Source organism: Bradyrhizobium sp. AUGA SZCCT0160, from assembly GCF_018130105.1.
Lineage (GTDB): Bacteria > Pseudomonadota > Alphaproteobacteria > Rhizobiales > Xanthobacteraceae > Bradyrhizobium.
This window is the reverse complement of record NZ_JAFCMD010000004.1, coordinates 282,118-339,788: the sequence shown is the minus strand read 5'-3', so window position 1 is coordinate 339,788 and position 57,671 is coordinate 282,118. Positions and strand designations below refer to the sequence as shown.

Annotated in this window: 51 protein-coding genes and 1 tRNA gene (2 of these 52 only partly in view); 19 read left to right on the top strand and 33 right to left on the bottom strand. The window is 62.7% G+C overall.

All coding sequences use genetic code 11. From position 1 onward, the window contains the following. The 10 genes from JQ558_RS09755 to rpmH form a co-directional block, all read right to left on the bottom strand. A protein-coding gene (locus tag JQ558_RS09755; protein WP_212293505.1) for an MFS transporter crosses the window boundary here: on the bottom strand, positions 1-738 show its 5' portion. Its footprint begins 483 nt before the window's first position; the window shows 738 of its 1,221 coding nt (coding positions 1-738); its start codon is at positions 736-738; its stop codon lies off the left edge, out of view. 22 nt (positions 739-760) lie between these two features. Continuing rightward, positions 761-1,606: a 2,3,4,5-tetrahydropyridine-2,6-dicarboxylate N-succinyltransferase gene (gene dapD / locus JQ558_RS09750; protein ID WP_211999592.1), complete on the bottom strand. Its 846-nt coding sequence runs from the start codon at positions 1,604-1,606 to the stop codon at positions 761-763. Between the two features lie 253 nt (positions 1,607-1,859). Further along, complete coding sequence (locus JQ558_RS09745; protein ID WP_212293504.1) at positions 1,860-2,552, bottom strand: pyrimidine 5'-nucleotidase; 693 nt, start codon at positions 2,550-2,552, stop codon at positions 1,860-1,862. Between the two features lie 163 nt (positions 2,553-2,715). Beyond that, a complete protein-coding gene (locus tag JQ558_RS09740; RefSeq protein WP_212209401.1) occupies positions 2,716-3,702 on the bottom strand; it encodes a DUF1036 domain-containing protein in 987 nt (328 codons plus the stop codon). Positions 3,703-3,779: 77 nt separating this feature from the next. Beyond that, complete coding sequence (argB, locus tag JQ558_RS09735; RefSeq protein WP_212036457.1) at positions 3,780-4,676, bottom strand: acetylglutamate kinase; 897 nt, start codon at positions 4,674-4,676, stop codon at positions 3,780-3,782. 123 nt (positions 4,677-4,799) lie between these two features. Further along, on the bottom strand, positions 4,800-5,171 hold the full coding sequence (locus JQ558_RS09730; RefSeq protein ID WP_212275110.1) for a DUF423 domain-containing protein: 372 nt from the start codon (positions 5,169-5,171) through the stop codon (positions 4,800-4,802). Next, positions 5,171-5,821, bottom strand: a complete 651-nt coding sequence (gene yihA / locus JQ558_RS09725) for a ribosome biogenesis GTP-binding protein YihA/YsxC (protein ID WP_212209327.1) — start codon at positions 5,819-5,821, stop codon at positions 5,171-5,173. The genes JQ558_RS09730 and yihA overlap by 1 nt, the downstream gene beginning before the upstream one ends. Before the next feature lie 176 nt (positions 5,822-5,997). Further along, positions 5,998-7,875 (bottom strand): membrane protein insertase YidC, encoded by a 1,878-nt coding sequence (gene yidC / locus JQ558_RS09720; RefSeq protein ID WP_212293503.1) that lies wholly within the window; start codon positions 7,873-7,875, stop codon positions 5,998-6,000. Positions 7,876-7,890: 15 nt separating this feature from the next. Beyond that, positions 7,891-8,331 carry a ribonuclease P protein component gene (gene rnpA / locus JQ558_RS09715; protein WP_212209329.1) on the bottom strand — a complete coding sequence of 147 codons (441 nt, stop codon included), beginning with the start codon at positions 8,329-8,331 and terminating at the stop codon, positions 7,891-7,893. A gap of 25 nt (positions 8,332-8,356) precedes the next feature. Beyond that, complete coding sequence (gene rpmH / locus JQ558_RS09710; RefSeq protein ID WP_006609582.1) at positions 8,357-8,491, bottom strand: 50S ribosomal protein L34; 135 nt, start codon at positions 8,489-8,491, stop codon at positions 8,357-8,359. A 439-nt stretch (positions 8,492-8,930) separates the two neighbouring features. On the opposite strand from rpmH, the gene JQ558_RS09705 reads away from it, so the two are divergent. Both JQ558_RS09705 and JQ558_RS09700 read left to right on the top strand, forming a co-directional pair. Further along, positions 8,931-10,409 (top strand): HAMP domain-containing sensor histidine kinase, encoded by a 1,479-nt coding sequence (locus JQ558_RS09705; RefSeq protein ID WP_312014711.1) that lies wholly within the window; start codon positions 8,931-8,933, stop codon positions 10,407-10,409. Positions 10,410-10,597: 188 nt separating this feature from the next. Then, positions 10,598-10,674 (top strand) — tRNA-Arg (locus tag JQ558_RS09700). A 168-nt stretch (positions 10,675-10,842) separates the two neighbouring features. Here the strand turns inward: JQ558_RS09700 and JQ558_RS09695 are convergent. Both JQ558_RS09695 and JQ558_RS09690 read right to left on the bottom strand, forming a co-directional pair. Beyond that, positions 10,843-14,079 (bottom strand): triacylglycerol lipase, encoded by a 3,237-nt coding sequence (locus JQ558_RS09695; protein ID WP_212293502.1) that lies wholly within the window; start codon positions 14,077-14,079, stop codon positions 10,843-10,845. 117 nt (positions 14,080-14,196) lie between these two features. Further along, on the bottom strand, positions 14,197-14,583 hold the full coding sequence (locus JQ558_RS09690) for a hypothetical protein (protein WP_212293501.1): 387 nt from the start codon (positions 14,581-14,583) through the stop codon (positions 14,197-14,199). A gap of 234 nt (positions 14,584-14,817) precedes the next feature. Between JQ558_RS09690 and JQ558_RS09685 the strand changes: the two genes are divergently transcribed. Further along, positions 14,818-15,171 carry a DUF2200 domain-containing protein gene (locus JQ558_RS09685; RefSeq protein ID WP_212293500.1) on the top strand — a complete coding sequence of 118 codons (354 nt, stop codon included), beginning with the start codon at positions 14,818-14,820 and terminating at the stop codon, positions 15,169-15,171. Positions 15,172-15,433: 262 nt separating this feature from the next. Here the strand turns inward: JQ558_RS09685 and JQ558_RS09680 are convergent, their stop codons facing one another. Next, on the bottom strand, positions 15,434-16,192 hold the full coding sequence (locus JQ558_RS09680; protein WP_212293499.1) for an SDR family oxidoreductase: 759 nt from the start codon (positions 16,190-16,192) through the stop codon (positions 15,434-15,436). A 168-nt stretch (positions 16,193-16,360) separates the two neighbouring features. Beyond that, on the bottom strand, positions 16,361-16,696 hold the full coding sequence (locus tag JQ558_RS09675; protein ID WP_212293498.1) for a DUF1127 domain-containing protein: 336 nt from the start codon (positions 16,694-16,696) through the stop codon (positions 16,361-16,363). A 167-nt stretch (positions 16,697-16,863) separates the two neighbouring features. On the opposite strand from JQ558_RS09675, the gene JQ558_RS09670 reads away from it, so the two are divergent. Beyond that, the gene (locus JQ558_RS09670) at positions 16,864-17,868 is read left to right on the top strand and encodes a YafY family protein (RefSeq protein WP_212293497.1); all 1,005 of its coding nucleotides are present in this window, start codon (positions 16,864-16,866) and stop codon (positions 17,866-17,868) included. A 56-nt stretch (positions 17,869-17,924) separates the two neighbouring features. On the opposite strand, the gene JQ558_RS09665 is transcribed toward JQ558_RS09670, so the two are convergent. Further along, positions 17,925-18,482 (bottom strand): nuclear transport factor 2 family protein, encoded by a 558-nt coding sequence (locus tag JQ558_RS09665; protein ID WP_409410500.1) that lies wholly within the window; start codon positions 18,480-18,482, stop codon positions 17,925-17,927. Positions 18,483-18,620: 138 nt separating this feature from the next. Between JQ558_RS09665 and JQ558_RS09660 the strand changes: the two genes are divergently transcribed. Both JQ558_RS09660 and JQ558_RS09655 read left to right on the top strand, forming a co-directional pair. Beyond that, entirely contained in the window at positions 18,621-19,304 is a 684-nt protein-coding gene (locus tag JQ558_RS09660) for a helix-turn-helix domain-containing protein (RefSeq protein WP_212293496.1), read from the top strand. Between the two features lie 2 nt (positions 19,305-19,306). After that, positions 19,307-19,750, top strand: coding sequence for a cupin domain-containing protein (locus JQ558_RS09655; protein ID WP_212209338.1), 444 nt, complete (start codon positions 19,307-19,309; stop codon positions 19,748-19,750). A 112-nt stretch (positions 19,751-19,862) separates the two neighbouring features. Here JQ558_RS09655 and JQ558_RS09650 read toward each other — a convergent pair whose 3' ends face one another. Then, on the bottom strand, positions 19,863-21,029 hold the full coding sequence (locus tag JQ558_RS09650; RefSeq protein WP_212293495.1) for a S9 family peptidase: 1,167 nt from the start codon (positions 21,027-21,029) through the stop codon (positions 19,863-19,865). Positions 21,030-21,277: 248 nt separating this feature from the next. On the opposite strand from JQ558_RS09650, the gene JQ558_RS09645 reads away from it, so the two are divergent. From JQ558_RS09645 to JQ558_RS09625, 5 genes are all read left to right on the top strand, one after another. After that, positions 21,278-21,880, top strand: coding sequence for an isochorismatase family protein (locus tag JQ558_RS09645; RefSeq protein ID WP_212275101.1), 603 nt, complete (start codon positions 21,278-21,280; stop codon positions 21,878-21,880). A gap of 92 nt (positions 21,881-21,972) precedes the next feature. Continuing rightward, the gene (locus tag JQ558_RS09640; RefSeq protein ID WP_212293494.1) at positions 21,973-22,524 is read left to right on the top strand and encodes an FAD-binding oxidoreductase; all 552 of its coding nucleotides are present in this window, start codon (positions 21,973-21,975) and stop codon (positions 22,522-22,524) included. Positions 22,525-22,642: 118 nt separating this feature from the next. Continuing rightward, entirely contained in the window at positions 22,643-23,734 is a 1,092-nt protein-coding gene (locus JQ558_RS09635) for a patatin-like phospholipase family protein (RefSeq protein ID WP_212293493.1), read from the top strand. Between the two features lie 101 nt (positions 23,735-23,835). Further along, complete coding sequence (locus JQ558_RS09630) at positions 23,836-25,068, top strand: rhodanese-like domain-containing protein (protein ID WP_212275098.1); 1,233 nt, start codon at positions 23,836-23,838, stop codon at positions 25,066-25,068. A gap of 98 nt (positions 25,069-25,166) precedes the next feature. After that, positions 25,167-25,967, top strand: coding sequence for an AMP nucleosidase (locus JQ558_RS09625; protein ID WP_212209344.1), 801 nt, complete (start codon positions 25,167-25,169; stop codon positions 25,965-25,967). A gap of 25 nt (positions 25,968-25,992) precedes the next feature. Here the strand turns inward: JQ558_RS09625 and JQ558_RS38105 are convergent, their stop codons facing one another. From JQ558_RS38105 to JQ558_RS09610, 3 genes are all read right to left on the bottom strand, one after another. Further along, on the bottom strand, positions 25,993-27,354 hold the full coding sequence (locus tag JQ558_RS38105; RefSeq protein ID WP_212293492.1) for a DUF1186 domain-containing protein: 1,362 nt from the start codon (positions 27,352-27,354) through the stop codon (positions 25,993-25,995). A gap of 127 nt (positions 27,355-27,481) precedes the next feature. After that, on the bottom strand, positions 27,482-29,149 hold the full coding sequence (locus JQ558_RS38100; RefSeq protein ID WP_312014974.1) for a protein kinase domain-containing protein: 1,668 nt from the start codon (positions 29,147-29,149) through the stop codon (positions 27,482-27,484). A 72-nt stretch (positions 29,150-29,221) separates the two neighbouring features. Continuing rightward, positions 29,222-30,481 carry a NarK/NasA family nitrate transporter gene (locus JQ558_RS09610; protein WP_212293491.1) on the bottom strand — a complete coding sequence of 420 codons (1,260 nt, stop codon included), beginning with the start codon at positions 30,479-30,481 and terminating at the stop codon, positions 29,222-29,224. A 507-nt stretch (positions 30,482-30,988) separates the two neighbouring features. Here JQ558_RS09610 and nirB point away from each other — a divergent pair. The 4 genes from nirB (at position 30,989) to JQ558_RS09590 (ending at position 37,971) form a co-directional block, all read left to right on the top strand. Next, positions 30,989-33,448, top strand: coding sequence for a nitrite reductase large subunit NirB (gene nirB, locus JQ558_RS09605; RefSeq protein WP_212293490.1), 2,460 nt, complete (start codon positions 30,989-30,991; stop codon positions 33,446-33,448). A gap of 11 nt (positions 33,449-33,459) precedes the next feature. Beyond that, on the top strand, positions 33,460-33,795 hold the full coding sequence (gene nirD, locus JQ558_RS09600) for a nitrite reductase small subunit NirD (RefSeq protein WP_212293489.1): 336 nt from the start codon (positions 33,460-33,462) through the stop codon (positions 33,793-33,795). Positions 33,796-33,807: 12 nt separating this feature from the next. Then, complete coding sequence (locus tag JQ558_RS09595; protein WP_212293488.1) at positions 33,808-36,468, top strand: nitrate reductase; 2,661 nt, start codon at positions 33,808-33,810, stop codon at positions 36,466-36,468. Positions 36,469-36,711: 243 nt separating this feature from the next. Next, complete coding sequence (locus JQ558_RS09590; RefSeq protein ID WP_212293487.1) at positions 36,712-37,971, top strand: adenylate/guanylate cyclase domain-containing protein; 1,260 nt, start codon at positions 36,712-36,714, stop codon at positions 37,969-37,971. A 56-nt stretch (positions 37,972-38,027) separates the two neighbouring features. On the opposite strand, the gene JQ558_RS09585 is transcribed toward JQ558_RS09590, so the two are convergent. The 14 genes from JQ558_RS09585 to JQ558_RS09520 all read right to left on the bottom strand — a co-directional run bounded on the left by JQ558_RS09585 (position 38,028) and on the right by JQ558_RS09520 (position 52,341). Next, positions 38,028-38,453, bottom strand: coding sequence for a hypothetical protein (locus JQ558_RS09585; RefSeq protein WP_212293486.1), 426 nt, complete (start codon positions 38,451-38,453; stop codon positions 38,028-38,030). 35 nt (positions 38,454-38,488) lie between these two features. Next, positions 38,489-38,710: an antitoxin gene (locus tag JQ558_RS09580; protein WP_212293485.1), complete on the bottom strand. Its 222-nt coding sequence runs from the start codon at positions 38,708-38,710 to the stop codon at positions 38,489-38,491. An 82-nt stretch (positions 38,711-38,792) separates the two neighbouring features. After that, positions 38,793-39,764, bottom strand: a complete 972-nt coding sequence (locus JQ558_RS09575) for an ABC transporter ATP-binding protein (protein ID WP_212209355.1) — start codon at positions 39,762-39,764, stop codon at positions 38,793-38,795. Beyond that, positions 39,761-40,798, bottom strand: coding sequence for an ABC transporter ATP-binding protein (locus JQ558_RS09570; protein WP_212209356.1), 1,038 nt, complete (start codon positions 40,796-40,798; stop codon positions 39,761-39,763). Before JQ558_RS09570 ends, JQ558_RS09575 begins: the two co-directional genes overlap by 4 nt. Beyond that, entirely contained in the window at positions 40,798-41,739 is a 942-nt protein-coding gene (locus JQ558_RS09565; protein WP_212209357.1) for an ABC transporter permease, read from the bottom strand. Before JQ558_RS09565 ends, JQ558_RS09570 begins: the two co-directional genes overlap by 1 nt. Further along, positions 41,705-42,664 (bottom strand): ABC transporter permease, encoded by a 960-nt coding sequence (locus tag JQ558_RS09560; protein ID WP_212209358.1) that lies wholly within the window; start codon positions 42,662-42,664, stop codon positions 41,705-41,707. Before JQ558_RS09560 ends, JQ558_RS09565 begins: the two co-directional genes overlap by 35 nt. A 57-nt stretch (positions 42,665-42,721) precedes the next feature. Then, entirely contained in the window at positions 42,722-44,512 is a 1,791-nt protein-coding gene (locus JQ558_RS09555; RefSeq protein ID WP_212293484.1) for a peptide ABC transporter substrate-binding protein, read from the bottom strand. A 269-nt stretch (positions 44,513-44,781) separates the two neighbouring features. Next, positions 44,782-45,744 (bottom strand): hypothetical protein, encoded by a 963-nt coding sequence (locus JQ558_RS09550; protein WP_249142405.1) that lies wholly within the window; start codon positions 45,742-45,744, stop codon positions 44,782-44,784. A 432-nt stretch (positions 45,745-46,176) separates the two neighbouring features. Then, positions 46,177-47,178 carry a 4-hydroxythreonine-4-phosphate dehydrogenase PdxA gene (locus tag JQ558_RS09545; protein ID WP_249142404.1) on the bottom strand — a complete coding sequence of 334 codons (1,002 nt, stop codon included), beginning with the start codon at positions 47,176-47,178 and terminating at the stop codon, positions 46,177-46,179. Positions 47,179-47,225: 47 nt separating this feature from the next. Next, positions 47,226-48,734, bottom strand: coding sequence for a tripartite tricarboxylate transporter permease (locus JQ558_RS09540; RefSeq protein ID WP_212209361.1), 1,509 nt, complete (start codon positions 48,732-48,734; stop codon positions 47,226-47,228). Between the two features lie 12 nt (positions 48,735-48,746). Then, entirely contained in the window at positions 48,747-49,214 is a 468-nt protein-coding gene (locus JQ558_RS09535; RefSeq protein WP_212293482.1) for a tripartite tricarboxylate transporter TctB family protein, read from the bottom strand. 10 nt (positions 49,215-49,224) lie between these two features. After that, a complete protein-coding gene (locus JQ558_RS09530; protein WP_192736992.1) occupies positions 49,225-50,229 on the bottom strand; it encodes a tripartite tricarboxylate transporter substrate binding protein in 1,005 nt (334 codons plus the stop codon). A 60-nt stretch (positions 50,230-50,289) separates the two neighbouring features. After that, positions 50,290-51,510: a CaiB/BaiF CoA-transferase family protein gene (locus JQ558_RS09525; RefSeq protein WP_212293481.1), complete on the bottom strand. Its 1,221-nt coding sequence runs from the start codon at positions 51,508-51,510 to the stop codon at positions 50,290-50,292. A gap of 39 nt (positions 51,511-51,549) precedes the next feature. Continuing rightward, entirely contained in the window at positions 51,550-52,341 is a 792-nt protein-coding gene (locus JQ558_RS09520; protein WP_212293480.1) for an enoyl-CoA hydratase/isomerase family protein, read from the bottom strand. Positions 52,342-52,502: 161 nt separating this feature from the next. Between JQ558_RS09520 and JQ558_RS09515 the strand changes: the two genes are divergently transcribed. The 4 genes from JQ558_RS09515 to JQ558_RS09500 form a co-directional block, all read left to right on the top strand. After that, positions 52,503-53,141: a GntR family transcriptional regulator gene (locus JQ558_RS09515; RefSeq protein ID WP_212036419.1), complete on the top strand. Its 639-nt coding sequence runs from the start codon at positions 52,503-52,505 to the stop codon at positions 53,139-53,141. 185 nt (positions 53,142-53,326) lie between these two features. Beyond that, entirely contained in the window at positions 53,327-54,259 is a 933-nt protein-coding gene (locus JQ558_RS09510; RefSeq protein WP_212293479.1) for a helix-turn-helix transcriptional regulator, read from the top strand. A gap of 133 nt (positions 54,260-54,392) precedes the next feature. Next, on the top strand, positions 54,393-56,873 hold the full coding sequence (locus tag JQ558_RS09505) for a TonB-dependent siderophore receptor (protein WP_249142403.1): 2,481 nt from the start codon (positions 54,393-54,395) through the stop codon (positions 56,871-56,873). A gap of 67 nt (positions 56,874-56,940) precedes the next feature. Continuing rightward, on the top strand, positions 56,941-57,671 hold the 5' portion of the coding sequence (locus tag JQ558_RS09500; RefSeq protein WP_212293478.1) for a PepSY domain-containing protein. Its footprint extends 439 nt past the window's final position; only the first 731 of its 1,170 coding nucleotides appear in the window; it begins with the start codon at positions 56,941-56,943; its stop codon lies beyond the right edge, outside the window.

Sequence of the window (57,671 nt, the reverse complement as noted above, 5' to 3'; positions counted from 1 at the left end):
GCGCAGGATCAGGAAGGCTTCGCTGAAGCGCGCCAGTGTGAAAACCGTCGCGACCGCCACCACCCACCAATAGGCCGCGCCGAGACTCCTGATTTCGGAAAGGCTGATCGGGTTGCGCACCTTGCGCAAGCCTGCGGGGCGGTCGGGCTCGCGCACCGCGAAGATGATCAAGGCCAAGGACAGAAAGGCGGGGATGACCGCAAACCAGAACACCGCCTTGAAATTGTCCGCGGTCAGCCACATCAGGCCGATGGCCAGCAAGGGGCCGGCGAAGGCTCCTATCGTGTCGAGCGACTGGCGCAGGCCAAAGCTTGCGCCGCGCAGATGGGGCGGCGCAAGGTCCGCCACCAGCGCGTCGCGTGGCGCGCCCCGGATACCCTTTCCGACCCGATCGATGAAGCGCGCCGCGACCAGCCAGCCGACCGTCGGCGCCAGCGGAAACATCGGCTTGGCCAGCGCCGCAAGGCCGTAGCCAAACGCCGCGACCCATTTGCGCCTGCCGAGCCAATCGGAAAGCGCGCCGGAAAAGATCTTGGTGATCGATGCGGTCGCTTCCGCAATGCCTTCGATGATGCCGACCGTGACCATCGACGTGCCGAGCACGGTGACGAGGTAGATCGGCAGAAGCGCATGGATCATCTCCGATGAGATGTCCATCAGCATCGAGACGAAGCCCAGCGCCCACACCCCGCCCGGAATGTCGCGCAGGGACTGCGGGCGCTTGCGTGCCTCTGGCATGGCTGAGAATCAGCCCGCTATCCTAGTCGCGCAGCAGCTCGTTGATGCTGGTCTTGGCGCGGGTGCGTTCGTCGACGCGCTTGACGATGACGGCGCAGGCGGTGGACGGGCCGGGCTGGCCGTTCTTCAAGGGACGCGCCGGCAGGTTGCCGGGTACGACCACGGCATATTCCGGAACCTCGCCGATGAAGGTCTCGCCGGTGTCGCGGTCGACGATCTTGGTGGAGGCGCCGAGGAACACGCCCATCGAGAGTACCGCACCCTTGCGCACGATCACGCCTTCGGCGACTTCCGAGCGCGCGCCGATGAAGCAATCGTCTTCGATGATCACGGGCTCGGCCTGCAGCGGTTCCAGCACGCCGCCGATGCCGACGCCGCCGGAAATGTGCACGCGCTTGCCGATCTGTGCGCAGGACCCGACCGTGGACCAGGTGTCGATCATGGTGGCTTCATCGACATAGGCGCCGAGATTGACGAAGGACGGCATCAGCACGACGTTGCGGGCGATGAAGGCCGAGCGGCGCACGATCGCGCCGGGCACCGCGCGGAATCCGGCATCGCGAAAACGGTTCTCGCCCCAGCCATCGAACTTCGACGGCACCTTGTCCCACCACGTCGCCTTGCCGGGGCCGCCGGGAATAGCGCCCATGTCGTTGAGGCGGAACGACAGCAGCACCGCCTTCTTCAGCCATTGATTGACCTTCCACTTGCCGTCGGCCGCGCGCTCGGCAACGCGCACTTCACCCTTGTCGAGCAGTTCGAGCGAATGATCGACAGCCTCGCGCACCTCACCCTTGGTCGATGTCGAGATGCCGTCTCGGGCATCGAACGCGGTGTTGACGGTGGATTCCAGCGCGGACAGGGACATCGGGATTTCCTCGGAGCAATCGGGCTAATTGTGAAGCGAATTGGAAGGCTTTTTCGGGATTTGGCGCGGGAGAGTCAAGGCTTGCTCTGCTGTCGTCCCGGCCTTGAGCCGGGACCCATAACCACAGGGAGCTATGATTTGAAGAAGGTATCTACCCGCAGCGCCTCGTAATATCGGCCGCGGCGTATGGGTCCCCCGATGCGCAATTGCGCATCTGAGGTCAAGCCCGAGACGACGCGGGGAGATGGCGCGCCTAACCCCGCGCCAACCCTTGCAAAAACCCCGTCAAATCGTCCGTGACATGATCGACATAGGCGGCGTCGCGGCCTTCCAGTTCCCAGTCCTCGCGCACCACTTCCTTGGCGCCGTCAGGCACCACCAGCACCGTGGTCATGCCGAGCTCGTGCGGCACCACGAGGTTGCGGGCGAGATCCTCGAACATCGCGGATTTCGTGGGATCGACGCCGTGCAGGCTGAGGAATTTCTGGTAGGTCTGCGGCGCCGGCTTCGGCTCCAGTTCGGCGGCGATGATATCGAACACCGCCTCGAAATGCTCGCCAATGCCGAGCCGCGCCAGCACCGCGCCGGCATGGTCGGTCGAGCCGTTGGTCAGGATCAGCTTGCGCCCCGGCAGTCTGGCGATCGCAGATCCCATCGCGGGATTCGGCTCCAGCGGCGAATGATCGATCTTGTGCACGTAAGCCAGGTAATCGTCGGCGTGCACGCCGTGCTCGGTCATCATGCCGCGCATGCTGGTGCCATAGCGGCGGTAATAATCCTTCTGCAGCACCCGCGCTTCTTCTGCCGAGATCTTCAGGTAGGTGCTGATGAACTCGCCGATGCGGGCGTCGACCTGCTGCCACAGGTTGACGTGATGCGGGTACAGCGTGTTGTCGAGGTCGAACACCCAGGTTTCGATGTGGGTGAATGCGCGGGGGGAGATCATGATTCGCTCTCCACCGTCGTCCCGGCGAAGGCCGGGCCCCATACGCCGTGTAGATTCTTGTTGAGCACAGTGTGAATTGCCTTTTCTTGTGGCGCCGCCATCAGCCAAAACTCAGATCGGTGGTTATGGATCCCGGCCTTCGCCGGGACGACGATAGACTGCATCATGGCATCGCGAACCGCAGCGTCCTGCCGCCGCCCGTCATGTCGACGACGGCAAAGCCGATCGGGCTGAGGCCACGGCTGCCGCAATCGCCCTGTTCGTTGATTTCGAATTTGCTCTCGCGGGTGCAGAGCTCCCTGGTGCCGCCCCAGTTCAGCGGCTTGTCCTTGAGCTTGACCGTGCGGTTCTCGCCGTCGACAGCCTCGGCAAAACTGAACACCTGTTTCGGTTGGCCGGTCAGGTCGGGATGCAGGCATTTGCCGGGATCGATCCGATACCAGCCGCGACTGGTCACGGCCTTGCCGTCGTCGGTGGCGACCGCGGCCATGATCTTGTGCGGCGTGTCGTTGCACCAAGTCAGGCCGGTGGCGGACGGCGACTGCACCGCGTCGATCATGGTGGCGAAGAAGTTCGGCGACTGCACGATGTCGGGGCTAAGCCCGCGATTCCTGAGAAAGGCGCTCAGCGCGGCCTGCGTCTTCGGGCCATCGACGCCGTCGATCGGGGCGGCGTCATAGCCGGCGATCACCAGCAGCCGCTGGATTCCGGCCAGGCGCGCCTGTTCGTCGTCATACTCGCTGCCCTCGGCGAGATAGGCCACCAGATTGCCGTCGTCGGTTTTCGTTGGCGTGATCTGTGTGAAGGGTGCCGGGGTCTGTCCGGAGCGGCACTGGCGAGCGGCGGCGATGACGAAATTCTCCGGCGCGATGCACAGCGTGTCGTTGCCGCCCTGCGCGACCGGCGAGGCGCCATAGACGCCGAGCGCGCGTGCATTGAGGAGGACCCGATCCGCGGTCAGCGCGCCCTGCAGCACCACGCGGCAGGCGGCGGGATCGATGCGAAACCAACCCCGGGTGGCGGTCGCCGATTTGTCGTCGATGCCGATTGCGGCCTCGACCACATAGCTCATACGGTTGCAAAGCTTGAGATCGGCCAGCGCCGGCAACGACGAGACGAACAGCGAGATCGTGGCCGCCGGCAGCGCCAGGACCGTGCGCCTCCCATACCGCCGCATTCTGGCGCGGAAGCGGCGCGTGAGCTTCGCGGGCGGGGAGATCGCGCTTGTCACTTGTGGATCAGCGTGCCGGTACCCTGATTGGTGAACAATTCGAGCAGCACGGCGTGCTGTGTCTTGCCGTCGATGATGACGACGCCCTGCACGCCCTGTTCGAGCGCATAGATGCAGGTCTCGACCTTGGGGATCATGCCGCCGGAAATCGTGCCGTCGGCGATCAGCTTGCGCGCATCCTTCACCGACAGTTCCGGAATCAGCTTCTTGGACTTGTCGAGCACGCCGGGAACGTCGGTCAGCAGCAGCAGGCGTTTTGCCTTCAGCGCGCCGGCCACCGCGCCGGCAAAGGTGTCGGCGTTGACGTTCAGTGTCTGCCCGTCATGCGAGGTCGCCAGCGGCGCCAGCACCGGGATCAGCTCATAGCCGATCAGCTGGTTCAGCAGGGTCAGGTCCACCTTGTCGGGGTCGCCGACGAAACCGAGATCGACAGCTTTTTCGATGTTGGAATCCGGATCGACCATGGTGCGCGTCGTCTTCGACGCCTTGACCATGTTGCCGTCCTTGCCGCTGAGGCCGACGGCCTTGCCGCCGGCTTCGTTGATGTAGCCGACCAGTTGCTTGTTGACCGAACCGGCCAGCACCATCTCGACGATTTCGATCGTCGCCGCATCGGTGATGCGGAGGCCCGCGGCGAATTCGGACTGGATGCCGAGCCGCTTCAGCATGGTCGCGATCTGCGGCCCGCCGCCATGCACGACCACCGGATTGATCGCGGTCTGCTCCAGGAGCACGATGTCGCGGGCGAAAGCCTTGGCCAGATCTTCGGCGCCCATGGCATGGCCGCCATATTTAATGACGATGGTTTCCTCGTCATATTGCTGCATGTGCGGCAGCGCCTCGGACAGGATGCGGGCCTGGTCGAGCGGGCTGATATTTGGCGAGTCGGTCATGAAGCGGCTCTCGTCATTTCCAGATGTCGGGCCGGGTTCTAGCTGATTGGCGGGCAGCGCGCAAAGTGGGCGTGCAATTCCGTAGCCCGGATTTCGCTTGGCTTCACGCAGGCTAAAAGGTGGTTACCGGGGCCTCGGCCACGCCGCAGCCACGGCGACCGCCAGCCAACTCAGAATCAACAACGTCCCGCCGGTTGGCGCGGCCATCGGAAACAGGCCGTGTCCGGCGTATTGCCGCAGCGTCAGGTCGCCGGCGAACAGGCCGGCCGCGATGACGAAGCCGAAGGCGGCCACGATGCCGATTCTGATATGGATGAGGTCACGTTCGGCCAACGCCACCGCAGCGAGAACGGCGGTGGCATGGAACAGCAACATCGATGACGCCGACGCCAGCCGCGACGCGTCGGCCTGATGCGCGGAGGCCGCCGCCAGCATCACGCCATCGGCGCCCATGATGGCGGCCAGCACGATCAGGATGCGACAGGCGCGTGACATCAGCTGCGCTCACCGAGCAGACGCACCATCGCCGCGCGCAATTCCGGCATGCCGCTGCCATCGCGCGAGGAGGTCACCAGCACGTCCGGAAACGCGGCGGGATGTTTGGCGAGCGCGGCTGTGGTCTCTTCGATGTGCTTTTCGAGCTCTGTGCGCTTGACCTGATCGGCCTTGGTCAGCACCACCTGATAGCTCACGGCGGATTTATCGAGCGTCTTCAGCACGTCCTGGTCGACGTCCTTGATGCCGTGGCGGGCATCGATCAGCACATAGACCCGCGCCAGCGTGGCGCGCCCCTGCAGGAATTGATGGATCAGCTTGGTCCAGGACGCGACCTTGGCCTTCGGCGCCGAGGCGTAGCCATAGCCGGGCATGTCGACCAGGCGCAGCCCGGCGTTCTCAGGGCCTTCGAAGAAGATCAGTTCCTGGGTGCGTCCGGGCGTGTGCGAGGTGCGCGCCAGCGCGTTGCGGCCGGTCAGCGCGTTGATGAGGCTCGATTTGCCGACATTGGAACGGCCGGCAAACGCCACCTCCACGCTGGCCATCGGCGGCAGCGTTTCGATCGACGGCGAGGCCCAGACGAACTGCCATTCGCCGGCGAACAGTTTTCGTCCCTCTTCGATCAGCTTCGCATCAGTTTCCGCGGTCATGCGAAGGTTTCCCGTTCTTCGTCATGGCCGGGCTTGTCCCGGCCATCCACGTCTTCTCTTTTCGCGGGTCCCAAAGACGTGGATGCCCGGCACGTCTAGCGCGAAGACGCGCTTCGCGCTTCTGGCCGGGCATGACGAGTTGGGAGTATCCGCGTCCAACAACCAGATGCCGGTCGTCAGCTCTTCTGCTCGGCCTTCTTGACGAACGTCGCCTTGAGATTGTCGAACAACTCAACCTTCACGCCGTTCTTGCGCATGATGAAGCCCTGCTGCAGCACCGACAGCAGGTTGTTCCAGGCCCAGTAGATCACGAGACCTGCCGGGAAGCCCGCCAGCATGAAGGTGAAGATCAGCGGCATCCAGTCGAAGATCATCTTCTGGGTCGGATCCGGCGGCGTCGGGTTGAGCTTCATCTGGATCCACATCGTGATGCCCATGATGATCGGCCAAACGCCGAGCATCAGATACGGGCCGACATGCGGTCCGAGCACCATGGGATCCCACGGGATCAGCCCGAACAGATTGAAGATCGTGGTCGGATCGGGCGCCGAGAGGTCCTTGATCCAGCCGTAGAACGGCGCGTGGCGCATTTCGATGGTGACGAACAGCACCTTGTAGAGCGAGAAGAAAACCGGGATCTGCAACAGGACGGGAAGACAACCGGCGACCGGGTTGATCTTCTCCTTCTTGTAGATCTCCATCATCTCCTGTTGCTGCTTCTGGCGGTCGTCGGGATAGCGCTCCTTCAGTGCGGCCAGTTGCGGCTGCACCGATTTCATCTTGGCCATCGAGGCGTAGGATTTGTTGGCGAGCGGGAAGAACAAGAGCTTCACCAGCACCGTCACCAGCAGGATCGAGACGCCGAAATTGCCGACCAAATGGAAGAAGTAATCCAGCGCCAGGAACATCGGCTTGGTGATGAAGTAGAACCAGCCCCAGTCGATCAACAGGTCGAAATGGTTGAGCTCGAGCTGCTTGTTGTAGCCGCCGTGGCCGGCGAAGGGAAAGTTGATGCCGACGACGTTGGCTTCCTTGGCGCCGGCGAACAGCCGCGCGTTGGTGCTGCCGGTGCCGCCGATCGCGACGGTCTGCGGATCCTGCAAATAGTCGGTCTGATAACGGACCTTGGCGCCCGGTTCGGCGAGGAAGCGGGCTTTCAGGCGCGCCGACGTGTCAGGCAACAGCGCCGCAGCCCAGTACTTGTCGGTGATGCCGAGCCAGCCATTGGTGACATTGAACTCGAAGCCTCGGCCGCCACTGCCCAGCACCGGCGCCTCGGCGACGGCCTTGTACCCGTGCTCCTGCAGGCCCTTGTCGCCGAGATAGCCGATCAGGCCTTCATGCAGGATGTAATAGCCCGAGACCTCAGGCGTGCCGTGACGAGAGATGAGGGCGAACGGATAGAGCGTGACCGGCGCGGTGCCGACATTGGTGACATCGTCCTTGACGCTGAACAGATAGCGGTCGTCGATCGAAATGGTGCGGCGGAAGGTGAGGCCTTCGCCATTGTCCCATTTCAGCGTCACCGGGTGGGTCGGTGACAGCGCGCCGGAGCCTTCCTGCTGCCACACCGTATCGCGGTCGGGAAGCCGTGCCGTCGAGCCTGCGGCCCCGACCCAGCCGAACTCGGCATAATATGGATGAGCGGTGTTCGACGGAGAGAACAGCACGATCGCAGGCGATTTGGGGTCGACGGTGTCGCGGTATTGCACCAATGCGAGATCGTCGATGCGGGCGCCCTTTAATGCGATGCTGCCCGTCACCCGCGGCGTGTCGATCTTGACGCGCGGGCTTGCGGCAATCGCGGCCTCGCGGCTGATGACGGGCGCGGCCACGCCCGGCTGGGCGGGTGTGGTGGCGGACGGCGCCGAACCTGGCGTCGGCGTGGTGGTGGAGCCCGGCGCTGTCTGCGGCGAGGATTTTGCGAGCTCGGCCTGGGTCTGCGATTGCAGGCGCTGCCGTTCCATCTGCGGCGCGTTGTAGAAATATTGCCACGCGATCAGCACGAGGCCGGACAGAATGACGGCGAGGATGGTGTTGCGATTGTCGGTCATCGTTTCAAGGTCTCGTCATTCAACTCGGGTTCCGGCTCGCGCCGTCGTCTTTATCTTGGTGTCTTTGGACGCGTTGTCTTGACGCGAACCGGTAGCGCCTTCGTTCGGAAGCGCTTTGGCCACTTTTGCCGGCTGCCGGTCGAGGCGAAGCAGCGCCTGGCGAAGGTCGTCGAGCATGGTCGTAAAGTCGCGGTGCAGCGCCGCGCGCCGCCCGACTAGCACATAATCATGGTGCGGTCGCATCGGTATGACGTCCAGCCGCTTCACCAGTTCGCGAAGCCTGCGCCGGATACGATTACGCTCGGTAGCGGTACCGTTCTTTTTGGTAACGGTAAAACCGATCCGGATCGGGCCATCATCGTCGCGGCAGCGTCCCTGCACCACGAAGGCGGCGCTGTTGGCTCGCGCGCCATTGGCAACGGCGAGGAAGTCCGCCCGCTGCCTTAGCCGATCCATAATAAGGTCTCCGGAGACGTCCGGCTCAGGCGCTCAGACGCTTGCGGCCACGCGCACGGCGCGCAGCGAGAACCTTGCGGCCGCCGGTCGTGGCGAGACGGGCGCGGAAGCCGTGACGGCGCTTGCGCACCAGCTTGCTGGGTTGATAAGTCCGCTTCACGGGTAGTTCTCCGCTAACCTGGCAAGCTGCCGCTGAATTGCAAACTGCCGCTGAATTGATGGTAAGTCCGGTAATGCTGGCCGGCCCAAGACGGGCCATTGACGGCCCCAAATGAGCCGCCCCCGGAAAGAACCGGGCCATAGCGGACAATTGCGCGGCTTATACGGGAGCGACCTGTTTTCGTCAATGTTGCGCGGTGCCACAATCGGGCTTCTTTGAAATGGCACAATTGGGGCGAATATTATTGTTTTCGCGGGGTTTTTAGGGACGGGACGGCAGCTCGCCCCAGTCATCGGAACCGGCGGACATTAGCGATCGGTAATTTGACCGGTCCGTGGCCGGAACGCATCCTCGCAAATCAGCGTGCGGGCGGCGGCAATGAGGCCGATCCTAAGGTCCGATCCTGCGCGTCAAACAAGGTTATCAAGGCGGATATTTCGTGTCAGCGACCGACGACCAGCCGACCATTGAAGCGCCGCGGCCCACGACGCCGCGCCGGCTCGGCCTGTCCGGCAAGCTGCTGCTGCTGACCATTCCCCTCGTCATGATCGCCGGCCTGATGATCTACGTGCCCGCGATCGCGAATTTCCGGATCAACCGCCTGAACGACCGCATTGCCGCGGCGAGCACCGCGGCGCTGGTGCTGGACGCCGCCCCCTCGGGCATGGTCCCTGAATCGCTGGCGCGGCAGATTTTGAAGAGCGTCGGCGCCCGCGCGGTCGCCATCAAGATGGGGCAGCAGCGCCGCCTGCTCGCCAGCGCCGATTTGCCGACGGCGATCGACCATGACATCGACATGCGGACCATCACGGTATGGTCCGCCATCGTCGATTCCATCGAAACCATGCTGGAGACGGATAATCATGTGATCCGCGTGGTGGGGCCTGCGCCCGGCGGCGGGCAATTCATCGAGGTCGTCGTCGACGAGGCGCCGCTGCGGCAGGCGATGTACCGCTTCTCGCGCAACACGCTCCTGGTCTCGTTGGCGATCGCCATGCTGACGGCGGCGCTGGTCTATTTCGCCATGCATCATCTGTTCGTACGGCCGATGCGGCGGCTGACCGCGAACCTGGTCGGTTTCCATGAAAACCCGGAAAGTTCGGCGCGAATCATCGTGCCGAGCCAGCGCGGCGACGAGATCGGGGTCGTGGAGCGCGAATTGTCCGACATGCAGCGCGACCTGGTGTCGATGCTGCATCAAAAGAGCCGGCTCGCCGCGCTCGGCCTTGCGGTCTCCAAGATCAACCATGATTTGCGCAATCTTCTGGCGTCGTCGCAATTATTGTCGGACCAGCTCGCCAGCGTGCCCGATCCGCGGGTGCAGCGCTTTGCGCCAAAGCTGATGCGTTCGCTGGAGCGCGCCATCGATTTCTGCCAGTCGACGCTCTCCTACGGCCGCGTGCAGGAAGCTGCCCCCGACCGCCGCATGATCCTGATCGAGCCCGTGGTGGCCGAAGTGCGCGAATCCGCAGGCATTGCCGCCGACGCCTCGATCGCCTGGGTCAGCGCGATCGAACGCGGCCTCACTGTGGACGCCGATCCTGATCAGCTGTTCCGCGTGCTGCTCAATTTGGTGCGCAACGCCGCGCAGGCGCTGGAGTCCCGTCCGAAGGACGATGCGGCGGCGCTGCAGATCCGCATCACCGGCCGCCGCGAAGGCGCGGTCGCGATCATCGAGGTTTCCGATACCGGCCCCGGCGTGCCGGCGCGGGCGCGCGAGCATTTGTTCGAGGCCTTCCAGACCTCCGGCCGGCCCGGCGGCAGCGGGCTTGGCCTCGCCATCGCCGCCGAACTGGTTCGCGCCCATGGCGGCGATATCCATCTGGTCGAAGGCACCATCGGCGCCACCTTCCGGATCTCGATTCCCGACCGCCCGGTGGAACTGCAAAGCGTCCGCAACGAGCGGGCACGGGCGTAAATCACGCTATTTGCTGCCTTTTGTGACCGATCTGGCCGGTTTGCCCCGGCCAAATCGTTTGCCAGAACCCGCGTTCCGGAGCTTGCCAATCGGACGCGGAGCGGGTAGCTAAAGCGCTCTTTCGCGACGTTTCCGACACCATTCGGATGCATCGGGGCGACTAGCCCACGATGGCCCTAGCGAAAAACGCGCCCGTAGCTCAGCTGGATAGAGCACCAGACTACGAATCTGGGGGTCAGGAGTTCGAATCTCTTCGGGCGCGCCATTTCGGAATACGCCATTGACGCCAACGTGCGCTGATCGAGCGTCTCACAATCTCAGTGCTACGGCGAAGCAGTAGTGCCCCATCTTCATCGAGCGCGGGGCGCCATTTTGCTACCACTCCAGAACAAGATGGGCACCAGGGGGCAGCTTTCGAGCTTCGACCGTCGCGTCAGTTCAGCCGGAAGCCGGGTGGGCGCGGTGAGCGCAAGGCCGCCTTCAGGACCGCATCAGCGTATCGCGCGGCGCTTCGGATTTCCGATTCGAGGATGGTCAGATAAGCGGACACAGCCCCCTCGTTGAACCGGTCGACCATGTTGTTCGTCGCGGCCGCGAGGCGATACTCGCCGATGTCGGCATATAGCCGGGCAATGTCCGACTTTCCATAGACGAAGAAATCATCGATCGATCCGTCGCTCGATTTGCGGAACAGGGCAGGATCGTTATCGTCCACCAGGTCGAAGGACCCGTCGAGAAACCGCTTGGCCTGCGCGGGAGCGCGTTTGGCCAGGGCATCCGCAATGCCGAGATAGAAGTCGAGCATCTGGGTGCCGGAGGCCGGCGATTGCTTCGGCAGCACTGCGTCGAGAAGTTTTGTGGACTGCTTTTCATGCCCGAGCCACGTCCAGGCCAGCGCCAAGCTGGCCCATCCGCACCTGGCGTCGGCGATGTCCATTTTGCCGGCTGTCGTAGGATCGATGAACTGCGGCTGTTTGAGCTCGTAATCGGTCCGAAGCGTGACCAGCCGCTTCACCTCCTCACGGTCGCGCGGCGTGAGTTCGTCCAGCCGGCGATTCATCGCCAGCATCTTCCCTCCATATCCGCTGCCTATCGCGGCGACGTCTTCGCGGCAGATCGGGGACTGCTGCTCAGCTCCTGATTTCCAGACATCGGATGTCCACCACGACAAACGGTCCTCCTCGGCAGATGGGATCGGAGGTTCGCTCCGCGTATCCGGCGACGCCGGCTCGCTTGCCCGTCGAAGGCAGAGCTGCAGGTACGCGATCCGGCTGTCCAGCGGAGAGAGACAGGACGGCAGGTCACTGCCGTACCGGCTGCCGTAATTGGAGATTTCCGTAAGCAGCGCATGTGCCGGCGTCGCTGGACTATACGTAAGCTCGCGCTGCTGCATGTCTTTGAAGATGGGAGTGAGATTTTTCCGGTCTTCCTCGCAACGGATCATCGCATTGGCTGCGCCAAGAACCTCTGATTTGCAGGACTTCAACTCGGAACCCGGAAGGGCCTTGATAACTTGACGCAGAACCGTCGAAGGAAGCGAGAAGTAGTTTCGGTAATCGTGGCTTTGTCCCGCCACATAGTCCTCAATCGGCGCATCCAGACAGTCTCGCAGCTTGCTCGGAATGCTATTGGTCGGGACTCCGTCGGGAGACTCACGCGCCCAATCTCTGACTCCGTCACAGAACGACGAATTAACCGCGGCGAAGCGCTCCGCCAGTTCGAAGGCTCCCGCATGCAGCATCACGCGTACGAGATACTCCGGCGACCAGGTATCCCGGCTCGCCTTTGACACCATCTCCTCGAGTTGCTTCTCCGGGATTCGGTGAAAGCCGTTTCCCGCTGCCCGTCCGCCAGCAGCCGCGTGCGCCAGGAGATATGCGGTCACTTCATGCTTGTTCCGGCCCTCCAGGCAGGAGGGTCCCCTCTTCGCGCAAAAGTCGCTGCGAAGGAGAAGAGCGAGATCGGCCGCCGAGCCTTTCGCGCCAATGGCGAAGGCGATGTCCTGCAGTCGCTCAAGCCTGGCGTTCACGCCCATGTATCGGATCATGTCGTCGAGTTTCAGTGCGGTGGATATCGCCATCTCGGTGCGGTCGAGCAGCACCCAGTGGATCAGAATTTTGTCGAGCCCCTGCATGAGGCGAAGCGATGTGGCTCGCGCCTCGAACAGGCTCGTGTAGATTCGGTCGATCTGGAACGCGTTCGTGTATGGCCAGAGCCAAGCCCGTTCGATGGCTACAGTGGAGATGGACGCGGCAGCGCAAACCGCGGCCGCCGCGCCGGTCAGCGCCAGGTACAGATATCGTGGCCGGAACAGCCGCTGCTTGCGACTTGCCGGCCCCGCTGATGCCGCGGAAGAGGTCGGCCCCGCCGCCCCGGCAACGCCGCCGCTCTCGATTATCCTCTGCGCAACGATCGCGGCGACGCCGTATCCCGGCTCGAAGTAGGCCGTGTGAATCACCTCTCTCCAGGAGAGCGCGCTGCTGAACGCAGACACGGGCGAGGTTCCCTCGCCGATCGCCGCAAGCCGGCTGCGGATGTTTCGTGCGGTGCCTGCCGCCGAGGAGTCCGCCAGGGTGGAGAGCTTGGCGAGAAAGTCCGGCGAACCCTCTTTCCAACAAGAGAGGAGTTCGGGAGGCGCACGGTCGCAGCGGATCAGGTACTCGCCCGCGACATCATTCCCCTGGGCGACCTGCTTCGCGGTCTCCCACAGGAACTGGTCCAGCAGCGGAGCTACGATCCTGTTGTAGAACGGCGCGGCGATCAGCGATACCACCGCAGTTGCTGCGGTGCCGAGCGTGATGGGCGGGCGGGCCGGCCTCCTGTCGGCAGGCCCTTCCTCGCGCGCGGTCTCGAATTTCCCCGCTTCCCGAACGCCGAGCCCTGCCTTCAATCGAGGCATGAACGGCTCCGCTGGCTGTATGACTGACGCGCGGAGGGCGTTGATCGGCTCGTCTTCTGGATGCGCCAGCGGGAGCCACCGCTCGCCCAGGAAAACAGCGTCGTGCGCCGAGATCTGTCGCGAGCGGCCATGCACTCGCCTCCACAGCTGGAGCGCGAACACCACGAGCGAATAGGCCACGAGCGCAACCACTACCGCACCGCCCGCAAGCATGCCGACCAGAGCGAGGGGCGGTACATCGCGAACGATGCGTCCAAGCTCGGTTGCATAGATGCCAGGTAACGAGCCGAGCAGGAGGTAGGCCATGCCAACCGTGAAGAGCGAAAGGAAGAGGAATAGCACCAGGTAGAACGCACCCCTGTCGCCGAAGGTCAGGAAGGGGGTGCCAACGGTGGTCCAGCTTCGCAGCGATCGCGGCCGCCCATCCCGAAGCATGCGTCGCATCGCGTGCCAAATGACCGACCCGCCATGGCTGTGGCCGACGAGGTGAAAGGGGATACGTCTGCCTTCCAGATCCTTCAGCCGCTCGGCGAGAGTCTGGCCGGCGATTCGCCGTTCACGCTCGGAGTTGGCGCCCGACCAGACGAAGGCCTCCAGCCGGAAGTGCCGATCCGCATTGTCCGAGGCTTGCCTGGAGAGTTCGGTCAGTATTTCCTGTGCGAAGGCGCTCTCCGGCTGCCACCAGCGCTCCTGACCCTTCGGGCCGCGCTGCGACGCGCCTGTTCCATGGACGAGGATCACAAGTTCGTCGCAGCCTGCCCCCATTGCCATCCCCGTTCGAGTAGCCGGAGTGATCTCACGCAGCTTGAGGATGCATCACAACGGCTTCACTGTCTATGTTGGAGGCAGTCTGATTGCTACTTGCAAGTTGCAGTCGCGTGCTCACCGTCAGTCGGGCGAGCCGGAAAGGCCTTCGCGCCCGGGATCGCCTCCACCCAGGTCTTCGCCTTGCACGCCCGTCGGCGCCGATGCGCCGCGGGATCGAATGACGATCGCGATGATGTCGACCTCGACCTTGAGCAGGTCGAGGTCGCGCGTCATCTCGCGCAATTCCTGACCCTTGCGGGCAATCTCCTCCGAGACGTCGATAGCCATGTTGCGCTCGGTGACCCCGCCCGAACTGCCGGTGAACATTTTGGCCTTGATCCAATCCAGCCGCGCCCGGTGTGTATCGCGGGTGAATTTCTTTTCGACGAATTGTCGCCGGCTTTCGACATAGGCGGCCAGCAACTCCACGTCGGACATTTTGTACAGAGCGTCGGCTGAAAGGCTCATGGTACCGTGCTGAGGCAGTTGAGATCATGACCTCGCCAGGCGGACGCGCCGCCCCGGCCATGTTGTTCGGAACCTTGTCCCCAGAATATTGACCCGCCAGCGCTCAACCAAGTGGAATCTTCGCCGTATCATGCAGGAATTCCGAAGCGCTGGAGGAATTGGCGATGGGATTATGGTGGCAGTGCACCTAATCTCATAGGAGCGCGCGTCGACTCGGCAGGCGGAAACGGCAACATGGCGAAACACCGGATCTATACAACGAGCTTTGCAAGCGTCTATCCCCTGTACATTGCCAAGGCAGAGAAAAAAGGACGCACAAAAGCGGAAATCGATCAGATCATCGCGTGGTTGACGGGTTATCGTGGTGAAAAGTTGAAAGCGCAACTGGAAAAGAAAACGGACTTTGAAACCTTCTTTGCAAAGGCCCCTCGGCTGAACCCTTCACGAACCCTGATCACAGGCACCGTCTGCGGCGTCCGCGTCGAGGAAATCTCCGAACCAACCATGCGCGAAATCCGTTACCTGGACAAACTCGTCGATGAACTCGCAAAGGGGAAAGCGATGGAGAAGATTCTGCGGAAGCCGTAAACGATTGTGATCTTCGGAGGCGCTGGGCTTCAAGCAACCACCAGGCCCGCGAAGAGTCCCGCGCTCGGATGGCACTGGCGCTGCCATGCCGAGGCCAAGCGTTTGATGGAGTTGGTCCAGGGGGCTGACGATCACTGACGCGCGACGTCAACTAGCACCTCGGACGGATCAGCCAAGCGCGATCCGCCGTCGCAGATTTGCCGATTGGCACGCGTTGCAGCGCTACCGCATCATAGGTCACCGGACGACGCGCGTGCGGCATCTATGTCAGTCGAACGGAGATGCCGCCATCCACGATCATCGGGCTTCCCGTCATGAAGGTCGACCGGTCGGACAGCAGGAAAAGGGCTGCCTGCGCCACCTCCTTCGCATTCGCCATTCGCTTCATGGGATGCAGATTTGCGATGAAATCCATCACCGGAAGATTTCCCTCGCCTCCGCTTGGCGTGATCGTGCCGCCCGGCAACAGCGAATTGACCCGGACGCCATCTGCGGCGTGGTCGGATGCCAGCGACTGCACCAGGCCGATCAACCCGGCCTTGGACGCCGCATAGGCTCCCATTCCCGGCATTCCCCCATTACTGAAGCCGACAAAGGAAGACGTGAAGACGATCGAGCCGTGCCCTTGCTTCTTCATGACCGGTATCTGGGCTTTCGCGGCCAGGAACGCGCTTGTCAGATTGACCGAAATGACATCGTTCCAATTGGCGATCCCCATCTCCACGACCGGTCCCATCTCTCCCACGATGCCTGCATTATTGAATGCGCCATCCAACCCACCGAACTCCCTCATGGCGAGATCGACGAGAGCATTGGCGTAGTTTTCATCCCTTACATCGCCGGGAAGGAATACAGCCCTGCCATCGCTTTGATTGATCTTGCCAGCAAGCGTTTCCAGCTCCGCCGATCGGCGCGCGCCAAGGACCACATTGGCCCCCTCGGCTGCGAACAGCAAAGCCGCTGCCGCGCCGATCCCGCTGCTTGCGCCAGTGACGATGATTGATTTGTTTTTCAGTTCCATGACGAGCGCTCCAGAAGGTTATGTCAGGGCGCTCTAACAGTTGGGTACGCAGCACAGCCACCCATTTCCCGTCCTCAAAGCAACCGGTATTGGCGACATCGCAGGAAATGGATCGTGCCAACCTGCCGATGAAACCAACCCATCACGGATGAACAAAGGTTACGCTTCTCAATTTCGCCAATCGCGAGGGGTTCGCCAGAATGATTGGCTTGCCTCGTAGTAGACAGTGCCGGCATCGAGGCCGATGTCGCGGAGCATCCGCTCGTCGAGGCTGGCGAGTTCGCGGCGCGCCATGCTGCGGCGGCGCCACACGCGCAACGTGGCGACGATCGAGCCCAGGATCAGGCTCCAGCTCGCGGGCGGCGTCACCACCGGGTGAGAGGGAGCCGCGGCTGCTGATTCGTGCGTGACCAATGTCCGCGGGGTCGAGCGTTGCGCCGGGACTCGGTCCAGGAGTCTGGGCGCGATGATCGGCTGACGGCGTTCTGACACCAATGTCGACATGATCGTCTCCTGTTCTCTGTGTTGCGGCCATTCGAAGGGATATCTTCGTAATTTCAGTGTGTTCTGCCGTATCTCGCCAGCCCGTGACGGCGTCGGCGATTGCTGTTCTGATTATGCGCCGCCATACCTGACAAGATGTGTCAGGTATTTTCTGCTAGGCTGCGGAAATGCGCGCGAGCCGGCTGTTGTCGATCCTGTTGCTTCTGCAAGCCCGCGGCCGGATGACGGCCGAAGAGCTGGCGAGCGAGTTCGAGGTTTCGGTTCGCACCATCTATCGCGACGTTGATCAGCTCAGCGCCGCGGACGTGCCGATCTATGCGGATCGCGGCCCGAGCGGCGGATTTCAATTGCTCGACGGCTACCGCACCAAGCTCACGGGCCTGTCGCCCGCCGAGGCCGAGACGTTGTCGCTCGCCGGCCTGCCGGGACCGGCGGCGCAACTCGGGCTCGCCGACGTGCTCACCGCGGCCCAACTGAAATTGAGCGCGGCATTGCCCGAACGGTCGCGCGCGACCGCAGGCCGCGTCGCCGCACGCTTCCACCTCGATCCCGTTGGCTGGTTCCGCGGTGCCGATGACGCAAGGCTGCTGCCGGCAATCGCCAACGCGGTGTGGAACGAGAAGTGCCTCGACGTGCACTACCGGCGCGCCGAGGGCGCGGTTGAACGCCGGCTGCAGCCGCTCGGTCTCGTGCTCAAGGCGGGCATCTGGTATCTCGTCGCGCAGGTCGGCGATCAGCCGCGCACCTATCGCGTCTCCAATTTCATCGATCTTGCCGTGACCGAGGAGTCGTTCGACCGGCGGAAGGATTTCGACCTGGCGCGCTTCTGGGTCACCTCGTCACGCGCGTTCGAAACCAGCGTCTATCATTCCAACGCCACGCTGCGCGTGACGGCGCGCGGCCTCGCCAGGCTCGACGCGCTCGGCTCACGCGTCGCTCAGGCGGCCGCCGAGACGGCAACGCCTGTTGATGCTGGCGGTTGGTTTGGCGTCACGATCCCGATCGAGTCGTTTGAGCGGGCCGCGTCCGACCTGATCGCGCTCGGCGCCGACATCGAGGTCGTCGAACCCCCGGGACTGCGCGAGCGGCTGGTCGCAACGGTGCAGGCGCTGGTCCGCCTCTACGCGCCCGTGCAGCCGACGGAGCGCCGGCCGCGACCACGCAAGCGCTGAAGGCTGCACCGCACCTCGATGGGCTGAGCCCCCGGTCGCAGTTTCTCGCAAGGTCCTCAGGTGATCCCGTGTTGCTTCAGAACGGCTTGTTCATCCCCCGATACCCATCCAAATATCTTTGGCGCGTCTTCAAGCTGCTGCACCAGGTAGTGGACCTCAAAATCAATGGAAATATCCGGTTCGCTGCCTCGGTCGTAGATCCCGGTCCAGGCGACGTGCGCCAGGCAGTGGTGCTCGTCGATAGGTGCGATATGGACATTGCGAAGTCGCATGTCCTTTGTACCAATTCGGCGATAGTTTTCGAATCCCTGCAGCATCACCTGCTTCAGGTGCTCGTCATTCTGGCCGACGCTGACGCCAGCCGGAGACGCCGCGACGAACGCGGCGGCGTATGAGGATGCCACCTTGTCCATGTCGATTTCATCCGCGAGCGCCATTCGGAACAGGTTCTCGTAGCGCTCAAACAACTCCCTCACGCTATTCTCCATATGGAGGCCTCCCGAAGATTGCAGCCGTAGCAATTTTGGCGGGTCCATGATGCAAGCTGCGGCCTCCCGCTGTTGAACGGCCAGACATCCTTGCGTTCCCAGCGGCAACGCAGTTGTGAGCTTCATCAACGGGGATCGCGATGCCGGGTTGCGATTGGCGGTGCATCAACGACAGGCGCCGCCACTGCGGTTTGTTAGGATCGAAAATTGCTTGTGAAGCAATTTTTATTGACAATAAGGCAAATACAGGAAATGCTCCATGCCATGAAAATCCAGGACGAAGCCTTGGTGAGGCTGGGCGGCCGCATCCGCGCGTTGCGCGAGGGGCGCGGCATGAAACTGAAGCAATTGGCCGACGCCACCGGGCTCTCGGATGCGTTCGTGTCGCGTCTGGAACGGGGCCAGGTCTCCAGCTCCGTCGCCAACCTGATCCAGATTGCAGAGGCGCTCGACATCGGCGTCAGTGAACTGTTCGCCGATCCGCCGGACCGGCTTCGCAGCGATATCACCGTGCATCGCCACGGCGACGGCGGCGAAGACCAGAGTATTCCGAGCACCGGCTATCGCTGGCGGCTGTTTGCCGGCGGCATGCCGAACGATGACCTCGAGGTCTTTCATCTATCGTTCCCGCGCAAGAACCGGATGGATCTGATGGTGTCGCATCCGGGGCAGGAATATTGCTACGTGCTCTCCGGTCGCGTCCGCTTTCATGTCGGCGCGGAAATCTTTGAGCTTGCGGCGGGCGAAGGCATCTTCCTCAATTCCGAACTGCCGCACCGCGCCGACAATATCGGCGACGATGAAGCGCGGATATTGATGGTGGTCGCCAAATCCTCGCACGCCAAATCCTCCGAACATTTCGACTGGTGGCGCGTGGCCGGTGCCGCGGCCCCGACGAGATCCAGCACGCGGAAAACCAGCAAAAGCAAAATCAGCCAGGGAGAATGACGATGCAACCAGCGTCCAATGCAGCCGGCGGCAAGCATTTGCCGTACGAGGCCAAGCACATCAACGATTTCGAGTGGGAGACCATCCGTTGGCCGGGCGAAACCGGCAAGATGCTGTTTCACCCGCGGCCGGAACGGCCGACCGAACCAAACGCCGGAATTCTGCGGCTGGAGCCCGGTGCCCATCATCCGATTCACAATCACGATTTCGCGCAGGTCTGGTACATCCTGTCAGGCGAATTCAGGATCGACGACGTCATCTACACTGCCGGCACGATGATCTTTCATCCCGATCCGCATTTCGAAGGCAAGTTCGAGACGGCGACGGGCGGCGATATCCTGATCGTGCAATATCCGGGACCAACCACCGGCGGCAGACCCATTTATGCTGGCCGCTTCAACATGGAAAAACGCCGCGATATCTCCGAGGAGCGAACCGATCTCTGATCGCGGCTGATTGCAGCGGCGCGCAGAAAGACGTGATCGTCGCGCGTGACGTCACATGCGCAGCGCGCCGCAAGCTCCAACGGTGATGTCGATGCCGCGACGGCCGCGCCCTTCAGTTCGGCGTCGCCACGATATCGAAATTCTTCATCGCCGGATTGCAGGCCATCTTGGCCGCCTTCTCGCAGCTATCCAAAGCGGATCTCTGCGCGGGTTCAAGCCCGCCGGTGCTTGCGGAATAGCTTGGGACGCCATTCGGCGCGCGGACCAGCACTTTTGGGGTGTAGAGCGAGAAGTATCCCTCGAGCCAGGGTCGGCGGGTCGCCGGCATATTATATTTCCGCATCAAGGCATCGAGCTGTTGCGCACTCCAGGTCGGCAGGTTCTGCGCGCGCAGGAAGGGATCGAGCGCCGCCAGCCAATGCTGCCGCCCTGCCGGAAGTTCGAAGATGTTGTGACCGCCGGCCGGTTGCAGCGACGGAGCGATTTTCAAGGTGGCGACGCCGCCTTGTGCAACATAGGCCGCATGCACCTTGCGTGCGGCGTCGGGCCCGAAATTGCCGTCGTTCTCCGAATAGACCCACAGCGTCGGCGTCCTTGTCTGGCTGCCGAACGACGCCAGCGCCGCGATCGGCATATCCTGCGGACAGGCGAGCTGCCCCTGGGCGTCGGTGAGCCGCATGGCGCCGGCGAGATTCACGACCGCTTTCAGCCCCGGGGTATTGCGAGCCGCAAGCGCGAGCGCGGCGCCGCCTCCCACGGAGCCGCCGATCGCGATCACCTGCGTCGCATCGGCATCGCCGCGTCCGGCCACGACGCGCAGCGCGCGCTCGAGATCATCGGCCTCCACCGAGAAATAGCGGCGCAGGTCGGCATCATTGCATCTGGCATAGGCCGCATTGGTGGGTTGGCCCGTCGTCCCGCCCGACACCCCGTAACCTCGCCGCACCACGGCGACAGCGAGATAGCCGCGATAGGCGAGGTCGCGGGCTTGCGGCGCCATCAACGGGGCGCGCATGTTCACGAGTTCGGACGGCAGCCGAGGCTTGCCATGCGTGAGCAAAGCCACCGGCAGCCGTCCCTTCGCGGCGGCCAGCCGTACGATCAAGGCTTCCAGCCGGTAGTTTCCACCCGGCGCGCGAATATCGAGGAAGGTGATTTCTTCGAGCAGGGCCGGGTGGTCCGATGGCGAGGCAGGCCCGGCTTGCGTCAGGCCGGGTGTAGAAGCCGCCATGGTCGTGATCAGCGCCATCGCCGCCGCGATCGTTGAAATGAACTTCATCGTCGATCCTCCGCAGGCATATTGTGCAGTGTGACCTGAAAATGCAGTCACACATTCGGCCCGTGCCGATCGTGTCGCCGAATGATCAACCCCACTCATGCCACATAGAACCGTGATCTATCTCACCTAGCCGGCATGGAGCTGCGTCTACGGATGGGTCGCGTCATGCGCGAGCGCGATCGCCCGACTGCGGCATTCACGCAGCCCCGTCTCTGGCCAAACGGCGGCGGACGAACTATCGTCGCGGCATGTCAGCCCCTAAGCGCGTCCACGCCGATCGGTGTTGCGGCGCAATCATCGACTATCAGGATTTCTTTTTGGCGCAGCTCGAGCCGCGCAACCGCTCTCGCCTGCGCAAAAACATGCGCAACTTCGCGCGCCTTCTTGCGTATATGCGTATTCCGACGGTCGTCACACTCGAGCGACCAGTCCACCGCAAGGGCGCGGTGCCGCAGGATATCAAGGCGCCGCTCGGCAGCGCCGCAAAGGTTTTCGAGAAGGATTTCTTCGACCTCACCAAGGAGAAGCCGATCCGGGCCCATCTGAAACGGCTGAAGAAGACGCAAATCGTCGTTGCGGGTTGCGAGACCGATGTGTGCGTCCTGCAATCCTGCCTCGGCCTTCTCGAAATGGGTTTCGAGGTTTTCGCGGTCGAGGAACTGCTGTTCTCGTCGGCGCGTAATGTCGATGCTGCGCTGGTGAGGCTGAGGTCCGAGGGAGTGATCATCCTGTCCTACAAGACGCTGTTCTTTGAACTGATCGAGGCCGTGGCAGGTGCGCCACATGCCGAAAAGATGGTCGCGGCATTCGGCGAATTTCCTTCCGATCTCCCGGAGGAAGCCGTGTCTTGACGTGCAGTCGTCCCCGCGTGGCGGCGCTGTTGCCGCCCGGCGGCAGGCTGACGCTGATGGTGCGAATGCGAAATTCCCTGGTGGTGAAATAGATGTCGGACAAGAAAGTGGACGTGATCGTGCTCGGCGCGGGCATCGTCGGTGTGTCGGCGGCCTATGCCGCACAGCAGCAGGAGTTGTCGGTCGTGCTCGTCGACCGGCGTGAGCCCGGCAGCGGCGGTTACCATCGTGAGTTCAAGCCGAACCCGGCGCGCGCGTTGCGGCGTCCGATCCACGACGCCGACGGCAGTTTCCTGATGACGCCGATGGAGCAGGGCATTCGCGTCACCTCCGGCGTCGAACTCACCGACCATGATGCGCCTTCGTCCTACGCCCAGATCGATGCGGTGGAGCCGCTGGCGCGCGAGGTGGTCGAGTTCGGCGAGCAGGTCGGCGATACCTGGCGCGGGGCGCGGCCGACGCTGCCCGACAGCCTGCCGATGATCGGCCCCGCGCCGCGGCATGCCGGCCTGTGGCTGGCGTTCGGCAACCAGCACATCGGCTTCACCACGGGCCCTGCGACCGGCGCCGCGATCGCCGCCATGATCAAGGGAACACCGCCATCGTATGACGTCACAGCTTTTGCGCCGAGCCGTTACATCTGATGTGCCATGGCGCCTTTCCTCGGTATATCTATTGACCAGGGTCTGCTTGCGGATCCTGTGCTCGGGAGCCACATTTCTTCCTGACTGCTTGCGACACCATTGAAACTGGAGTTCTGCGATGGACGCGGCTTCGGGGCGCTTTTCGGCGGCAACGCCTGAGGCAGGGAATGCCGGCGACGGGCCGGCCCGCTCCAACCAGGTGAGGACGATCAATCTGGCGCTACAGGGTGGCGGTGCCCATGGCGCCTTTACCTGGGGCGTGCTCGACCGGCTGCTCGACGAAAAGGACGTTGCCTTCGAGGGATTGAGCGCGACGAGTGCCGGCGCGATGAATGCGGCGGTCTTTGCCTACGGGCTTTCCGTCGGCGGGCGCGAAGGGGCGCGCAAGGCGCTGACCGATTACTGGAAGCGTGTCAGCGACGCGGCGAGTTTGGGGCCGTTGCAACCAAGCCCGATCGACCGGCTGCTGGGGAACCACAGGCTGACCTGGTCGCCGGTCTTCTCGCTGCTCGGCTTCGTGACGCGCGTGCTGTCGCCCTATGAGTTCAACCCGTCGGACTATAATCCGTTGCGTGAAGTGGTCGAGCAATCGATCGATTTCGAGGTGCTGAAGCGCGCCGACTGTCCGGTCAAGCTGTTCCTGTCTGCGACCAACGTTCGTACCGGGAAGGTGAAGATCTTTTCGGGGGCTGAAATTTCCGCTTCGGCCGTGATGGCTTCGGCATGTGTTCCGACCATGTTTCACGCCGTCGAGATCGACGGTGAGGCCTATTGGGACGGCGGCTACATGGGAAATCCGGCGCTGTTCCCACTCATCTACAACTGCAAGAGCTCCGATATTGTCATCGTTCATATCAATCCGCTGTTCCGCAAGGAATTGCCGCATGCGGCAGTCGACATCCTGAACCGCATCAATGAGATCAGTTTCAATTCATCGCTGATGCGGGAGATGCGGGCGGTCAGCTTCATTACCAGGCTGGTCAAGCAAAACCACATCGTCGGCGGAGACGTCCGGCAGATCTTCATCCATAGCGTCGCCGATGATGAATTCATGGGGGCGCTCAGCCCGACCAGCAAATACAACGCCGATTGGGATTTTCTGGTTTTCCTTCGCGACCAGGGCCGGAAATGCGCGAACGACTGGCTGACGAGCCATTTCGTCAAGCTCGGCGTCGAATCGTCGGTCAATATCGACGAAGTGTATCTCTAGATATGCAATGTGCCGAAGGGTGGCGCGTCGTTATTTGCTGGTGAATTATTCGCGGCGTTGTGCGATGACGGCAGCAACGCCACCTCCAGACCCGCCACGCCATGACCCCACCCACCGTCACACCCTCGCAAATACGCACCGCGCTTCTGCTGCGCGATGAAATCGCGTTGCTCGATCTGCGGCATGAGGCGGCTTTCGCCACCGGCCATCCGCTGTTTGCCGCCAACATGGCGGCCGGCCGCATCGCGCTCGAAGCCGAGACGCGGCTGCCGCGCAAGGACGTGCCGATCGTGGTGTACGACGCGGGCGAAGGCCTCGTCCCGCAGGCGATCGATCGGTTCAAAGCGCTGGGATACACCAACGTCCGCGCGCTCGAAGGCGGGCTGCAGGGCTGGCAGGCGGCGGGCTATGAGCTGTTCCAGGACGTCAATTCCTACGCCAAGGCGTTTGGGGAACTGGTGGAGCATCGCCGCCACACGCCGTCGCTTGGGGCGGAAGAAGTCGCCGCCTTGATTGCGCGCAAGGCCAATATCAGGATTCTCGACGTTCGCCGCTTCGATGAATACGCGACCATGAATATCCCGGGCTCGATCAGCGTGCCCGGTGGCGAACTGGTGCTGCGTGCCGGCGAGGCGGCGCCGGATCCCGAAACCACCATCGTCGTCAATTGCGCCGGCCGCACCCGCTCGATCATCGGCACCCAGTCGCTGATCAATGCCGGCGTCGCCAATAAAGTGGTGGCGCTGCGCAACGGCACCATCGGCTGGACATTGGCAAAGCAGGATCTGGAGCACGGCTCTGGCCGTCGTGGTGCGATCGGCGCTTCCGAGAATGCAAAAGCCAATGCGCGCGATGTCGCCTATCGCGCCGGCGTCCGCCGTGTCGGCCCGGAAGAGGCGCGGGCGATGGCGGCACAGACCAGCCGCACCCTCTATCGCTTCGACGTCCGCGATGCCGAGGAATATGCCGCCGGTCACCTCCCGGGCTTCCGCCATTACGCCGGTGGGCAGCTGGTGCAGGAGATCGACATGGCCGCGCCGGTGCGCGGCGCGCGGATGCTTCTGTCCGACAATCTCGGCGTCCGCGCCGACATGACCGCGTCCTGGCTCGCGCAGATGGGATGGGAAACCTATGTGCTCGATGGCGGCTATGACGTCGCGCTCGAAGTCGGGCCGCCGGTGGTCCTGCCAAAGCCCGATCCGTCGCACCGCTACCGGCGTCCCTATGAGGGCACCGATGCCTCGACCGCTGCAATGCAGGCCTATCTCGATTGGGAATATGGCCTGGTCGACCAGCTCCGGCGCGACGCCAGCCATGGTTTCTTCGTGATTTGAATGGCTACCTCGTAATTTGATGCCGAAGGCGACGGCACAGTCCTTGTCGGCGTGATAGTCTTGGCCTTGCTGGGCGCCGCGAGGTGAGTCGAAAGGCAATGCGAGACAAAAAGGACATCGTGGAGAACTGGCTGCCGCGTTACACCGGCACACAGCTTTCCGAATTCGGAGACTATGTTCTCCTGACCAATTTCGACAATTACGTCGAATGGTTCGCCGCTGGGAACGGCGTTCTGGTCAACGGCATCGATCGACCGATGCCCAACGCGACGGCCGACGGCATCACGCTGATCAACTTCGGCATGGGAAGCCCGAACGCCGCGACCGTGATGGATCTGCTCAGCGCCATCGCGCCGAAGGCCGTGTTGTTTCTCGGCAAGTGCGGCGGGCTGAAGCGCAAGAACCAGATCGGCGATTTGATTCTGCCGATCGCGGCGATCCGGGGCGAGGGCACATCGAACGATTATTTGCCGCCGGAGGTCCCCGCGCTGCCCGCGTTCGAGTTGCAACGCGCGGTATCGACGATGATCCGCGATCTCGGCCGCGACTATTGGACCGGCACCGTGTACACCACCAATCGTCGCGTTTGGGAACATGATGACCGCTTCAAGGAAATCTTGCGCCGGACGCGAAGCATGGCGATCGATATGGAGACGGCGACGATCTTCGCGGCAGGATTCGCCAACCATATTTCGACCGGCGCGCTGCTTCTGGTGTCCGATCAGCCGATGATACCCGAAGGTGTGAAGACCGAGGCGTCGGACCGGACGGTGACCGAGAACTATGTCGAGATCCACATCAGGATCGGGATCGAAGCGCTGAAGCTGGTGCGCCGCCGCGGCCGCAGCGTCAAGCATTTGCGCTTCGAAGACGATTTCGACCGCGGGATCGAGACGTGACAAGGTATAGCGTCGGCTAGGAATATCACCCGGAGCGCAGCCAGCTTTCGGCCGTCAGCTTTTCAAGCTCGGAAAAATAAGGGCCCGTGACGTCGCGGTCGGACTGTTGCTCGGGCCGCCGAGCCTGCGCGTCTGCTTCGCGCAACTGCTCCGTGATATGAAAGGTAAGGACTGAGGCGATCGCATGGATCGCCTCGTGACGATCGAGTCCCTCGGTCATCAGCCGCAGCAGGGTGCGGCGGACCGGCAATCGATCTCCTTCCGCGATCTGGTTCTCGACGACCACGTGCATTGCCGCATGCGCTGCTGCGCGCTCCACCTTAATACCGGCGCGCCGGTGGTAGTGCTCGATCATGTCAAGACGTCGTTGCTCGTCGGTCGCGAGCCAGTCGCCTGGATCAGGCTCGACCAGCGGGTCGTAGTCCCGAAGCCGGGCTTCGACGTCGTCGAATTCATACACCTCGTCGATGTCGAAGGGATCGTCGATGTCGAAAGGATCGCCCGGCGATGCGATTTGCGGCAGTCTCGCCTTGTCGATACAGCACTTCTTGAATTTCTTGCCGCTGCCACAGGGGCAGGGATCGTTGCGCCCGACATTGCGGAACGGGTTGTGCGCCGGCATCGCCGGCCACGGATCGAGGCTCGGGTCGTCAGCGATCTGATCCTGATATTCCTCCGGATTGACTATCTCCCAGCCCGATAATTCCTCGATGACATCACCGAACGGCTCGTACTCCCTGCGCCGCCACGGCTGAAGCGGGCCGCCGGCGCAGGCCTCCTTCAAATCATCCTCGAAATCCTTCAAATCCTTCAACATCGGGTCATTGAAGCCGAGCCGGAATATCTCGCGCACCAGAGGCTCGAGTTCGACCAACCCCAGCACTGCGATCGTGCCCTGCCAGCCGTCCCATACGGCACACACATCCCGAGGCTGCAAATCGTCGAAGGCCGACCGCAAGAAATCGGCGACCGCAGCCCGGTCGAGTTCGCCGCGAAAAACCAGTATCACGAGGGCGTCGAGGGCACTCCAGCGCACGAACTCGTCCGCCTTGGGATCTCGAATGATGTCGTAGATCGGACCTGGATCGCCATCGAAAACACTTGCCAGTACCTTGTGACTGGTCGCCGTCGTGGCATCGCCGAGAATCAATTCGACGTCCGGCCGGCGCAAAAAGCGCGCGATCGTGAGATACGCTGATTTCTCCCGCCGCTGGCCAAGAAGATGGAACGCGATGAAGAGGCCGTTCTCCTCGACTTCGCTCTTCGGTTCGCATCTGTCGATGGCGTCCAGCAGCAGCGGCGCCACGGTGGACCGATCGGCGGTCGCCGCACGGATCGCCTCGGTCGGCAGGCCCTCGCCGGAACCCAATTGCTCAAGGATTTGCACGGAACGGTCTCGCTTGTGTATCCAATGTCAGGGCAAGTTTGCAGCCCTTATCATAGCCGTCAGAAATACCGGCAGTAAACGGCGCTTTGCCACGCGTCGGGGTTCCGGCGGATGCCGTCGCTGAGGGTCAGCGCCACGCCAGAAGTATCGCGACCAGGATGACGAGGCCCGCCGACAATACTTTCCAGAACACCAGCGGGTTGCGCTCATAGAGCGCTCGCCGCTTCTCGGCGGCGGGCTTCGCCCACATGGCGCCGTTTTCCAGTTCGTGGGCGAATTCGATGACGTCGCCGAAGCGCTGCGTGGGATCGACGGCGAGCGCCTTGCCGATCACAGCATCGAGCCAGGCCGGCAAGTCGGGGCGGTAACGCGACAACGAAACCGGTTTGCCGAAGCGTGGCCGCGAAAACGGTTCGATCTCGCCATAGGGGTAGGCGATGCTGAACATTCGGTAGACCGTCACGCCCAGCGCATAGAGATCGGAAAACTCGTCGCCTGCGCGCCCGCCAAAGAGCTCGGGCGCCATGTAACTCGCCGTGCCGGGAATGTCCTGGGCGGGGAAGTCCTCGAGCAGCGGCACCCGGGCGACGCCGAGATCGACCAGCCGCAATCCGCCGGCCGTCAGCAGGATGACGTTATCAGGCTTGATGTCGCGATGAATGATGCCGGCGCGATGCAAGGTCGCTATCGCGCGCGCCAGCTTGGTGGCGATGCCGATGCCTTCGGTGAGCGAGAGCTGCGGCGAGCGGTTCAGGCGATGTTCGAGCGTTTCGCCCTCGTACAGCGGCATCACCGAATACAGCCGCGTCTGGCGCCCGGCGGGAACCTCGATGATTTCGCCGATCCACAGGCTCCTGACGCGGGCCGCCACCCATGCTTCGCGCACGAAGGCGAGACGATAGGAACCTTCGCTGGCGACGCGCGGATGCGGAAACTTCAGCACCAGTTTGCGGTTCTGCCGCTTGTCGGTGGCGACGAACAGCCGGCTATAGCGGCCGTCGGACAGCACCTCCTGGAGAACGAAATCGTCGATGGTCTCACCCGACGATGGCAGCTCCAGGATGGGAAGGGTTTCGATGGCGTGGGTGAGTTCGTTGCGGTCGGCCGGCGGCAGGTCGATGACGTCGAGCACCAGCGCGGTCATGTTGTCGCTGCTGCCGGCGGCCAGCGCCACGTCCACCAGCTTGCGCGCGGTTTCCTCAGGTGAAGCGCGCTCGTCGAGCAGGACCTGCAGGCGGCCGTCGTCGAGGACACCGTGAATGCCGTCGCTGCAGATCAGCAGTCGATCATGTTGCCGCAGGCCGACCGCGGCATAGTCGACGCGCGCGAAATCCTCGAAGCCGATGGCGCGGTTGAGCACGTGGGCGAGGTCGCCGCGTCCGGCGACGTGATCCTTGGTCAGCCGCTCGAGGCGGCCCTCGCTCAAACGGTAGGCGCGTGTGTCGCCGATGTGGACGATATGACAGGTGCGGCGCGACAGGATGATCGACGAGAACGCGCAGCTCATCCCGCTGAGCCTGGAGTCGACGCGGCCCTGCGCATGGATCCAGCTGTTGGCGGCCTCCAGCGCCCGCGAGGCGATGCGCCGGACGCCAAGCGTTTCGGGAAGCGAATAGTAGGCGTCGAGAAAACAACGCACGGTCAGTTCGGCGGCTTCCCGTCCGCCCTTGTGGCCTCCGACGCCATCCGCCACCGCGGCAACGATGTCGCGGTTGAATGCGCCGGTCTGGCCGAGGCAGGCCGCGACGTAGTCTTCGTTGGTCGCCCGCTTGCCGGTCTCGCTGACGAAACCCACGCGAACCTGAAGATTCCTCTGCGAACCGATCGTCACGTCAGCGACCTGCCAAGCCCTTGGAAGCGCGCGTCGTCAGACCCGCGCCCCCGAAACCGCGCCCCATGTCGTGCGCCAGCGGACCTTGACCATGGCAAGTCCGATAAAGCCAAGCAATGCCAGCGCCCCGAAAAACACGAAGCCGGCCCCGAAGCCGCCGGTTGCGGCCTTGGCCGTGCCGAGCGCCTGAGCCAGGAAAAAGCCGCCGACGCCTCCGGCGCAGCCGACCAGACCGGTCATCAGGCCGATGTCCTGACGGAAGCGGAGCGGGATCAGTTGAAACACCGCGCCGTTGCCCATGCCGAGCGCCAGCGTGCCGACCGAGAACAGCAGCACCGACATCCACGCGATGCGCGGCATCTGCAGCAGCGACCAGCCCGCCGCTGATGGCGCCGCCGGCCCTTCCGGCATGAAGGCGATGACGAGATAAGCCGCGATGACAACCGCGAACAGCACCGACAGCGAGCGGATGCCGCCGATGCGGTCGGCAATCAGCCCGCCGACCGGGCGGAAGCCGGAGCCAAAGGCGACGATCAGCGAGACCAGCAGACCCGCCGCCACGCCGGACACATGATACTGCACGGTGAAATACAGCGGCAGCGCGTTGGCGAGGCCAACGAAGCCGCCAAAAGTGATGAAGTAGAAGAACATGAACCAGCGGCTATCAGGATCGCGTAGCAGCGTGGCATAGGCCTTCAGCGAGATCGGCTTGCGTTCGCCCGGCGCATCCTTGGCCGCGAAGACGTAATACGCGAGCACCAGCACCATCGGAATCAGCAGGAACCCGAACACGGCCTGCCAGCCGAAATGTTCGGCGATCGTCGGTGCGAGCATCGTATCGATGACGACGCCCATATTGCCGGCGCCTGCGATGCCCATCACCACGCCCTGATATTGCGGCGGATACCATCGGCTCGCCTGCGGCAGGGCGACGGCAAAGGACGCGCCGCCAATGCCGAGCACCAGGCCGAAGATGATGATCGCCGTCTTGCTGTCGAGTCCGTACCGCCATACCCAGGCCGTCGCCGTGGTAACGATGAGCTGTGCGATGATGCCGGTTCGCTTGGCGCCGATGATGTCAGCGAGGATACCCATCGGGACGCGCAGCAGCGCGCCGGCCAGCACCGGAATCGCGACCAGGGTGAACTTCTCGCTGACCGCGAGGTTCATGTCGTGCGCGATGTAGACCATCAGCGGGCCGAGCGCGACCCAGGCCATGAAACTGATGTCGAAGTAAAGAAACGCCGCCAGCAGCGTCGGCCAATGGCCAGCCTTCTTGAACTCAGCAAACTTCATTGCGACAGCCTCGCGATCATGCGGCCGAGCATGCGCACAGGTGCGGCGGGTCTCGGCACATCTGATGGAATGTGGTGAAAGCGAGAGCCATACTCGTCATTGAGACGGTCTCGATTGGTTCTAAAGGCAGCAATAACCGTGCCATTCGATCGCGAGCGGCACTTTGCCTTTAATCGCAACGCGTTGACCGCTATTCCACCGACAGGGAAGAAAACCCGACTTGCTGCAGCGGGCAGCATCCCGCGCCACTCAAACGCGCAAGGTGGTGCTTTTTTGTGCGGTGCGCACAAGCGCCCGAATTCGCGGCAGTCCGTAAAGCTATTGATATTGCTTGCGGAATCGCTGTGCCAAAGTTGGCACGCGTTTTGTATTGAAGGAAATATCGATCGTCATTGATGATGGTCACTGCCCGCGGATGGGCTCCTCAAAACTCCCAATCTCTCTTCCACCGATCGACGACGCATGTCGCGTCGACGCGCGGTGTCGTCGGAATGCGAAAGGCAGATCATGCTCGAGAAAGTAAGCAGGCAGAAGCTGGTGGTGATCGGCAACGGCATGGCCGGCATCCGCACAGTGGAGACGCTGCTGGAGCGTGCGCCCGATCTCTACGACATCACGGTGTTCGGTTCCGAGCCTTACGGCAATTACAATCGTATCCTGCTCTCGCCGGTTCTCTCCGGCGAGAAGTCCGTCGACGACATCATGCTCAATACCGAGCAATGGTACGACGACAACGGCATCACGCTGCGCAAGGGCGAGACGATCGTGATGATCGACCGGCGCACTTGCGAAGTCGTCACCGCCACGGGCGCGCGCGTCGCTTATGATCGGCTGCTGATCGCGACCGGCTCCAACCCGATCATGTTGCCGCTTCCGGGCAAGGATCTTCCGGGCGTCATCGGCTTTCGGGATATCCAGGACGTCGAGCGCATGGTTGAAGCCTCGACGAGCCATCCAAACGCCGTCGTGATCGGCGGCGGCCTGCTCGGCCTCGAGGCCGCCAACGGGTTGATGAAGCGCGGCATGAACGTCACCGTCGTGCATCTGCTCGACTGCCTGATGGAACGCCAGCTCGATCCCGTTGCCAGCGGAATGTTGCGCAAGTCGCTGGAAGAGCGTGGCATGGTGTTCAAGATGCCGGCGCAGACGCAGGCGATCCTGGGCGAGGACCGCGTCACGGGCGTGCGCTTTGCCGATGGCGTGGAGCTTCCTGCCGACCTGGTCGTGATGGCCGTCGGCATCCGCCCGAACATCGAACTCGCGCAGAAGGCGGGTATCCATTGCGAGCGCGGCATTGTCGTTTCCGACACCATGCAGACCTATGACGGGCGCATCTATGCGGTCGGCGAATGCGTGCAGCACCGTCGCCAGACCTACGGTCTGGTCGCGCCGCTGTTCGATCAGGCCAAGGTCTGCGCCAATCAGCTCGCCATGAAAGGCTTTGCCAGCTACTCGGGCTCGGTGGTCTCGACCAAGCTGAAGGTGACGGGCATCGACCTGTTCTCCGCCGGCGATTTTGCGCCCGGCGTCGACAAGGAAGAAGTCGTGATGCAGGACGCCGCGCGCGGCGTCTACAAGCGGATCGTTCTGCGCGACAAGAAAATCGTCGGCGCCGTGCTTTACGGCGATACGGTCGACGGGCCCTGGTATTTCCAGCACCTGCGCGACGGCACCGACATCTCGCAGATGCGCGAGCGCCTGGTATTCGGCGCGGCCAATCTCGGCGACGGCGGTCACGCCGGCCAGAATTCGGTCGCCGCCATGGGCGACGAGGCGGAGATCTGCGGGTGCAACGGCGTCTGCAAGGGCACCATCGTCAAGGCGATCGTCGATAAGAAGCTGTTCACCATCGACGACGTGCGCGCCCACACCAAGGCGTCGTCATCGTGCGGCTCTTGTACCGGCCTCGTCGAGCAAGTGCTCGCGTTCACGCTCGGTGGCGACTACTCGACGGCGCCGAAGGTCAAGCCGATGTGCAAGTGCACCGATCACAGCCATGACGACGCGCGCCGCGTCATCGTCGAGCAGCAGCTGAAGACCATTCCCGACGTCATGAAGTTCATGGATTGGAAGACCGCCAACGGCTGCCATTCCTGCCGGCCGGCGCTGAACTATTACTTGCTCGCCACCTGGCCCGGCGAATATCGCGACGACCAGCAGTCGCGCTACATCAACGAACGCGTCCATGCCAACATCCAGAAGGACGGCACCTATTCGGTGGTGCCACGGATGTGGGGCGGCGTGACCACGCCGGATGAATTACGGGCCATTGCCGACGTCGCCGACAAGTTCAAGATTCCGACCGTCAAGGTCACCGGCGGCCAGCGCATCGATCTGCTCGGCGTCAAGAAGGAGGATCTGCCCGCGGTCTGGGCCGACCTCAACGACGCCGGCATGGTGTCGGGCCATGCCTATGCCAAGGGGCTGCGCACGGTGAAGACCTGCGTCGGCTCGGAATGGTGCCGCTTCGGCACCCAGGACTCGACCGGGCTCGGCATCAAGATCGAAAGATTCATGTGGGGGTCGTGGGCCCCGGCCAAGGTGAAGATGGCGGTATCGGGTTGTCCGCGCAACTGCGCCGAATCGACTTGCAAGGATGTCGGCGTGATTTGCGTCGATTCCGGATACGAGATCCATTTCGCGGGCGCTGCCGGCCTTCACATCAAGGGAACCGAATTCCTCGCCAAGGTGGCGACCGAGGAGGAGACGCTGGAGTTGATCGCGGCACTGACGCAGCTCTATCGCGAGCAGGGCTGGTATCTGGAGCGGATTTACAAGTGGTGCGATCGTGTCGGTCTCGATGCCATCCGCAAGCAGGTGGTCGATGACCTCACCAACCGCAAAGCGCTGTACGACCGCTTCGTGTATTCGCAGCAGTTCTCGCAAAGCGATCCATGGGCGGAACGCGCCCAACGCGGTGTCGATCGCAACGAGTTCGCGCCGATGGCGGAGCTGGAACTCGCATGACCGGAGCTCGCATGACACGGTGGATTGAAATCGGAGCCCTGGACCAGATTCCGCGCCTCGGCGCCCGCGTGGTGCGCACGGCGTCGGGAAACATCGCGGTATTCCGGACCGAAGACGACGAGGTATTCGCGCTCGACGACCGCTGCCCGCACAAGGGCGGACCGTTGTCGCAAGGCATCGTGCACAACAAGCGCGTCACCTGTCCGCTGCACAATTTTGTCATCGAGCTTGCGAACGGCGCGGCGGTCGCTCCTGACGAGGGATGCGCGCACTCGTATCCGGCCAAGGTGGAGAACGGCACCGTGTGGCTGTCCGTTCGTGAGGTAGTCACCGCTTCCGCTGATTGAGGGTAACGACGCGTGCCAGTCAAGACGACATGTCCCTATTGCGGTGTCGGCTGCGGCGTCGTGGCCGACAGGGACCAGGCCGGGGCGGTCACGGTTCGGGGGGATCCGGTGCATCCGGCAAACTTCGGGCGGCTGTGCGCGAAGGGATCGGCGCTGGCTGAAACCATCGATCTGGAAGGACGCCTGCTCGAGCCGATGGTCGACGGCCGCGCTGCGACCTGGGATGCCGCGCTCGGCCATGTTGCCGATGGATTCAGCAAGGCGATCCGGGAGCACGGGCCTGACGCGGTGGCGTTCTACGTCTCGGGCCAGCTGCTCACCGAGGACTACTACGTCGTCAACAAGCTCGCGAAGGGCTTTGTCGGCACCGCCAATATCGATACCAATTCGCGGCTGTGCATGGCCTCCAGCGTGGTCGGTCACAAGCGCGCCTTCGGCAGCGACACCGTTCCGGGGTGTTACGAAGACCTGGAACTGGCCGACCTGCTGGTCCTGGTCGGATCCAATGCGGCCTGGTGTCATCCCATCCTGCACCAGCGCATGCTGGCGGCGAAGGCGAAAAATCCCGCTTGCCGCATCGTCGTCATCGACCCGCGCCGGACGGCGACCTGCGAGGGCGCCGATCTGCATCTGCCGGTTCGTTCGGGCAGCGACTCCGTTTTGTTCAACGGATTGCTGGCCTATCTTGCGAAGAACAAGGCGGCCGATGGCGCGTTCGTCGGCGATTTCACCACCGGCGCCGAGGCGGCGCTGGCGCAAGTCGCCGGCCAGACCGTGGCGCACACGGCCGATGTCTGCGGGCTGACGGGCGGTGCAGTCGAGCAGTTTTTCAGCTGGTTCGCCAAGACCGAGCGTGTCGTCACGCTCTACTCGCAGGGCATCAACCAGTCGAGCAGCGGCGTCGACAAGGTCAATGCGATCATCAACTGCCATTTGCTGACCGGGCGGATCGGAAAACCCGGCATGGGGCCGTTCTCGCTGACCGGCCAGCCCAATGCGATGGGCGGACGCGAAGTCGGTGGCCTCGCCAATCAGCTCGCCGCCCATATGGAGATCGAGAACCCCCGCCATCGCGAACTCGTGCAGCGGTTCTGGCGCTCGCCCGTCATCGCCGACAAGACCGGGCTCAAGGCGGTCGAGATGTTCGACGCGATGGCCGCCGGCCGCATCAAGGCGGTCTGGATCATGTCCACCAATCCGCTGGTCAGCCTGCCGGATGCAACTCGCGCTCGCGCCGCGCTGGATGCCTGCGATCTCGTCGTGGTGTCGGATTGCATGCGGCATACCGACACCACGCGTCACGGCGATGTGCTGCTGCCCGCGACGGCATGGGGCGAAAAGGACGGCACGGTCACCAATTCCGAGCGCCGCATCTCCCGGCAACGGCCGTTCATGCCGGCGCCCGGCGCCGCGCGTCCGGATTGGCGGATCATCTGCGATGTCGCCCGCCGCATGGGATTTTCAGGCTTCGACTATACCAGCGTCGCCGAGATCTTTCGGGAGCATGCCAGCCTGTCGGGCTTTGAGAATAATGGCGGGCGGGACTTCGATCTCTCGGCCCTGAGCACGCTCGATGATCGCGCTTACGAAACGCTCGCTCCGGTACAATGGCCGGTGACGCGGGATTATCCGACCGGCACGGCGCGGCTGTTCGAGTCCGGAAGCTTTTTCACCCCCGATCGCAAGGCGCGCTTTGTTCCGGTCGTGCCGCGACCGCCCAAGAACCCGACCAGCCGCGAGCATCCTCTGGTCCTCAACACAGGCCGGATTCGCGATCAGTGGCATACGATGACGCGGACCGGGAAAGCGCCGCGACTGATGATGCACATGTTCGAACCCTGTGCGGAATTCCACCCCGAGGATGCGCGCAAGGCCGGTATCGAAGATGGCGCGCTCGCCCGGCTGACCAGTCCCTGGGGCCAGATGGTGGCGCGCGTGACCGTCACCACCGAACAGCGGCGCGGCTGCGTGTTCGTGCCGATGCACTGGAATGGCGAGTATGCCGGCGACGGCCTGATCAACGCGCTGGTCAATCCCGCGACCGACCCGATATCCGGACAGCCGGAATCCAAGCATACGCCCGTGAAGGCCGAGCCCTATCTGCCGAAATGGCATGCCTTTATTCTCAGCCGTTACGAGATCGAGCGCCCGGAGCAGGGCTACTGGGTTTCCGGACGGGCGGGCATGTGCTGGCGCATGGAGCTGGCGATCGAGGAACGGCCGGCGAGCTGGCGCGATTGGGCGCGCGCGCAGCTCCGCGCCGAGCAGGCGGACATCGAATGGCTCGCCTATCGCGATCCGAGCATCGGCCGGTATCGCTATGCGAGCATTCGCGACGGGCGGTTGGAGGGATGCATCTTCATCGCCTCGGACCACAGGCTGGTTTCGCGTTCATGGCTGACCAATTTGTTCGCGGAAAACACGCTCTCGCCAAAGGCGCGGATGTCGCTGCTCACAGGGCAGCCGCTGGAAGCCGGCGAAGATATCGGGCCGATCGTCTGTTCGTGCTTCGGCATCGGGCAACGGCAAATCTCGGCCGAGATCAACAAAGGCGCGCGAAATGTCGAAGCCATTGGTCAACGATTAAAAGCCGGCACCAATTGCGGGGCGTGCAAGCCGGAGATCGGCAAGCTACTCAATGGCGCGCCTGTGCCAAAACCCCTGCCGGCGTAAGTTTTCCGATTCCCGGCCTATTTGCCGGGCCATTCTGCCGGCGATGTCGGCCACGCGTTCCCACTGTACTCTTCCCATCGCTCGTCTTTCAGCCCCCACTGTGCTAATTTGAGCCGACAGCATGGCTCCAGGAACTTTCTGACGCCTAGCCGTGTTCGTCTCTCACGACGGAAAGATGCGGCTATGTAACGGCTCGTGTATCGCGACCAGACTTGATGACCCTGCTAACGCGAAGGGCTTGTCATGAACCAAATGCTTCCAGCCAACGAGCCCGGACGCCTTGTCGCGCTAGCGAATTACGCGATCCTCGACACGCTTCCAGAACCTGGATTCGACGAAATCACCGAACTGGCGGCGCAGATCTGCGGCAGCCCCGCCGCCCTGGTCAGCTTCGTCGACGCATCGCGGCAATGGATCAAGGCGAAATACGGCCCACTTCCCGCAGAGCTTTCCGAATGCCCGCGCGAAATTTCGATTTGCACGGCCACGATCTGCAACAACGACATCCTCTACGTTCCCGACCTGATAAAGGATCAAAGGTTCAATACCAGCCCGCTTGTGACGGGCGATATGCACATTCGCTTCTACTGCGGCGTTCCTCTCATCACGCAGGATGGTCATGCCCTGGGCACCTTGTGCGTGATCGACTTCGAGCCGCGAGAAATGACCTTCGAGCAGCAGGAGGCGCTCAGACGATTGGCACGGCAGACCATGGTTCACCTCGAATTGCGCCGGCAATTGCTCGTGCGCAACGAGATGCTGCGTGAGTTGGAGCGTGCGCGCGACCACGCAATTGTCGGCAAGGCCGAATCGGACAAGCTGCTGCTGAACATCCTGCCGTCATCGATCGCAGCCGAGCTCAAGGCAAATGACCGCGTTCAGCCGCGCTTCTTCGACTCTGCGACGGTGATCCTGATCGATTTCACCGGCTTCACCCGGCTGGTCGAAACCATGGAGCCGGCGAGCGTCATTGACCAGCTCGACCAGCACTTCACCGTGTTCGACGACATCATGGCCAAGCATCGCCTCGAAAAACTCAAGACGATCGGAGACGCCTATCTCGCGGTTGGCGGCGTGCCGGAGCCCAATCGCTCGCACGCCATCGATGCCGCGTTGGCGGCGCTGCAGGTCATCGATCATTTGGCCAGGATCAATCGGCAACGCGAGAAGCTGCACCTGCCGGCGTGGCAGGTGAGGATTGGAATCAATACCGGTCCAGTCATTGCCGGCGTCGTCGGAAAACACAAATTCACCTACGACATCTGGGGCAATACCGTGAACATAGCCCAGCGCGTCGAAGCCGCCGGCATTCCCGGTCGTATCAGTATCGCCGAATCGACCTGGCAGCACATCAAGACGCGATTCGAAACCGACGCCCGTGGCGCCGTCGAAGTGAAGCACCAGGGGTTGGTGAATATGTACTACCTCAACCGCATCAGGCCCGAATTTTCCGCTGATCCAGCCGGGATAATGCCAAACGAGCGCTTCTGGAAACAGGAATGAGCGAGCGCTTTGCGCCGCCGCCGCCCGAAAAGGGTGATGCACTGCGTTGCGCGGCGTCAGCCGGTGATTTCAATGGAGTTGATCTCGCACCATTCGCGCAACGCGCGCGCAGTGGCTTTCGATTCGAAATCATACCAGCGCTCAAGCACATTCCTGCGGATCAGCAGCGCCCGAAATTTCTTGTAGGCACCACGCCTGCTGAACATATATCTGACCTCGTCGAAGTCATCAGACAGAAATTCACGCGCAAAATTCAGCGCCATGGGTTTGCCGAGATCGAGCTCCCGTTTGTCGGGGATTGCGATGTATTTCTCGTCGTCCTCGATGTCGTCGGGTAACTCGTCGTTGAATTCATCGTGATCGGAAAAATCGGAATGCCAGAGGATCTTGCCCGTCCGTCTGCACAGGAAGGCCTGATGCAGGCCGGTCCCGCTGCTTACGTATTCGTATGCGAGAAGTAATTCCTGAAAATCGACGGGCATGGGTCCGCCTTCTCAAGCAAGCCAGTTTTCCACGTTCAGGCCACGGGTACATCGTCGATTTCAGGCAACGCCCCGTCAAGCGGCTTCATCGCCTTGAGCAAGGCGATCAGTCCGCGTTTGCGCACTGGCCCGATCACCAAGCGGTTGCCGTCGCGATGCATGATAGCTTCGTCGCCTGGCAATTCGAACTCCACAGGAATGCGGACCGCCTGGCTGCGGCCATTGCGAAACAGTCTGACGCGCCTCTGCTCAGGCATGGGCTCATCTCCAAGGCATATGCTATAGACATCGGCCAAAACCTGTCTGATCACAAGAGGCGCCTGATCCTTCGCGCCCTTGTCAGCGGAAGTGGCAGGCGACCCAGTGGCCGTCGGCGCTTTGCTTGAGCGGCGGAGCCTCGCTCTTGCATAGCGGAAACTGCGCGATCGGGCACCTTGTGTGAAAGTGACAGCCGGTCGGCGGAGAAATCGGGTTCGGCACTTCGCCCGACAGCCGGACGCGCTGCCGCTTCACTTTCGGATCCGGTATCGGCACCGCCGACAGCAGCGCTTCGGTGTAGGGATGTCGCGGCGAGGCATACAGCTCGTGGGCCGACGCCATCTCGACGATGCGCCCGAGATACATCACCGCGATGCGCTTGGAGATATGCTCGACGACCGCGAGATCATGGGCGATGAAGAGATAGGCGAGCCCGAACTTCTCCTGCAAATCTTCCAGCAGGTTGATGACCTGGGCCTGGATCGAAACGTCCAGCGCCGACACCGGCTCGTCGCAGATGATCAGCTTGGGCTCGACCGCGAGCGCCCGCGCGATGCCGATGCGCTGGCGCTGGCCGCCGGAGAATTCGTTCGGATAGCGGCCCATATGGTCCGCGCGCAGGCCGACGGTTTCCAGCAAATCCACCACGCGCTCTTCGAACTGCTGTTTGGTTTTGGTCAATTGGTGGATGATCAGCGCTTCGCCGACGATCGCGCCCACATTCATGCGCGGATTGAGCGACGCATAGGGGTCCTGAAAGATGATCTGAATGTCGCGGCGCAGGATCCGAAGGTCGTCGGCCTTGAGCGAGCGGACATCCTTGCCGTCGAAATGGATTTCGCCCGAACTCGGCTCGATCAAACGAAGCACGCAGCGGCCGGTGGTCGACTTGCCGCAGCCGGATTCGCCGACCAGGCCCAGCGTCTCGCCGCGATCGACGTGAAAATCGACGCCGTCGACGGCATGAACGCTGGCAGTGTGACCGCCGAACAACCCGCCCTTGAGCGGAAACTCCTTGGTCAGCTTTGCGACTTTGAGCAGCGGCTCGCTCATTGAACCACCGTCGCTTCGGCGTGGATGCAGGCCACCTTGTGGCCGGGTTCGAGCTCGCGCAAGGCAGGCTGCGCGCGCACGCATTCATCGGTCGCAAAACCGCAGCGCGGCGCGAAGCGGCAGCCCCCGGGCGGGTTGATCAGTTTAGGCACCGTGCCGGCGATGGTCTGCAGCCGGGCCTTGCGGCCGCCGCCCCGGTCGACGCGCGGGATCGAACGGATCAGGCCCTGCGTATAGGGATGGCGGGGGTTGGCAAACAGCTGTTCGACCGCGGCTTCCTCCACCACTTTGCCCGCATACATCACCACCACGCGCTGGGCGACTTCGGCGACGACGCCCATGGCGTGAGTGATCAGCATGATCGACATGCCGAGGCGCGATTTCATGTCCTGCAGCAGATCGAGGATCTGCGCCTGGATCGTGACATCGAGCGCCGTGGTCGGCTCGTCCGCGATCAGCAGCTTCGGACCGCACGACAGCGCCATCGCGATCATCACGCGCTGCCGCATGCCGCCGGAGAACTGGTGCGGGTAGTCATTGACGCGGCGCGCCGGGTTCGGGATCTGGACCAGCGCCAGCATGTCGATGGTCCGCTCCAGCACGGCGCGGCGCCCTAAGCCCTCATGCAGGGCGATCACTTCGCCGATCTGGTCGCCGATGGTGTAGACCGGATTGAGCGAGGTCATCGGCTCCTGGAACACGATGGCGATTTCCTTGGCGCGAATCTGGTTCAGCTCGTCCGCCGCCATCGGCACCAGGTCGCGGCCCTGCCACAGGATCTGCCCGCCGGCGATCCGTCCAGGCGGCATTGCGATCAGCTTGAGCACGGAAAGCGCCGTGACCGTCTTGCCGCACCCGGATTCGCCGACCACGCAGACGGTTTCCCCGCGCCGGACGGCGATGTCGACGCCGTCGACCGCCTGCACGATGCCGTCATCCGTCGAAAAATGTGTCTTCAAGCCCCGGATGTCGAGCAAGGGCGCTTCGCCGGTCCGTGCTGCAGGCACGTTCGCGGTATCCTCCGGACGCAACATCACATGACTCTCCGGGGGTCGAGCGCGTCGCGCAATCCGTCGCCGATGAAATTGATGGTGAGCACGGTCAGGAAAATCGCGGCGCCGGCGAACAGCGCCCAGTGCGGCGCGATGTCGAGATAATCCTTGGCGTCGAACAACAGCCGTCCCCAGGTCGGGATGTCAGGCGGAAACCCGAGGCCGAGAAACGACAGCGTCGATTCCGCGATGATGGCCGCCGCAACGTCGATGGTGCCGGCCACGATGACCGGTCCGAGCGAATTCGGCAGGATATGCCTGATCACCAGCCGCGGCGTGGTGGCGCCGAGCGCGCGCGCCGCCTCGACGAATTCCTTTTCGCGCAAGGACAAGAACTGCGCGCGCACCAAACGCGCCACCGGCATCCAGCGAAACGCGCCGATCACCAGCACGATCAGGATGAAGACGCCGCCTTCGGCGCCGACCCAGTTCTTGAGGAAATCCCGGAACAGATAGATCACCAATAGCAGCAGCGGCAGCTGCGGCAACGCCAGGAACAGGTCGGTGATCCACATCAGTGCGGCGTCGACGCTGCCGCGGGAGATGCCCGAGATCGCCCCGATCAGGACGCCGACGATGATGGCGACCGCCATCGCCGCGAACCCTACCGCCAGCGAAATGCGTCCGCCGTACAGCATGCGCGCCAGCAGGTCCTGGCCGAGATCGTCGGTGCCGAACGGGTGCTCCCACGACGGCGGACTCAGCCGCGCCGTGAAATCGATTTCGTTGATCGGCATCCGCCAGATCAGCGGCCCGAACAGGACAGCCGCGGTCAGCAACGTCAAAATCGCGATGCTCGCGACCGCCATGCGATGGCGGCGAAATTTTCGCCAGGCGTCAAAGCCGGGCGAGATGTGGCGCGGGCGTCCCTCAAGCGGAACGACGACGTCAGCGATAGGAGATGCGTGGGTCGAGCCAGCCATAGATGATATCGGCCAAAAGGTTGAAGACGACGACGAGACAGGCGAACACGAAGGTCACCGCCATGATGACCGGCGTGTCGTTGGCGAGGATGGCGCTGATCAGCAGTGAACCAATGCCGGGGATGCGGAAGATCTGTTCGGTGACGATGGCGCCGCCGAACACGGCCGGCATTTGCAGCGCGACCAGCGTCACCACGGGAATCAAGGCGTTGCGCACCACGTGCTTGATGACGACCTTGCCTTCATTGAGGCCCTTCGAGCGTGCCGTCGTGACATAGTCGAGCCGGATGACGTCGAGCACCGCCGAGCGTACGTAACGGGTGTAGGAGGCGGCTTGAAACAGTCCGAGCACCGCGATCGGCATGATGGCCTGCTTGAAATATTCCCAGGCCCATTGCCAGCCGCTGCCTGGTATGTCGGCGCGATACACGAACGGCAGCCAGCCGAGATTGACGCTGAAAACCAGGATCAGCAGCAAGCCCGTGAAGAACGTCGGCAGCGAGAAGCCGACGAACGCAAAGGTGTTGGCGATCTGGTCGAAGATCGAATAGGGCCGCATCGCCGCATAGACGCCGACCGGCAGCGCCACCGCCAACGCCAGGATCTGCGACGAGCCGACCACAAACAGTGTGGTCGGCACGCGTTGCAGGATCAGCTGGTCGACGTCGATGCGGCTGGCGAACGAAAAGCCCCAGTCGCCCTGCAGCATCGCCGCGAGCCAGCGCAGGTAGCGAATCATAATGGGATCGTCGATGCCGAATTTCACCCGCAACGCCGCGGCCACCTCGGGCGGAATATTGCTGTTGGTAGCCAGTTCGCCGAACGGATCTCCCGGCGCCAGCGCGAGCAGCACAAACAGAATGAGGCTGATGCCGAGCAGGCTGGGAAGGGCGATAGTCAGGCGTCTGAGAATGTACTTTCCCATCGTTCGTCCTGCTGCCGCCCGTTCAGTTTTTGCGCATCACGAATCTCACGTCTGATCTCACGCTTCCCGGTACCAGTTTGCAAGTTGCCACAGGTCGTTGTCCCAGCCGCTGAAATGCGCAGTCACGCCGCCTTTTACCGCCGAGACCCTCGACCGGGCGGCGACCGGCTGGATGTAATTGTCGCCGACCACCATGTCGTTGAGCTTGATGTACATCGCCGCCCGCTTCACGGCGTCGAGCTCCTGCTCGGCCTGCTTGTAAAGCTCGTCGTACTCCTTGTTTTGCCAGCGCGAGATGTTACGCCCTTGCCACTTGTTCTCCTTGTTCGCAATCTGCCATGACACATACTGGTTCATGAACAGCTGCGGGTCGGGTTGCGGCATGGTGGTGTTGTACATCTGCGCGTCGCAATAGAAATGCGGGTAGGTGTCGGGATTGGCGGTGTCGGAGGAGAAGAACACCGATCCGACCACCGACTTCAGCTCGACGTCGATGCCGGCCTTCTGGCACGCCTGCTTGACAATGGCCTGCGTCTTCTGCCGGGGCGCGTTGATCGAGGTCTGGTACACGAACTTCAACGCCTTGCCGTCCTTGGCGCGAATGCCGTCGGCGCCCTTCTTCCAGCCGGCCGCCTCCAGGATCGCGTTGGCTTTCTCGATGTTGAATTCGAACTTGGTGTTTTTCGACCGGAAGCGTTCCGGATTGTTGAGGAAGTTCGCGGTGGCGGTAGCGGTCCGGCCGTAGATGAACTTCTCGATCGAGGTGCGATCGATCAGGAGGCCGATGGCCTGGCGCACGGCCGGGTCGCTGAACAGCGGATGTTTGGTCTTGACGCTGGCGCGCTCGCCGTCCACCTCGGTCCATGGATCGGTCGCGTTGAGCATGATGAACTCGACGTTGCCGCTCGGCGTAATGGTCACTTTGCCTTTGCCCGCCGCCTCCAGCCTGAGCAGGATTTCGTCTTCCACCTGCATGTTCCAGGCGTAATCATATTCGCCGGTCTGCAGCACCGCGCGCGCGGCCGACACGGCATCGCCGCCGCCCTTGACTTCCAGCGTATCGAACTGCGGTCGATTGGCGACGTGGTAGTCGGGATTGCGCTTGGCCACCACCACATCGCCCGGCTTGAAATCGACGAACATATAAGCGCCGGTGCCCACCGGTTTCAGATTGGCCGGCGCGTCGCGTGACTTGGCGCCGATATAATCGGCAAACACGTGTTTTGGCAGGATCGGGCCGTAGTTGCCGACAAAGGCATCGGCCCAATACGGCGTCGGCTTGGCGAACACGACGCGAACGGTGAAATCGTCGATCTTTTCAACCTTGACGTCCTTGTAGCTCGCGATCGAGACCGCGGCGGTCTCCGGGTTTCGCGCGTACTCCCAGGTGAAGACCACGTCATCAGCCGTGAACGGCTTTCCGTCATGCCATTTGACGCCGCGCTTCAACTTCCACACCACCGAGCGGCCGTCTTCGGCGAGCCCGTCGTTTTCCTTGCTCGGAATTTCGGCGGCGAGCGCCGGAACCAGATTGCCTTCGGCGTCCCATCCGGCCAGCGGCTCGTAAAAGATTCGGGAGCCTTCCTGGTCCTTGGTCCCTATGGCGAAATGCGGGTTAAGCAGGGTCACCGCTTGCCAATAGAGCAGCTTCAGCACACCGCCGCCGCCGGCCTTGGTCGGCTTGTAGGGGAACGTGGTCTGGGCCATCGCCACCCCGGATTGGGCCAGCATCATGCCGGCCATCGGCGCGGTCAGGCCGACGGCGATCATCTGCTGGACAAAGGACCGCCGCGACAAGCGTCCGGTCTTGACGTCTGCAATGAGATCTCGAAGTTCCCGTTCTTGCATCGGATTGACTCCTCGGCTGGTGCTGAATGCCTGACTTGCGCCCCCCTGGCGCCCCTGCCGCCGCAGGGGGGTGGACCAAATGATTGGACCACCAAGGAAATGGATCAGGTTAGTACCAGACTGTCAAAGCAGGAACTGGGCCACGCTTCGCCAAAACCGTCTTGACCAAAAGTCCGGCTTGACCCGGCTGACCAAGCGACCGGTTCGCCAGGAGACCGGCTATCCGGACTGCAGCCACGCAAGTTCGTTGGGAAAAGCGGCGTCCGCGACTAATTGCGGTGGTGCACCATGACGGGATCAAGCCCGGCAATGACCGCCGGCGCCTGCGACGAAATGCTCGCGGTCGACGGCAAGCTGGCGACGGGGGCCGGGGTGCGATGGCGCGGCAGATGATCCTCGAGCGAATAGAACACGCACAGCGCCAGGCTCGACCAGACCGCCAGGCTGAAATACAGCGACATCCAGGCAATCTCTTCCTTCCACTCGGCAATGTCGTGCGTCACGATCCAGCGCGTGCGCACGTCGCGCAGACCCTCGAGCGGATGCAGCAGCGGATTGCCGTCGGCGACATCGGCCCGCCACCGGTTCAGATACATCGGGACGTCGACGGTCATCAGGAACGCCAGATAGAATGCGATCCCGACGATGGTGACGACCAGGATCGCGCGCACCGCGCCGTCGAATTCCGGCAGCAGGCGGCAGAGGCCGACGCCGATGATGAAGAAGACGACGGCCCAGATCGAATTCTCGATGGCGTTATTCAGATATTTGGTGGTCAGCACCGCGTGCCATGAGTAGCACTCCGCGATCACGATCAGCGGCACGATCACCCAGGCGGCGTTCACGGTGGTGTCGGCTCCCGTCATGGTGCCGAGCTGATGCAGAATGATCGCCCACTGCGCCGCGAAGGCGATCTCGGCCACGGTCGCGACCGAGCGGCCGACGAACACGCTCGACAGCCAGGTGTCGAACAGGCAGATCCGCTGCACGTCGGCGCGCGGCAGGATCGAGCGGAAGGCGCAGCCGAACACATAGGCCGCGCTGAGCGCGAGCATCAACTCCACGCCGGACGCGCTGGCTGGACTTCCAATCGGCTGTCCGTGGAGCTGGCGGTACAGCACGAACCAAACCGCGATATTGGCGCCGCTGACCAGCGTCAGCATGCCCCACCACCGGATCACCGGGTTAGACCAGGCCAGGGAGGCTGGTTGCGCACGCCATTCCAAGCTCATTTACCGCTCCGCATTAATCGAACTGACATCTGATTGTTTTACTTCTGTCATAAATTGCAGCGAATCACGACAAAAATATGCGTGCGGCAGGAGTCTTGCGGGGTGATGCTGAGCGCGTTGCGTTCTGCGCTTGCGCGAGCGGCGCTGTCATAAAACTGTCATCAAATATTTTGGTCGCGATCAAATTTGTCGCCGTGGTTATTCGTCAAACCGAATACGGCAGGAGCGTTCTTGACCAGACGCTAGCCGCTGGCAGGCCCGAAAGCCGGAGCGAGCTCGGAATAGACGCTATGGATGCCAGCCGAGATCCTCACGCGCACATCGGCGGCCGCGGCTGTTCCCGCGATCCGCGCACCTCACGGAGAGAAATCGAACGAGCGATCTTGGTTTCAGAGAGGGCTCTCCCGCACGAGTTGGTTGCCCAACACCGATTCAAGCCTGCAACTTTCTCTTCGCCATTTCCACCGCAAGCAGGATCGCCGCATGGGCGGCTCCGATTCCCGCGATTCCCTTCCCGGCGATGTCGTAGGCCGTTCCGTGGGCCGGCGTACAGATCGGAAACGGAAAGCCGCCCAGCAGCGTCACGCCACGATCGAAGCCCATCAGCTTCATCGCGATCTGGCCCTGGTCATGATACATCGTCAGCACCGCATCGAATGCGCCGGCTTTGGCGCGGAGGAACACGGTATCTGCGGGAAACGGGCCTTCGGTCGCGATCCCGTCAGCGCGGGCCTCATCTACCGCGGGGCCGATCGCGTCGATCTCTTCCCGCCCGAAATTCCCGCCATCGCCGGCATGGGGGTTGAGGCCGGCGACCGCGATGCGCGGACGCTTGAATCCGGCGGTCCGCATCGATGCATCGGTTAGCCGCAGTGCACGCAGGACGCGTTCCCTGGTGACGTGCGAAGCGACCTCCGCAAGCGGGATATGCGATGTGACGCGTGCGTTCCAAAGCCCATCCAGCACATTGAATTCGCTTGCCGGGCCGTCGAGCCCGACCACGTCGGCCGAAAAGCTGATCTCGTCGTCATAGACGGGATGTGCAAGTCGCATGGCGTTCTTGTTGAATGGCGTAAAGCAAACGGCGTCGGCCCGGCCGTCGCGTGCCATCGTCAGCGCCTGACGATAATTCGTCAGCGCAAACCGCCCGCCTTCGGCTGTCGCGGTGCTTCGCGCGACCGATGCCGGATCGAGATGGCCGAGATCGATGAAAACCGGGGCCCGCTCTTCCTTCGAGAGGTCGGCGTCTGGCGACGCGGTTACCAGGTCGAGCTTCACGCCGGCAACGCGCGCGCCATCATCGAGGACGCGGCGGTCGCCGATGACGACGATCCGGGCCCGGGCCGCGACATCATCGAGAGCGAGGAGCCGGGCCGTCAGCTCCGGGCTGATGCCGGCGGGGTCGCCCATCGCAAGCGCTATGATCGGTCTCATCAGGATCTCCGGGGCCTTATCTGCGGTCAATCTGTTCTGTGCGACGATCATGGCTTCACCTCTGATCGCGGCATCATCCGGCCGATGGTTCGCCAGATTGTCGGCATCAGCAGCAGCGCCGCGCCAAGCAGGATCAGCGTTGTCACCAGCGGCTTGGCAAAAAATATTCCGAGCGAGCCCTTCGACATCAGCATGGATTGGCGAAATGCGTCTTCCGCCTTGTCGCCAATCACGATCGCGAGCACCAGTGGCGCCAGCGGATAATGAAGCTTCTTGAACAGATATCCCAGGACGCCGAATCCCATCATCAACATGACGTCGAGATAGGAATTGGAAACCGAATAGGCTCCGACGGTGCAGATGATGACGATCACCGGTGCAATGATGAAGAACGGCACGCGCATCAGCGCCGCGAAGATCGGCACCGTCAGCAGCACCAGCACCACGGCGACGACGTTGCCGAGATACATCGAGGCGATCAGTCCCCAGACGAAGTCCTTTTGCTCGACGAACAGCATCGGTCCGGGATTGAGGCCCCAGATCATCAGGCCGCCCATCATGACGGCCGCGGTCGCCGATCCCGGGATGCCCAGCGACAGCATCGGAAGCAGGGCGCTGGTGCCGGCGGCATGGTCCGCGGCTTCCGGAGCGACGATGCCTTCCGGCTCGCCCTTGCCGAAATTCGCGCGCCGGGGCGAAAGACGCTTGGCGATGCCGTAGCTCATGAACGATGCGGCGGTCGGGCCTCCCGGCGTGATACCCATCCAGCAGCCGATCGCCGCACTACGCAGCAGCGCCCAGCCATGTTTCGGAAGACCCACGAGCGTACGGAAGACTTCACGCCACTCCACCTTGGAGGAGATCGCCTTGACGTGAAATTCCTCTTCCACGGCAATCATCAACTCGCCGATCCCGAACAGGCCCATGACGGCGACCACGAAGCTGACGCCCTTCACCATCTCGTCGATGCCCATGGTGAGCCGCACGCTGCCGGAGACCGTGTCGATCCCGACGGCCGCCAGGGCAAAGCCGATCGCGAGCGACACCAGCGTCTTGATCGGCGGCGAGCCGCCCATGCCGATGAAACTCGCAAACGCGAGAAAGTAGACCGCGAAATATTCCGGTGGCCCAAAGGCCAGCGCCACTTGCGCCACCCATGATGCCGCAAGCGTAATCAGAACAACACCGACGAGCGCGCCAAAGGCAGCGGAGCCGAACGCCGTCGCCAGCGCGGTGGTCGGCCTGCCGTCGCGCGCCATCGGATAGCCGTCGAACGTGGTCGCGACCGAGGATGGCTCGCCGGGAATGTTGAACAGGATCGACGTGACCGAGCCGCCGAACAAGGCGCCCCAATACATCGACGAGAGCAGGATGATGGCCGATACCGGCTGCATTCCGAAGGTGAGCGGCAGCAGCAGCGAAACGCCGTTGGGCGCGCCGAGGCCGGGCAGTACGCCGACCAGAATGCCGAGCAGCACGCCGATCACCATCAGGAAAATATGATTGCCTGACAGCGCGATGCCAAAGCCGTGCATCAGGGCTTCGAGATTTTCCAACGAAGCGCTCCCCTAGAAGCCGAACCAGGTGCCGAGCGCGCCGCGCGGCAACGAGATCTGGAATGTCTTCTCGAACATCAGATAGAGCGCCAGCGCCGCGCCGATCGCGGCGAGGACCGGAACCAGCAGCGAGCCGCGCCTGTGCCAGGCCAGCGCTCCGAACACATAGAGCGCGGCGGCCGGATACATCCCGATTAGCGGAATGACCCCGACAAAGACCGCCGCCGGGACGAACAGGATCGCCAATCGCCTGAACTCGCTTGGCCCAAGAATGACGGCCCGCGCGTGCAACCATCCCTGCACGAGATTGAACAGACTGCCGGCCAGGATGACGAGGCCGACGATCAATGGAAAGGTGCCGGACTCGACGCCGGCGGCGGACCAGCCGATCCCGTTGTCGAGGCTGGAGACGATCACGGCTGCGCCGAATGCCCCGGTAATGAGCGCCGTCGCCGCTTCCAGACTGCGTCCAGAGACCATCGCCCGAACCCTAGTTGGAGATCAGCCAGCCTTCATCGACAGCAACCTTGCGGGTGCGTTCGATGTCTTCCTTGATGAACTTGTTGAAGGCATCACCGATCAGGAAAGTGTCGGTTTGCGACGTCCGCTCGATATATTCCTTCCATTCCGGCGTGGCCTGCACCTTCTTCATCAGATCGACATAGAAGGCGGTCTGATCGGCGGTCACCTTTCCCGGCAGCCACACCGTGCGCGGTTGCTGGAATTGCGGAATGGCCAGGCCGGATTCAACGCAGGTCGGGATATCGTGCCAGTTCTGCGTTGCCGTGACCTTGGGTCCGTCGGGCAAGCGCTGCGGGCTGAAGGCGCATAGCGGACGCTGCGTGCTGCCCTTCCACTGTCCGATGCTTTCGCTGGGATTGTTGACGTGGGCGTCGATATGGCCGCCGGCCAGTTGCACCGCGGCTTCGGCGCCGCTCTTGAAGGGAATGTAGACGAATTTCACCTTGGCCGCCTTGTCGATCATGCGGGTGAGGGTTTCATCGGTGTCCTTTGATTGCGCGCCACCCATCTTGACATCGCCCGGCGGCTTGGCGGCAACGGCTTTGAGAAAATCCTGCACGTTTTGATATGGCGCATCCTGCTTCACCCAGAGCAGGAATTCGTCCTGCACCATCGCGGCAATCGGCGTCAGGTCGGTGTAGTTATAGGCGACCTTGGAGACCATCGGCTGGTTCCAGGCGTTCGATGTGCCAAACACGACCTTGTAGGGATCGCCGGCCATGGCCTTGGTGTAGGTATACCCTTCGGCGCCGCTGCCGCCGGCCTTGTTGACGACGACGATCGGCTGCTCGACCAGCTTATATTTGGTGACGATGTTCTGGACCGCGCGGGCGAAATTGTCCGTGCCGCCGCCCGGGCCCGCCGTGGCAATGAATTCGATCGGCTTGGCCGGTTGCCACGCGGCATTTGCCGCTCCCGTGAACCCGATGGCGAGACCAAAGGCGATCGCAGCGAATGTCGGCTTCTGAGACATCTCGTCCTCCCATGTATTTTGGTTTTATTTTCTTATTATCGGCGTTTCCGGGCTTTTGCGTCAGCCCACTTCATCCTTCGCAAACTCCGGCGCGGCAATCGCGCCCTCCTTGTGAAGCGCGGCAATCTCGTCGGCGTCAAAGCCGTAAGCGCCGAGGATTGCATTGGTATGCTCGCCGTAGAGCGGCGCGCCCGAGCGCACCTTGCCGGGCGTCTGCGAGAACTTGATCGGCAATCCGATCGTCTTGACTTGGCCGAGCGTGGAATGGGCGACCTCGACCACCATTTCACGCGCGATCGTCTGCGGGTCGGCGAGAGCCTGCAGCATGTCGTTGACGGGCCCGCAGGGGACGCCGGCCTCCTCGAGCGCAGCCAGCCAATATTCGGCGGATTTGGTTTTGAAGCGCGCCGTCAGGACGGCTTCCAGTTCCTTCAAATGCCCCATTCGATCGGCGCCGGTCGCAAACCGCGGATCCCGCGCCAGTTCGGTTGCATCAAGCACTTCGAGCGTGCGCATCCAGTTTTTCTGGTTGGCGCCGCCGACCACGATCCACTTGTCTGATGTTTCGAACGCCTGGTAGGGCGCATTGAGCGGATGGGCCGAACCCATCGCCTTCGGCGCCACGCCGGTGGCCATCGCAATCGCGGCCTGCCAATAGGTTTGGACGAGGGCGGCCTCGAACAGGGAGGTTTCGACCCATTGTCCTTCGCCGGTTTTGAGACGGTGCGCATAGGCGGCGAGAATGCCCATGGCTGCGAGAATTCCCGCCGTGATGTCGGACAGCGGCGCGCCGCATTTGACGGGTGGTCCGTCGGACCGCTCGCCAGTGAAGCTCATGATGCCGCTCATCGCCTGCGCCACCAGATCGAAGCCGCGGCGATGCTTGTACGGGCCGGTGCGGCCAAAGCCTGATAGCGAACAGTAGATCAGGGCAGGGTGCGCCTTCTTGATATCGGCGTAACCGAAACCGAGCCTGTCCATCACCCCGGGGCCGAAATTCTCAACCAGCACGTCCGCCGATTCGATCAGGCGCCGCAGCACCTTTGCGCCGCCCGGCGTCTTCAGATCCAGCGCAATGCCCTTCTTGTTGCGGTTCATCATCAGGAATGAGGCCGCCACGTCGCCGATCTTGGGAGGAACCATGTAGCGGGTGTCGTCGCCGGCCGGAATCTTTTCGATCTTGATGACCTCGGCGCCCATGTCGGCGAGCATCAGCGTGCAGGTCGGGCCTGCCATGACATGCGTCAGATCGACAACCTTTAATCCACTCAGCGGACCCATTGTTTCTCCCGCAATCTTTGTTGTTGTTTTTGTTGTTGCTTAGTCGCCGGTCCATTGCGGCTGGCGCTTGTTGAGGAAGGCATCCATGCCTTCGCGGAAATCCCGGCTTTGGTAACACATCAGGATCAGGTCCTCGTCTTCGGCCGGCTTGGGCTGCGCGCGCAGCAGCGCCTGCTTGGTGGCACGCAGCGTCAGGGGCGCATGACCGGCGACAAGCCGCGCCAGTTCATCGGCCCGCCGTTCGAGGGCGGAAAGATCCTCCACGACCTCATGCAGCAAGGCGATGGCGGCGGCCTCTTCGGCTTCGATCAGGCGCGCGGTGAAAATGATCTCCTTGAGCCGCGTCGCCCCGATCAGGCCCGAGAGCCGGCCGATACTGGATGCCGACAGGCAGTTGCCGAGCGTGCGCGCGATCGGAAATCCGAATTTCGCGGTCCTGGTACCGATGCGCAGGTCGCAGCATGCGGCGATCGCGGCGCCGCCGCCGGTGCAAGCGCCGTTGATCGCCGCAATGGTCGGCACGGCGCATTGTTCGAGCGTGGTCAGCACGCGGTCGATCCTGGTTTCGTAGCCGATGGCGTCTTGCGGAGTCTTGAACGCGCGAAACTGGTTGATGTCCGTGCCGGCTGCGAACGCCTTGTCGCCCGCGCCGCTGAGGATCAGCACCTTGAGGCTGCGGTCGCCGGCGGCGGCTTCGCAGATCGCGGCCAGCCGCTCATACATACCGAAGGTCAGCGAGTTTCTCGCCTGCGGCCGGTTGAAGGTAATCCGGCCGATACCGTCGCGGACCTCGTAAAGCAGGTCTGTGTCGGGGGTGACGTTTTCATTCATTTTCTTGACAGACCCCTCAGGATGGAACCTCAGTTTGGCTGTGGAGGGCATTTTTGAATGCAAAAACTATCTAATGCAATAGAATTCTGGTCTAATTTGCTTTGTCTGGATCATTTTTGCATTCAAAATGGTTCCATGAAGTCACTGAGGAGAACCTCGATATGATGCATGACGAGGTGGTTTCCCGCCTCAGGCACGTCTTGACGGAGGGCGAAATCCCGCCGGGCGCGCGCATTCCGGAACGCGAGCTGTGTGCGTCGTTCGCGATATCGCGCACCCCGCTGCGCGAGGCGCTCAAGGTGCTCGCGGCCGAAGGGCTCGTGGTGCTGTTGCCCAATCGCGGCTCGCGCGCCGCCAAGCTCACCCGGAAGGACGTCAAGGAGCTGTTTGAAGTCTGCGAGGCGCTCGAGGCCGCAGCGGGTGAGCTGGCATGTCCGCGCATTTCCGACGCGCAACTGCGCGAAATTGCCGAGCTGCAGGCCAGCATGGTCGAACATTATCGTGCGCAGGACCTCCTGTCGTACTATCGCTGCAACCGGTTGATCCACGAGGCCATCGTTCGCGCGGCCGATAACGCGGTGCTTGCCGGCTTTTATGAGTCGATTGCCGCAAGGATACGGCGGGCACGGTTCATCACGCCGATGTCGCCTGAGCATTGGACGCTTGCCATCCAGGAGCACGAAGGAATCCTGAACGCGCTGCAGCGGCGCGACGCCGGCGGGCTCGCCCATATCCTGCGTAACCATCTGCGGCGAAAGCGCGAGGAAGTCGTCCGGGCCGGCTTCGCCGAGGGCGAATGAAATTCGAACCGGTCAGGGTCTGCTTGCTGCCGCGTGCGGCGTGCACGCGGCTGCGCCCACATCCACCGCAAGGCGATTAAAACGATTCTATTTTCAAGGCCTTCTAAACTGGATGCGGCGATCGTCGTTGAGGACGATCTGCGCAGATTGCATAGTGGCGGCATGAGCGTTTTCGAACCGCGTTGATGCCGCATATCTACGACCACATTTTCGAGCAGTTCCGCATCGTCGATCCCGATGACAATGACAGGTCGATCGTGGAAGATTTTGCCAGCCGCACGCAATGGCTGGAGACGCCGGGCTGCCTTTTCCAACGCAACAACATGGTGCTGAGCACCCGGATTCGTACTGAAGGCGTCATCAAGGCAGGGCTTTTTGTCTCCGTGATACTCAAGGGGGCAGGGAGCGGCCGGGCGCGCAAGGGCGCCACCCGCATCAGCTATTCGGATGCTTCCCTCGTGGTCATGGCGCTCAAGGAGCCGACGCTGTGGGACGGCGATGCGCCGCGCGGCGCGCACATGCAGGCGGCCGGCGTCGCCTTTCCCCTCGCGTCCCTGGAGCGGCTCGGACTGATGGATGAATTCATCGGACTGTTCGACACCAGGGACCAAAACGTCTTCGTCGCTTCGCTGAAGGCGTCGCCCCGGATCAAGGCGATCGCCATGGAGATGATTTCCCCGGTGGCCGACGGCCGGACCGCCGAGCTGCTGCTGTCGGCGCATGCGACGGAGATGTTGGCCCGGGCCATGCTGGCGCTGCGCGGCAACGAGGGCGTCAGTCTCGTATCCGACCATAAGCGTTTACGCCTGCAGGCGGTCAGGGAGCTGATCGAATCCGATCTGCGGCATCCCTGGACGATTGCCGAACTGGCAAGGCATGCCGGCGTCAGCCGCCGTTCGTTCACCGCGCAATTTCATCGGGTCTATGGCGTCAGCGCATCGGAATATCTTCGAACCAGCCGGCTGAAATCGGCGCGCGAAGCCTTGCTGCATCAGGGATTGTCGGTCACCGAGGCGGCCTATGCCGTGGGCTACGCCAATCCGGCGAATTTTTCCACGGCGTTCCGCCGGCATTTTGGCTACGTGCCGAGCAGCTGCCAGCGCGACGGACTGTCCTGACATCACCGCATTCCCACGGGGGAACCGGGCCGCATGCACGGCGGCTGGCGGCATCGTGCTGCGCCGATGCGTGACCGGGGCGGCGAGTTCCTGCGTTGAACTTGGAGAGTGTCGACGCACGATCAAAGGTTTTTTGCGCATACGCAAAGGCATCCAAAAATCAAATCTGATCTCTCGTGAATGGGGATTAGTGAACGGGGTGAGACTGATGCGTGATTCTGTACAGCCGTCGGCGTGGGGCGCGGCGTCGAAGGCGTTCTTCTGCGTAACCGTATTCGGGTTGAGCATGCAGATCGGGGAGGTTCACGCGCAGTCCGGCCAGACCTTGCCGCCCGTCACCGTCGATGCCCCGAAGCCGCAGGCGGCACGTCCAACCCAGCCGGCGAGAAGGGCCGCAAGGTCGCAACGCGCGACCAGGCAGGTCGCGGCACCCACCCGGCAGCAGGTGGTGGAACAGAACGCCGGTGGCGGTCCCGCAAGAGAACGCGCCAACGGCCCGGTTAACGGGATTGTCGCGCGGCAGAGCGCAACCGGAACCAAGACCGACACGCCGATTCTCGAAACGCCGCAGTCCATCAATGTCGTACCTCGGCAGCAGATCGAGCAACAAGGCGCGCAGAGCGTCGCAGAGGCCATTCGGTATACGTCGGGGACGCAGGGCAGCTTGTACGGCGCGGCGTCCGTGTTCGACACCGAGGTCAAGATCCGTGGCTTTGTCGCGCCGCGTTATCTTGACGGCCTGCGCCTGCCTTACGATACGACGATCCAGTTCGCTCAGCCGAGGACAGAGCCGTACGGGCTCGAACGAATCGAGGTTCTCAAGGGCCCCGCATCGGGCATTTACGGCCAGGCCTCTCCCGGCGGCATTCTCAACATGGTGAGCAAGCGCCCGACCACTGAGCAGCGCGGCGAGGTAGAGGCACAAACCGGCAGCTTCAATCGGATTCAGGGGGCCTTCGATGTCTCCGGTCCCATCGACAAGAATCGCGAATTTCTCTATCGCTTCGTCGGCCTGGCGCGCGAAAGCGACACGTTCGTCGACATGAACAAGGAGCAACGCTATTTCATAGCGCCGAGCTTCACGTGGCAGCCGACCACCGACACCAGCCTCACCGTGCTGGCCAGCGCGCAGCGGGACCGCCTCAACGGCCAGGTCCATCAGTACCTGCCGGCGTACGGTACGCTCCTCGCCAATCCCAACGGTCGAATTCCCGTCAGTAGGTATACCGGCGAACCGGCGTTCGACCGGATCGGGTATGACCAGGCCATGATCGGCTACGAGTTCAAGCATCGCTTCAACGAGGGCCTCGAGTTCCGCCAGAACATGCGGGTGGCGTCGGTCGATATTGATATATTTTCGATGCGCAATGCCGGGACGCTTTGCCCTGTCGCGGGCGGCCATCCCGCCTGCGCGGGTGCTTTCGATCCGGCGCAACGCATCACCTTGCGCGATGCGAATTTTGTTGGCGGCAGCACGAAGAATTTCGCGATCGACAACCAACTGCAGGCGGATTTCAACACGGGCTGGCTGCGTCACAAGGTATTGGCCGGCCTGGACTACCAGACAACCAGAGTCGATACGGACTACCGCGGGACTTTCCCCGGCTTCCCGATCGATGTCTACAACCCGGTCTATAATGCGACGCCGCTGCCGACCAAGGCCGGGCTGATCCCGTTCATCAACACGTCGACAAACAAGGACCAGATGGGCGTCTACATTCAGGACCAGATCAAGCTGGATCGCTGGAATCTGGTCCTGACGGGACGTCATGACCGTGCGACTGCCGAGACAACCAACAGGCTCGCCAACGTGAATGTCCCCCAGGATGATTCTGCGTTCACCGGAAGGGTTGGTCTCAACTACGTGTTCGATATCGGCCTGGCTCCCTACATCAGTTATTCCACGTCGTTCGAGCCGGTCGCAGGATTGTCGCTTACTTCGGCAACGGGACAACCCTTCAAGCCCACGACGGGAGAGGGAATCGAGGCGGGCATCAAATTCGCCCCACCCGGCACCAGTATGCTGTTCACGGCTGCGATCTTTGACATGACCCAGAAGAATGTCGTGGTGAACACGCCGACATTCGTTCCGTTCCAGGTTGGCGCAATCCGCGTCAAGGGGGTGGAAGCCGACTTCCGTGCGAGCGTTACGGACAATTTCGACATCATTGCCGGCGGCTCCCATCTCATACCGATCGTGGAGGATCACGTAGATCCTGCCATCATCGGCAAGGACGTTGCGAGCGTGAATCGCGATAGTGCATTCCTGTGGGGGCTCTACAAGTTTACCGGGGGACCGGTCGCGGGCCTTGGGTTGGGAGGGGGCGTCCGATACACGGGGAGCTTGTTCGGCGACGACGCCAACCTGATCAGGGTCCCCGGCTATACGCTGTTCGATGCGGCGCTGACGTACGACTTCAGCTATCTGAACCGTGATTGGCGCGGTCTTCATCTGAGGGTCAACGCCATCAACATCGGCAACACCTATCACGTGACGAATTGCTTCACCGGCCTTGCTTTCTGCGCGCTGGGTCAGCCCCGCACCGTCCTCGCGACACTGACCTATCGCTGGGGGGAAACCCCAAAGCCGCCAGCGCTTGTTACGAAGTATTGAGCTCGGACGTCGGGATGCCGGGGCTGTGAATGGCACCGGCACCCTATCGGGACAGAGGAAGAGTCAATTGACGCCAGCGACCAGATCCCTTCGCAGATGGGGCGCCGTCCATAAATGGACGAGCCTCATCTGCACGATTTTCATGCTGATGCTGTGCATCACCGGCCTGCCGCTGATCTTTCATCATGAGATCGACGAGCTGCTGCACAGCGAGGTGAAGCCGGCCGAGGTCGCGCCCGGCACACCGTTCGCCGATCTGGACAAGCTGCTGGCCAACGCGATGGCGAATGCGCCGAAGAATATGCCGGTGCCGCATTTCCTGATCTGGGACCGCGACGATCCCAACGCGATGTTCGTCAGCGTCGGCGAGTCCCTCACGTCGGATCCGACCAACAATCGTTTCGTCCGGATGGATTCGCACACCGGCGCTTATCTCGATTCGCCCGACGTCACCGGGCGTTTCACCTACATCATGCTGAAGCTGCACACCGACATGTTTGCGGGTTTGCCGGGCAAGCTGTTTCTTGGCCTGATGGGGATCCTGTTCTGTGTCGCGATCATCTCCGGCATCGTGGTCTACGCGCCGTCGATGCGGAAACTTGACTTCGGCACCTACCGCAGCCAGCGCCCGCGCATCGTGCGCTGGCTCGACATCCACAATCTGGCGGGCATTCTGCTCGTGATGTGGACGCTCGTGGTCGGCTTCACCGGCGTCATCAACACCTGGGCGGATCTTGTCCTGAAGATGTGGCAATATGGCCAGCTTGCCGAGATGACGTCGCAGTACAAAGACCGTGC

What these genes read in the sequence shown, in the direction of transcription:
- dapD (WP_211999592.1), bottom strand. Translation starts at nt 1,606, where the DNA reads ATGTCCCTGTCCGCGCTGGAATCCACCGTCAACACCGCGTTCGATGCC.
- JQ558_RS09745 (WP_212293504.1), bottom strand. Translation starts at nt 2,552, where the DNA reads ATGATCTCCCCCCGCGCATTCACCCACATCGAAACCTGGGTGTTCGAC.
- argB (WP_212036457.1), bottom strand. Translation starts at nt 4,676, where the DNA reads ATGACCGACTCGCCAAATATCAGCCCGCTCGACCAGGCCCGCATCCTG.
- JQ558_RS09730 (WP_212275110.1), bottom strand. Translation starts at nt 5,171, where the DNA reads ATGTCACGCGCCTGTCGCATCCTGATCGTGCTGGCCGCCATCATGGGC.
- yihA (WP_212209327.1), bottom strand. Translation starts at nt 5,821, where the DNA reads ATGACCGCGGAAACTGATGCGAAGCTGATCGAAGAGGGACGAAAACTG.
- yidC (WP_212293503.1), bottom strand. Translation starts at nt 7,875, where the DNA reads ATGACCGACAATCGCAACACCATCCTCGCCGTCATTCTGTCCGGCCTC.
- rnpA (WP_212209329.1), bottom strand. Translation starts at nt 8,331, where the DNA reads ATGGATCGGCTAAGGCAGCGGGCGGACTTCCTCGCCGTTGCCAATGGC.
- JQ558_RS09695 (WP_212293502.1), bottom strand. Translation starts at nt 14,079, where the DNA reads ATGGCAATGGGGGCAGGCTGCGACGAACTTGTGATCCTCGTCCATGGA.
- JQ558_RS09690 (WP_212293501.1), bottom strand. Translation starts at nt 14,583, where the DNA reads ATGAGCCTTTCAGCCGACGCTCTGTACAAAATGTCCGACGTGGAGTTG.
- JQ558_RS09685 (WP_212293500.1), top strand. Translation starts at nt 14,818, where the DNA reads ATGGCGAAACACCGGATCTATACAACGAGCTTTGCAAGCGTCTATCCC.
- JQ558_RS09680 (WP_212293499.1), bottom strand. Translation starts at nt 16,192, where the DNA reads ATGGAACTGAAAAACAAATCAATCATCGTCACTGGCGCAAGCAGCGGG.
- JQ558_RS09675 (WP_212293498.1), bottom strand. Translation starts at nt 16,696, where the DNA reads ATGTCGACATTGGTGTCAGAACGCCGTCAGCCGATCATCGCGCCCAGA.
- JQ558_RS09670 (WP_212293497.1), top strand. Translation starts at nt 16,864, where the DNA reads ATGCGCGCGAGCCGGCTGTTGTCGATCCTGTTGCTTCTGCAAGCCCGC.
- JQ558_RS09665 (WP_409410500.1), bottom strand. Translation starts at nt 18,482, where the DNA reads ATGAAGCTCACAACTGCGTTGCCGCTGGGAACGCAAGGATGTCTGGCC.
- JQ558_RS09660 (WP_212293496.1), top strand. Translation starts at nt 18,621, where the DNA reads ATGAAAATCCAGGACGAAGCCTTGGTGAGGCTGGGCGGCCGCATCCGC.
- JQ558_RS09655 (WP_212209338.1), top strand. Translation starts at nt 19,307, where the DNA reads ATGCAACCAGCGTCCAATGCAGCCGGCGGCAAGCATTTGCCGTACGAG.
- JQ558_RS09650 (WP_212293495.1), bottom strand. Translation starts at nt 21,029, where the DNA reads ATGAAGTTCATTTCAACGATCGCGGCGGCGATGGCGCTGATCACGACC.
- JQ558_RS09645 (WP_212275101.1), top strand. Translation starts at nt 21,278, where the DNA reads ATGTCAGCCCCTAAGCGCGTCCACGCCGATCGGTGTTGCGGCGCAATC.
- JQ558_RS09640 (WP_212293494.1), top strand. Translation starts at nt 21,973, where the DNA reads ATGTCGGACAAGAAAGTGGACGTGATCGTGCTCGGCGCGGGCATCGTC.
- JQ558_RS09635 (WP_212293493.1), top strand. Translation starts at nt 22,643, where the DNA reads ATGGACGCGGCTTCGGGGCGCTTTTCGGCGGCAACGCCTGAGGCAGGG.
- JQ558_RS09630 (WP_212275098.1), top strand. Translation starts at nt 23,836, where the DNA reads ATGACCCCACCCACCGTCACACCCTCGCAAATACGCACCGCGCTTCTG.
- JQ558_RS09625 (WP_212209344.1), top strand. Translation starts at nt 25,167, where the DNA reads ATGCGAGACAAAAAGGACATCGTGGAGAACTGGCTGCCGCGTTACACC.
- JQ558_RS09610 (WP_212293491.1), bottom strand. Translation starts at nt 30,481, where the DNA reads ATGAAGTTTGCTGAGTTCAAGAAGGCTGGCCATTGGCCGACGCTGCTG.
- nirB (WP_212293490.1), top strand. Translation starts at nt 30,989, where the DNA reads ATGCTCGAGAAAGTAAGCAGGCAGAAGCTGGTGGTGATCGGCAACGGC.
- nirD (WP_212293489.1), top strand. Translation starts at nt 33,460, where the DNA reads ATGACACGGTGGATTGAAATCGGAGCCCTGGACCAGATTCCGCGCCTC.
- JQ558_RS09590 (WP_212293487.1), top strand. Translation starts at nt 36,712, where the DNA reads ATGAACCAAATGCTTCCAGCCAACGAGCCCGGACGCCTTGTCGCGCTA.
- JQ558_RS09585 (WP_212293486.1), bottom strand. Translation starts at nt 38,453, where the DNA reads ATGCCCGTCGATTTTCAGGAATTACTTCTCGCATACGAATACGTAAGC.
- JQ558_RS09580 (WP_212293485.1), bottom strand. Translation starts at nt 38,710, where the DNA reads ATGCCTGAGCAGAGGCGCGTCAGACTGTTTCGCAATGGCCGCAGCCAG.
- JQ558_RS09575 (WP_212209355.1), bottom strand. Translation starts at nt 39,764, where the DNA reads ATGAGCGAGCCGCTGCTCAAAGTCGCAAAGCTGACCAAGGAGTTTCCG.
- JQ558_RS09570 (WP_212209356.1), bottom strand. Translation starts at nt 40,798, where the DNA reads ATGTTGCGTCCGGAGGATACCGCGAACGTGCCTGCAGCACGGACCGGC.
- JQ558_RS09565 (WP_212209357.1), bottom strand. Translation starts at nt 41,739, where the DNA reads ATGGCTGGCTCGACCCACGCATCTCCTATCGCTGACGTCGTCGTTCCG.
- JQ558_RS09560 (WP_212209358.1), bottom strand. Translation starts at nt 42,664, where the DNA reads ATGGGAAAGTACATTCTCAGACGCCTGACTATCGCCCTTCCCAGCCTG.
- JQ558_RS09555 (WP_212293484.1), bottom strand. Translation starts at nt 44,512, where the DNA reads ATGCAAGAACGGGAACTTCGAGATCTCATTGCAGACGTCAAGACCGGA.
- JQ558_RS09550 (WP_249142405.1), bottom strand. Translation starts at nt 45,744, where the DNA reads ATGAGCTTGGAATGGCGTGCGCAACCAGCCTCCCTGGCCTGGTCTAAC.
- JQ558_RS09545 (WP_249142404.1), bottom strand. Translation starts at nt 47,178, where the DNA reads ATGAGACCGATCATAGCGCTTGCGATGGGCGACCCCGCCGGCATCAGC.
- JQ558_RS09535 (WP_212293482.1), bottom strand. Translation starts at nt 49,214, where the DNA reads ATGGTCTCTGGACGCAGTCTGGAAGCGGCGACGGCGCTCATTACCGGG.
- JQ558_RS09530 (WP_192736992.1), bottom strand. Translation starts at nt 50,229, where the DNA reads ATGTCTCAGAAGCCGACATTCGCTGCGATCGCCTTTGGTCTCGCCATC.
- JQ558_RS09525 (WP_212293481.1), bottom strand. Translation starts at nt 51,510, where the DNA reads ATGGGTCCGCTGAGTGGATTAAAGGTTGTCGATCTGACGCATGTCATG.
- JQ558_RS09520 (WP_212293480.1), bottom strand. Translation starts at nt 52,341, where the DNA reads ATGAATGAAAACGTCACCCCCGACACAGACCTGCTTTACGAGGTCCGC.
- JQ558_RS09515 (WP_212036419.1), top strand. Translation starts at nt 52,503, where the DNA reads ATGATGCATGACGAGGTGGTTTCCCGCCTCAGGCACGTCTTGACGGAG.
- JQ558_RS09510 (WP_212293479.1), top strand. Translation starts at nt 53,327, where the DNA reads ATGCCGCATATCTACGACCACATTTTCGAGCAGTTCCGCATCGTCGAT.